General features: G+C 45.0%; 51 protein-coding genes, 1 tRNA gene and 1 riboswitch (1 of these 53 running past the window's edge). Of the genes, 27 read left to right on the top strand and 25 right to left on the bottom strand.

What is annotated here, in order from left to right; genetic code table 11:
- Nucleotides 1-152: 152 nt before the first annotated feature.
- Both KIV41_RS06800 and KIV41_RS06805 read right to left on the bottom strand, forming a co-directional pair.
- Nucleotides 153-1001 (bottom strand): ion transporter, encoded by an 849-nt coding sequence (locus tag KIV41_RS06800; RefSeq protein ID WP_005444660.1) that lies wholly within the window; start codon nucleotides 999-1001, stop codon nucleotides 153-155.
- A 62-nt stretch (nucleotides 1002-1063) separates the two neighbouring features.
- Nucleotides 1064-1702, bottom strand: coding sequence for a YchE family NAAT transporter (locus KIV41_RS06805; protein WP_010449435.1), 639 nt, complete (start codon nucleotides 1700-1702; stop codon nucleotides 1064-1066).
- 652 nt (nucleotides 1703-2354) lie between these two features.
- Between KIV41_RS06805 and adhE the strand changes: the two genes are divergently transcribed.
- Complete coding sequence (gene adhE, locus KIV41_RS06810; RefSeq protein ID WP_285335947.1) at nucleotides 2355-5042, top strand: bifunctional acetaldehyde-CoA/alcohol dehydrogenase; 2688 nt, start codon at nucleotides 2355-2357, stop codon at nucleotides 5040-5042.
- A 180-nt stretch (nucleotides 5043-5222) separates the two neighbouring features.
- Here the strand turns inward: adhE and KIV41_RS06815 are convergent, their stop codons facing one another.
- The 3 genes from KIV41_RS06815 to sodB all read right to left on the bottom strand — a co-directional run bounded on the left by KIV41_RS06815 (nucleotide 5223) and on the right by sodB (nucleotide 7335).
- Nucleotides 5223-5906: an SDR family oxidoreductase gene (locus KIV41_RS06815; RefSeq protein ID WP_010449433.1), complete on the bottom strand. Its 684-nt coding sequence runs from the start codon at nucleotides 5904-5906 to the stop codon at nucleotides 5223-5225.
- Between the two features lie 185 nt (nucleotides 5907-6091).
- Nucleotides 6092-6595 (bottom strand): VC2046/SO_2500 family protein, encoded by a 504-nt coding sequence (locus tag KIV41_RS06820; RefSeq protein WP_010449432.1) that lies wholly within the window; start codon nucleotides 6593-6595, stop codon nucleotides 6092-6094.
- A gap of 155 nt (nucleotides 6596-6750) precedes the next feature.
- Nucleotides 6751-7335: a superoxide dismutase [Fe] gene (sodB, locus tag KIV41_RS06825; protein ID WP_005444665.1), complete on the bottom strand. Its 585-nt coding sequence runs from the start codon at nucleotides 7333-7335 to the stop codon at nucleotides 6751-6753.
- Between the two features lie 578 nt (nucleotides 7336-7913).
- On the opposite strand from sodB, the gene KIV41_RS06830 reads away from it, so the two are divergent.
- Nucleotides 7914-8249, top strand: a complete 336-nt coding sequence (locus KIV41_RS06830; RefSeq protein ID WP_010449429.1) for a Grx4 family monothiol glutaredoxin — start codon at nucleotides 7914-7916, stop codon at nucleotides 8247-8249.
- A 75-nt stretch (nucleotides 8250-8324) separates the two neighbouring features.
- The gene (locus KIV41_RS06835; RefSeq protein WP_285335948.1) at nucleotides 8325-8954 is read left to right on the top strand and encodes a DsbA family protein; all 630 of its coding nucleotides are present in this window, start codon (nucleotides 8325-8327) and stop codon (nucleotides 8952-8954) included.
- Between the two features lie 88 nt (nucleotides 8955-9042).
- Here the strand turns inward: KIV41_RS06835 and KIV41_RS06840 are convergent, their stop codons facing one another.
- Nucleotides 9043-10368: a Na+/H+ antiporter family protein gene (locus KIV41_RS06840; protein WP_010449421.1), complete on the bottom strand. Its 1326-nt coding sequence runs from the start codon at nucleotides 10366-10368 to the stop codon at nucleotides 9043-9045.
- 28 nt (nucleotides 10369-10396) lie between these two features.
- Nucleotides 10397-11041 carry a ribonuclease T gene (rnt, locus tag KIV41_RS06845; protein WP_010449419.1) on the bottom strand — a complete coding sequence of 215 codons (645 nt, stop codon included), beginning with the start codon at nucleotides 11039-11041 and terminating at the stop codon, nucleotides 10397-10399.
- 305 nt (nucleotides 11042-11346) lie between these two features.
- On the opposite strand from rnt, the gene KIV41_RS06850 reads away from it, so the two are divergent.
- On the top strand, nucleotides 11347-12228 hold the full coding sequence (locus tag KIV41_RS06850; protein ID WP_038885120.1) for an OmpA family protein: 882 nt from the start codon (nucleotides 11347-11349) through the stop codon (nucleotides 12226-12228).
- Nucleotides 12229-12335: 107 nt separating this feature from the next.
- Here KIV41_RS06850 and KIV41_RS06855 read toward each other — a convergent pair whose 3' ends face one another.
- The 10 genes from KIV41_RS06855 to KIV41_RS06900 all read right to left on the bottom strand — a co-directional run bounded on the left by KIV41_RS06855 (nucleotide 12336) and on the right by KIV41_RS06900 (nucleotide 20908).
- The gene (locus tag KIV41_RS06855; protein WP_010449415.1) at nucleotides 12336-12770 is read right to left on the bottom strand and encodes a DUF2753 domain-containing protein; all 435 of its coding nucleotides are present in this window, start codon (nucleotides 12768-12770) and stop codon (nucleotides 12336-12338) included.
- A 137-nt stretch (nucleotides 12771-12907) separates the two neighbouring features.
- Nucleotides 12908-13324 (bottom strand): lactoylglutathione lyase, encoded by a 417-nt coding sequence (gloA, locus tag KIV41_RS06860; protein ID WP_009698517.1) that lies wholly within the window; start codon nucleotides 13322-13324, stop codon nucleotides 12908-12910.
- 31 nt (nucleotides 13325-13355) lie between these two features.
- Entirely contained in the window at nucleotides 13356-13997 is a 642-nt protein-coding gene (nth, locus tag KIV41_RS06865) for an endonuclease III (RefSeq protein ID WP_005536424.1), read from the bottom strand.
- A 79-nt stretch (nucleotides 13998-14076) separates the two neighbouring features.
- A complete protein-coding gene (locus tag KIV41_RS06870) occupies nucleotides 14077-14769 on the bottom strand; it encodes an electron transport complex subunit E (RefSeq protein ID WP_010645729.1) in 693 nt (230 codons plus the stop codon).
- Complete coding sequence (gene rsxG, locus KIV41_RS06875; RefSeq protein WP_005536427.1) at nucleotides 14762-15400, bottom strand: electron transport complex subunit RsxG; 639 nt, start codon at nucleotides 15398-15400, stop codon at nucleotides 14762-14764. The genes KIV41_RS06870 and rsxG overlap by 8 nt, the downstream gene beginning before the upstream one ends.
- A gap of 7 nt (nucleotides 15401-15407) precedes the next feature.
- Complete coding sequence (gene rsxD, locus KIV41_RS06880; protein WP_285335949.1) at nucleotides 15408-16454, bottom strand: electron transport complex subunit RsxD; 1047 nt, start codon at nucleotides 16452-16454, stop codon at nucleotides 15408-15410.
- On the bottom strand, nucleotides 16454-19303 hold the full coding sequence (gene rsxC, locus KIV41_RS06885) for an electron transport complex subunit RsxC (RefSeq protein WP_285335950.1): 2850 nt from the start codon (nucleotides 19301-19303) through the stop codon (nucleotides 16454-16456). The genes rsxD and rsxC overlap by 1 nt, the downstream gene beginning before the upstream one ends.
- 8 nt (nucleotides 19304-19311) lie before the next feature.
- Nucleotides 19312-19905, bottom strand: coding sequence for an electron transport complex subunit RsxB (rsxB, locus tag KIV41_RS06890; RefSeq protein WP_005439677.1), 594 nt, complete (start codon nucleotides 19903-19905; stop codon nucleotides 19312-19314).
- 3 nt (nucleotides 19906-19908) lie between these two features.
- Nucleotides 19909-20487 carry an electron transport complex subunit RsxA gene (gene rsxA / locus KIV41_RS06895; RefSeq protein ID WP_005425202.1) on the bottom strand — a complete coding sequence of 193 codons (579 nt, stop codon included), beginning with the start codon at nucleotides 20485-20487 and terminating at the stop codon, nucleotides 19909-19911.
- A gap of 345 nt (nucleotides 20488-20832) precedes the next feature.
- Nucleotides 20833-20908 (bottom strand) — tRNA-Asn (locus KIV41_RS06900).
- Between the two features lie 558 nt (nucleotides 20909-21466).
- On the opposite strand from KIV41_RS06900, the gene uvrB reads away from it, so the two are divergent.
- From uvrB to luxU, 3 genes are all read left to right on the top strand, one after another.
- Complete coding sequence (gene uvrB / locus KIV41_RS06905) at nucleotides 21467-23497, top strand: excinuclease ABC subunit UvrB (RefSeq protein WP_010449384.1); 2031 nt, start codon at nucleotides 21467-21469, stop codon at nucleotides 23495-23497.
- A 395-nt stretch (nucleotides 23498-23892) separates the two neighbouring features.
- The gene (gene luxO, locus KIV41_RS06910; protein ID WP_045394388.1) at nucleotides 23893-25254 is read left to right on the top strand and encodes a quorum-sensing sigma-54 dependent transcriptional regulator LuxO; all 1362 of its coding nucleotides are present in this window, start codon (nucleotides 23893-23895) and stop codon (nucleotides 25252-25254) included.
- A complete protein-coding gene (gene luxU / locus KIV41_RS06915; RefSeq protein WP_010449380.1) occupies nucleotides 25251-25595 on the top strand; it encodes a quorum-sensing phosphorelay protein LuxU in 345 nt (114 codons plus the stop codon). The genes luxO and luxU overlap by 4 nt, the downstream gene beginning before the upstream one ends.
- Nucleotides 25596-25641: 46 nt before the next feature.
- Here the strand turns inward: luxU and yvcK are convergent, their stop codons facing one another.
- Nucleotides 25642-26532, bottom strand: coding sequence for a uridine diphosphate-N-acetylglucosamine-binding protein YvcK (gene yvcK, locus KIV41_RS06920; protein ID WP_010449378.1), 891 nt, complete (start codon nucleotides 26530-26532; stop codon nucleotides 25642-25644).
- 180 nt (nucleotides 26533-26712) lie between these two features.
- A riboswitch (molybdenum cofactor riboswitch) is annotated at nucleotides 26713-26846 on the top strand.
- Between yvcK and moaA the strand changes: the two genes are divergently transcribed.
- The 12 genes from moaA to KIV41_RS06980 all read left to right on the top strand — a co-directional run bounded on the left by moaA (nucleotide 26835) and on the right by KIV41_RS06980 (nucleotide 38358).
- Nucleotides 26835-27824 (top strand): GTP 3',8-cyclase MoaA, encoded by a 990-nt coding sequence (gene moaA, locus KIV41_RS06925; protein WP_038885128.1) that lies wholly within the window; start codon nucleotides 26835-26837, stop codon nucleotides 27822-27824. (Overlaps the previous riboswitch by 12 nt.)
- A 100-nt stretch (nucleotides 27825-27924) precedes the next feature.
- A complete protein-coding gene (gene moaB, locus KIV41_RS06930; RefSeq protein ID WP_005433210.1) occupies nucleotides 27925-28437 on the top strand; it encodes a molybdenum cofactor biosynthesis protein B in 513 nt (170 codons plus the stop codon).
- Nucleotides 28438-28463: 26 nt separating this feature from the next.
- Nucleotides 28464-28940, top strand: coding sequence for a cyclic pyranopterin monophosphate synthase MoaC (moaC, locus tag KIV41_RS06935; protein ID WP_005439664.1), 477 nt, complete (start codon nucleotides 28464-28466; stop codon nucleotides 28938-28940).
- Nucleotides 28940-29197, top strand: coding sequence for a molybdopterin synthase sulfur carrier subunit (moaD, locus tag KIV41_RS06940; RefSeq protein ID WP_010449371.1), 258 nt, complete (start codon nucleotides 28940-28942; stop codon nucleotides 29195-29197). The genes moaC and moaD overlap by 1 nt, the downstream gene beginning before the upstream one ends.
- Nucleotide 29198: 1 nt before the next feature.
- Nucleotides 29199-29654: a molybdopterin synthase catalytic subunit MoaE gene (moaE, locus tag KIV41_RS06945; protein WP_010449369.1), complete on the top strand. Its 456-nt coding sequence runs from the start codon at nucleotides 29199-29201 to the stop codon at nucleotides 29652-29654.
- A 571-nt stretch (nucleotides 29655-30225) separates the two neighbouring features.
- Nucleotides 30226-31857 carry an ABC transporter substrate-binding protein gene (locus tag KIV41_RS06950; RefSeq protein WP_010449367.1) on the top strand — a complete coding sequence of 544 codons (1632 nt, stop codon included), beginning with the start codon at nucleotides 30226-30228 and terminating at the stop codon, nucleotides 31855-31857.
- Nucleotides 31858-31963: 106 nt separating this feature from the next.
- Entirely contained in the window at nucleotides 31964-32884 is a 921-nt protein-coding gene (gene oppB / locus KIV41_RS06955; RefSeq protein WP_010449365.1) for an oligopeptide ABC transporter permease OppB, read from the top strand.
- 15 nt (nucleotides 32885-32899) lie between these two features.
- The gene (oppC, locus tag KIV41_RS06960) at nucleotides 32900-33802 is read left to right on the top strand and encodes an oligopeptide ABC transporter permease OppC (RefSeq protein ID WP_005531413.1); all 903 of its coding nucleotides are present in this window, start codon (nucleotides 32900-32902) and stop codon (nucleotides 33800-33802) included.
- Nucleotides 33803-33832: 30 nt separating this feature from the next.
- A complete protein-coding gene (locus KIV41_RS06965; RefSeq protein ID WP_010449362.1) occupies nucleotides 33833-34804 on the top strand; it encodes an ABC transporter ATP-binding protein in 972 nt (323 codons plus the stop codon).
- Nucleotides 34801-35793 carry a murein tripeptide/oligopeptide ABC transporter ATP binding protein OppF gene (gene oppF / locus KIV41_RS06970; RefSeq protein WP_285335951.1) on the top strand — a complete coding sequence of 331 codons (993 nt, stop codon included), beginning with the start codon at nucleotides 34801-34803 and terminating at the stop codon, nucleotides 35791-35793. Before KIV41_RS06965 ends, oppF begins: the two co-directional genes overlap by 4 nt.
- Nucleotides 35794-36003: 210 nt before the next feature.
- Complete coding sequence (locus KIV41_RS06975) at nucleotides 36004-36948, top strand: glutathione S-transferase family protein (protein ID WP_285335952.1); 945 nt, start codon at nucleotides 36004-36006, stop codon at nucleotides 36946-36948.
- A gap of 135 nt (nucleotides 36949-37083) precedes the next feature.
- Nucleotides 37084-38358, top strand: a complete 1275-nt coding sequence (locus KIV41_RS06980; protein WP_285335953.1) for an MgtC/SapB family protein — start codon at nucleotides 37084-37086, stop codon at nucleotides 38356-38358.
- Between the two features lie 71 nt (nucleotides 38359-38429).
- Here the strand turns inward: KIV41_RS06980 and pta are convergent, their stop codons facing one another.
- Nucleotides 38430-40595, bottom strand: a complete 2166-nt coding sequence (gene pta, locus KIV41_RS06985) for a phosphate acetyltransferase (protein ID WP_010449357.1) — start codon at nucleotides 40593-40595, stop codon at nucleotides 38430-38432.
- A gap of 136 nt (nucleotides 40596-40731) precedes the next feature.
- The gene (locus tag KIV41_RS06990) at nucleotides 40732-41928 is read right to left on the bottom strand and encodes an acetate kinase (RefSeq protein WP_010449356.1); all 1197 of its coding nucleotides are present in this window, start codon (nucleotides 41926-41928) and stop codon (nucleotides 40732-40734) included.
- A gap of 346 nt (nucleotides 41929-42274) precedes the next feature.
- On the opposite strand from KIV41_RS06990, the gene yfbV reads away from it, so the two are divergent.
- The 6 genes from yfbV to KIV41_RS07020 all read left to right on the top strand — a co-directional run bounded on the left by yfbV (nucleotide 42275) and on the right by KIV41_RS07020 (nucleotide 49323).
- Nucleotides 42275-42727 carry a terminus macrodomain insulation protein YfbV gene (gene yfbV / locus KIV41_RS06995; protein ID WP_010449355.1) on the top strand — a complete coding sequence of 151 codons (453 nt, stop codon included), beginning with the start codon at nucleotides 42275-42277 and terminating at the stop codon, nucleotides 42725-42727.
- A 310-nt stretch (nucleotides 42728-43037) separates the two neighbouring features.
- Nucleotides 43038-44003 (top strand): ABC transporter substrate-binding protein, encoded by a 966-nt coding sequence (locus KIV41_RS07000; protein WP_285336055.1) that lies wholly within the window; start codon nucleotides 43038-43040, stop codon nucleotides 44001-44003.
- Nucleotides 44004-44058: 55 nt separating this feature from the next.
- Nucleotides 44059-44994: an ABC transporter permease gene (locus KIV41_RS07005; protein ID WP_071234653.1), complete on the top strand. Its 936-nt coding sequence runs from the start codon at nucleotides 44059-44061 to the stop codon at nucleotides 44992-44994.
- Nucleotides 44991-45785 carry an ABC transporter ATP-binding protein gene (locus KIV41_RS07010; RefSeq protein ID WP_285335954.1) on the top strand — a complete coding sequence of 265 codons (795 nt, stop codon included), beginning with the start codon at nucleotides 44991-44993 and terminating at the stop codon, nucleotides 45783-45785. The genes KIV41_RS07005 and KIV41_RS07010 overlap by 4 nt, the downstream gene beginning before the upstream one ends.
- 140 nt (nucleotides 45786-45925) lie before the next feature.
- Nucleotides 45926-47752 carry a maltodextrin glucosidase gene (gene malZ, locus KIV41_RS07015; protein ID WP_285335955.1) on the top strand — a complete coding sequence of 609 codons (1827 nt, stop codon included), beginning with the start codon at nucleotides 45926-45928 and terminating at the stop codon, nucleotides 47750-47752.
- Nucleotides 47753-47862: 110 nt separating this feature from the next.
- Nucleotides 47863-49323, top strand: coding sequence for a sensor domain-containing diguanylate cyclase (locus KIV41_RS07020; RefSeq protein ID WP_010449350.1), 1461 nt, complete (start codon nucleotides 47863-47865; stop codon nucleotides 49321-49323).
- 68 nt (nucleotides 49324-49391) lie between these two features.
- On the opposite strand, the gene dusC is transcribed toward KIV41_RS07020, so the two are convergent.
- Nucleotides 49392-50357, bottom strand: a complete 966-nt coding sequence (dusC, locus tag KIV41_RS07025; RefSeq protein ID WP_045394264.1) for a tRNA dihydrouridine(16) synthase DusC — start codon at nucleotides 50355-50357, stop codon at nucleotides 49392-49394.
- A 421-nt stretch (nucleotides 50358-50778) separates the two neighbouring features.
- Between dusC and KIV41_RS07030 the strand changes: the two genes are divergently transcribed.
- Nucleotides 50779-51387 (top strand): SEC-C metal-binding domain-containing protein, encoded by a 609-nt coding sequence (locus KIV41_RS07030; protein WP_285335956.1) that lies wholly within the window; start codon nucleotides 50779-50781, stop codon nucleotides 51385-51387.
- Nucleotides 51388-51472: 85 nt separating this feature from the next.
- On the opposite strand, the gene dsbB is transcribed toward KIV41_RS07030, so the two are convergent.
- Nucleotides 51473-52009 (bottom strand): disulfide bond formation protein DsbB, encoded by a 537-nt coding sequence (gene dsbB, locus KIV41_RS07035; RefSeq protein WP_071234659.1) that lies wholly within the window; start codon nucleotides 52007-52009, stop codon nucleotides 51473-51475.
- Nucleotides 52010-52092: 83 nt separating this feature from the next.
- Nucleotides 52093-53679, bottom strand: a complete 1587-nt coding sequence (gene nhaB / locus KIV41_RS07040) for a Na(+)/H(+) antiporter NhaB (protein WP_010449340.1) — start codon at nucleotides 53677-53679, stop codon at nucleotides 52093-52095.
- A gap of 642 nt (nucleotides 53680-54321) precedes the next feature.
- On the opposite strand from nhaB, the gene fadR reads away from it, so the two are divergent.
- Nucleotides 54322-55161 (top strand): fatty acid metabolism transcriptional regulator FadR, encoded by an 840-nt coding sequence (gene fadR, locus KIV41_RS07045; RefSeq protein WP_010449338.1) that lies wholly within the window; start codon nucleotides 54322-54324, stop codon nucleotides 55159-55161.
- Between the two features lie 97 nt (nucleotides 55162-55258).
- Here the strand turns inward: fadR and KIV41_RS07050 are convergent, their stop codons facing one another.
- On the bottom strand, nucleotides 55259-56065 hold the full coding sequence (locus KIV41_RS07050) for a hypothetical protein (protein WP_088880542.1): 807 nt from the start codon (nucleotides 56063-56065) through the stop codon (nucleotides 55259-55261).
- A gap of 214 nt (nucleotides 56066-56279) precedes the next feature.
- Nucleotides 56280-57671, bottom strand: the 3' portion of a protein-coding gene (gene metG, locus KIV41_RS07055; protein WP_285335957.1) for a methionine--tRNA ligase. It continues 669 nt past the right edge of the window; 1392 of the gene's 2061 nt are visible here — the last part of the coding sequence; its start codon lies off the right edge, out of view; it ends in the stop codon at nucleotides 56280-56282.

Consider the following 57671-nt stretch of genomic DNA (forward strand, 5'->3'; position numbering starts at 1 on the left):
GGACCATACATTTTTGATCGTAGATCTGGTGTGCAGGAACGTACAACGCCTTGATCAGAGAAACAAGTAGATAGAGAGCCCCAACTCGCTCTTCCGTCGCTCTTGAGGGTGACGGGCATTGTTGTCTAAATTCAAATACGTCATTCCCGATTCTATTCTTCCTCGTCCGCGCTCACGACACGATTATCAGGATCCGCCAACTCGCTACCACAATGCTTACAGTGCATTGCGTCAGAGTCATGACCAGAGCGATTGCAGTTTGGACACTTAACCAGTTGTTTATGCGCATTCATTTCGTTGCTCAGTTCAGCGGTAATAATGCCAGTCGGAACAGCAAGTATTGAATAGCCCAACAACATAGTGAGGGATGCAATGGCTTTACCCAAGTGAGTTTGCGGCACCATGTCACCATAGCCAACCGTCGTAATAGTTACGATCGCCCAGTAGATGCTTTTCGGAATACTCGTAAATCCGTTGTGCGGCCCTTCAATAACAAAGATCAACGCGCCAAAAATGGTGACAAGAATGCCTACCGTGCTAAAGAAGATAAGGATCTTACGACGTGCCATTAATAGAGAGCGCAGCAAGATGTTGGAATCTTGCAGGTAGCGAACGAGTTTGAGGATACGGAAGATCCGCATAACACGCAGTAATCGCACCACACCCATAAATGAGGCACCTGGGAAGAATATCGCCAAGTAGGTAGGCAGGATGGCTAACAAGTCAACGACGCCATAAAAGCTGGTGGCATACGATTTAGGTTTTGGAGAGCAGTAAAGCCTTAACAAATACTCGATAGTGAACAGGGCTGTGAAGGTGTATTCGATATAACGCAGCTCTCGAGACCATTCGGTCATCACCGATGGCAGTGATTCAAGAATAAGAACCACAAGCGAAGTAATGATGGCAATAATAAGTGCGATATCGAAGGCACGTCCGGCACGAGTGTGAGTACCGAAGATAATGACGTATAAATGATGCTTAAAAGACTTGCGAGGCATGATGTTGCACTGTCAGCGTTAGAATGAAACGGATTGCAACATCATACCAGAAGTTAGGAAACTTAGGCTAAACCTGGAAATAGGTTTCTTAAGCCGTTGGCAATAAACTCGATACCTAGTGCACCAAGGATCAGACCCATGATACGAGTGATAACGTTAATACCTGTTTGACCTAAAAATCGTACGATCAAAGGTGCGGAACGGAACAGCAACCAAGAGCATAGACAGAACAGTACAATGGTAATACTAATGCCTACTGTATCGAAGGCACTTGGGTAGCGTGCGCCATAAACGATAGTCGAACTGATCGCACCTGGGCCAGCCATTAATGGCATAGCCAGTGGTACTACGCCAATCTGTTCACGGCTGACGTATTCCGATTTCTCTTGTTTGTTTTGCTTATCTTCACCCAACTTACCGCTCATCATCGAAAACGCGATACTCAGAAGAAGCAAACCACCCGCCACTCGAAATGAATCCAGTGAAATGCTGAACATATCTAATAGCAGCTGACCAGCAAACAGCGAGATGATCAGAATAACCGCAACAGCAACATTCGCTGTCGTCGCCGTTTTGCTCTTCTCTTCTGGTGTCATATGCCCAGTTAAAGAGACAAACACAGGCATGATACCGACTGGGTTAACAGCGGCAACCAAACCTAAGAAAAACTGTAGGAAAATCGCTAACTCTAAAGTTTGCATAAGTTGTTCTCATCAATATTCACAATAGTGAAAAGGAGGGAGGGTATTTTTAGCGCGTAATGTAAGGCAAAAGAGGGGAGACACAAAATGAAAAAAACTAACGTATTGCCCAGCCTATTTGTGAGAAAAACTAATTATTGAAGAAAATGTATCCAAAGTGGAAATGTTTTGTTACCGAGAAAGTTGACGCGAATGTAGGCTGAATTATACAAACGTTAACATTCGCACATTTTTGATAAAAAAAAACGTTGTTTGTAGAGAGATATAACGAGTCGGATATACTCTCAGTAGCACAAAAATTTAGGCTTACATGTAATTTTGTTGGCTAAAAATGAAACTTTTTTACAGATTATTGTAGTTTCTTTTGTTTTTTGGTTTGTTTGCTTCTTTTTTGTTCAATAAAAAGTTAAGTTTTATTTACTTGTTTATCAATGATTTATGCTATTTTGTTGTGGTAAACCACTACTTTTGGGGTATTTCGAGAGTGAGATCTGATCCAAGTCAATTTTTTTCACACTCTGAAATATTATACTCAGCCCTGAAAGCAATTTACTAAGACGGTTGTTGGTTAAGTAGCTGATAAACAGTGGAAACAGCAAGCAGTGGCCTTAATAAAAAGTTTTTAATATTTGTTAATTTTAGGAGAATCCCTATGCCTGTAACTAATATGGCTGAACTAGATGCAATGATTGCTCGCGTTAAGAAAGCGCAAGAAGAGTTCGCTACTTACTCTCAAGAGCAAGTAGATGCAATCTTCCGCGCTGCGTCTCTTGCAGCTAACCAAGCTCGTATCCCGCTAGCTCAACAAGCGGTTGAAGAATCTGGTATGGGTATTGTTGAAGATAAAGTAATCAAGAACCACTTCGCTTCTGAGTTTATCTACAATAAATACAAAGACGAACAAACGTGTGGCATCCTTGAAGAGGATGACAACCTAGGTACAATGACTATCGCAGAACCTGTAGGTATCATCTGTGGTATCGTACCAACAACTAACCCAACTTCTACTGCAATCTTCAAATCTCTAATCTCTTTGAAGACTCGTAACGGTATCATCTTCTCGCCACACCCACGTGCGAAAAACTCTACTAACGACGCAGCTAAACTAGTTCTAGATGCAGCAGTAGCAGCAGGTGCACCAAAAGACATCATCGGTTGGATCGACCAACCATCTGTAGAGCTTTCTAACGCTCTTATGAAGCACGACGACATCGCTCTTATCCTTGCAACTGGTGGCCCAGGCATGGTTAAAGCAGCTTACTCTTCTGGTAAGCCAGCAATCGGTGTAGGTGCAGGTAACGTTCCTGTAGTTATCGATGAAACAGCTGACATCAAGCGCGCTGTAGCTTCTATTCTTATGTCTAAGACTTTCGATAACGGCGTAGTATGTGCTTCTGAGCAGGCTGCAATCGTTGTTGATGAAGTATACGACGAAGTAAAAGAGCGTTTCGCTTCTCACAAAGCTTACGTACTAAGCAAAGCTGAAGCAGATAAAGTTCGCAAAGTTCTTCTAATCGACGGCGCACTAAACGCGAAAATCGTTGGTCAACCTGCTCCAGCAATCGCTGAAATGGCAGGCGTGAAAGTTCCAGCTGACACTAAAGTTCTAGTTGGTGAAGGTCTAGGCAAAGTTTCTTACGATGACGCATTTGCTCACGAGAAACTATCTCCAACTCTAGGTCTATTCCGCGCTGACAACTTCGAAGACGCTGTTGCTCAAGCAGTAACAATGGTTGAAATCGGCGGTATCGGTCACACATCTGGTCTTTACACTAACCAAGACGTTAACGCAGACCGTATCCGTTACTTCGGCGACAAGATGAAGACTGCACGTATCCTTGTAAACATCCCAACTACTCACGGTGGTATCGGTGACCTTTACAACTTCAACGTAGCACCTTCTCTAACTCTAGGTTGTGGTTCATGGGGTGGTAACTCTATCTCTGAGAACGTAGGTCCTAAGCACCTAATCAACAAGAAAACTGTAGCGAAGCGAGCTGAAAACATGTTGTGGCACAAACTACCTAAGTCTATCTACTTCCGTCGTGGTAGCCTTCCAATCGCTCTTAGCGACCTAGAAGGTAAGAAACGCGCATTCCTAGTAACTGACCGTTTCCTATTCAACAACGGTTACGCAGATGACGTAGTACAACTACTTAAAGCTCAAGGCATGGAAGTTCAGACGTTCTTCGACGTTGAAGCTGACCCAACGCTATCTGTAGTTAAGAAAGGTGCTGAAGCAATGCAAAGCTTCCAACCTGACGTAATCCTAGCACTAGGTGGTGGTTCACCAATGGATGCTGCGAAGATCATGTGGGTAATGTACGAGCACCCAGAAACAGCATTTGAAGAACTAGCAATGCGCTTTATGGACATCCGTAAACGTATCTACAAGTTCCCTAAAATGGGTCAAAAAGCTGAGCTTGTATGTATCACTACAACTTCAGGTACTGGTTCAGAAGTTACTCCATTCGCGGTTGTTACTGACGACAAGACTGGTGCTAAGTACCCACTAGCTGACTACGAACTAACGCCAAACATGGCAATCGTTGATGCTAACCTAGTAATGAACATGCCTAAGTCTCTAACAGCATTCGGTGGTTACGATGCAGTAACTCACGCTCTAGAAGCTTACGTATCTGTTCTTGCGAACGAATACTCAGATGGTCAAGCTCTACAAGCTCTTAAGATGCTAAAAGAGTACCTACCATCAAGCTACGCGAACGGTGCAAACGACCCAATCGCTCGTGAAAAAGTACACAACGCAGCAACTATCGCTGGTGTAGCATTCGCGAACGCATTCCTAGGTGTTTGTCACTCAATGGCGCACAAGATTGGTGCTGAGTTCCACCTACCACACGGTCTGGCGAACGCACTACTAATCTCTAACGTTGTACGTTACAACGCGAACGACAACCCAACTAAGCAAACTGCGTTCTCTCAATACGACCGTCCACAAGCACGTCGTCGTTACGCTGAAGTAGCTGACCACCTAGGCCTAAGCCAAGCTGGTGACCGTACTGCTCAGAAGATTGAACGTCTACTAGCATGGTTGGATGAGCTGAAAGGCGACCTAGACATCCCAATGTCTATCCAAGCTGCAGGTGTTTCTGAAGCAGACTTCGTAGCGAAACTAGATGAGCTAGCGGTTGAAGCGTTCGATGACCAATGTACTGGTGCGAACCCACGTTACCCACTAATCTCTGAGCTAAAAGAAGTTCTAATGGCTGCTTACTACGGTAAAGCTTTCGTTGAAGGTGAAACTTTCGAAGGTACTACAGTAATCAAGAAAAAAGCAGACCAAGAAGCAGCGAAAGCAGCTCCTAAAGCTAAAAAATAATAAGCGGAAACGTAATTAAGATTCGCTTATGAGAAAAGGTTTTCGCTAGCACGAAACCTTAATCGGGAAAAGGTTAAAGCCCCAGTCGTATGACTGGGGCTTTTTTTATCTTTTGATGTCGCCCTGAAATGTATTTACCCATTGAGGACGAATTATGGATACTTCACATAAAAAGCGGCGTTAAACTTCAGTACTCACCACTCGGCCACTGAAGTACTCATTGGAAACGATATACGCAGTATTCCGCACCAGTTCATCTTGAATTTCAGCCCAATGTCGTTCGTCTAGATCTTCTTTCATATGGTTAAGCGATGGGATGACACCGCCTACACGTATATTGAATGGGGTCAGCTCTTTCGCCCAACTCAGCGTAAACCCAGACACTAGCGCGGCCATACTCTCAACACCAGTCAGGTCCTGGTGATCATCATGAGATATCACATTGACTATCACGCCTTTTTTGTTTCTATTGCGAAACCGTTCTGCCCCAACTTGTCCATAGGTATAAAGAAAGCGAGCTGCACTAGAAAGGTGGTCAATGTATGTGTTCATCGGTTCTGGGTCCATTAAGCTCGGCATTGGTGAGCTTGTCCAGCAATTGACGATCACATCTGGGGAAGCGCTAAGCTGGGATTCAATTTGGTCAAACAGAAGGTTGATGGAAGTTGGAGTATCGCCACAGACGTTAATGGCATAAACCTTATCGGTGAATGTCTTAATTTGAGCGTAGCTTGCACTTAGGTTTTGTGGATTGCTGTCACACAGAACTAGAGTCGCGCCCAGATGTGCAAAATGATTGGAACACGTTCGTCCCAGTACGGAGCCGGCTGCAGTAACGAGTATGATTGAATCTTTGATATCCATAACACCTTCACTATTTAGGCAATGATAACCAGTAGTTTGTGCTTTTAGCATGGATCAAAAATGTTATAGGCAGTGTGAAAAGCCTCAAACTAACGGCTTAACCCTGAGGTAAATGTTGGGTTCTTTGCAAGGTGTCACATTTCTGGCGTGCGTCAAATGAAACCGGACGCTTGGAAAGCAGTTATTTACGCTTGAGCGTGGATTTGGTACTGGCGTTGAGCGGTTACGAGTTGGTTGTATAAGCCTGCCTCAGGAATCAGCTTTTTGTTACGCTCACCAAGGCTGCGGCGCTCATGGCCGGATAGGTTGTGGTAAACCTCTTCCGGTAGATTGAATGTGTCTTCAGGGAGGTAAGTAAGCGCGTCAGGCTTTAGATAGTGGCTCAGTTTCGCCGAAGGCAATCCAGCATCATGAAACTGTTTCGCTTGCTCTGCGGCTAGCTCGTAGCTGCTGCTATCAGAACGCAGTGCCTGAGGTTGAGATAGACCGAATTGTTGGCGAAGAATGTCGTCGCTAGTGATAACTTCTTGGACTTCTTCAACTGGAACCACATCGCGTACATCATTTGAAAACATCGATAGAATCAGCGAAAAATCGGCACGACGACCTTCATGCACGGCATGGTTGATACCATTACCGAACTGAAGTTCGTTGATGATTGCTGCTTTGTCTAAAGTATGGATTTGCATGATGTTCCTCGTTTGATGCACTTTTAACGGCAACAGCGGAAAGAACTTTAGGAAAAAGAGGGGATTAATTGAAGAAATAGGTTGTTGAAGCAATAAAAAAGCCCGCGATGATGCGAGCTTTTAAATATGACTAAATTGAACTCAGGGGAAGTAAATTACTTCGCTAGGTTCTCAGCTACGAAGTCCCAGTTTACAAGTGCCCAGAAGCCGTTCATGTAATCAGGACGTACGTTGCGGTAATCGATGTAGTAAGCGTGTTCCCACAGGTCAACAGTTAGAAGTGGAGTAGTACCTTCTTCTGTTAGAGGCGTTGCTGCGTTAGAAGTGTTAACGATCTCTAGAGAACCGTCAGCTTTCTTAACTAGCCAAGTCCATGAAGAACCGAAGTTGTTGATTGCTGCATCAGTGAACTTCGCTTTGAATTCTTCGAAAGAACCGAATGCTGCGTTGATTGCATCAGCAACTGCACCAGTTGGTTCGCCGCCCGCGTTTGGCGCTAGACAGTGCCAGTAGAACGTGTGGTTCCAAATCTGTGCTGCGTTGTTGAATACGCCACCAGTAGAAGTCTTGATGATTTCTTCTAGTGTTTTGCCCTCGAACTCAGTACCAGGGATAAGACCGTTTAGCTTAACAACGTAAGTGTTGTGGTGCTTACCGTGGTGGAAATCTAGAGTCTCTGCAGAGATGTGTGGTTCTAGTGCGTCTTTCGCGTAAGGAAGAGCTGGTAGTTCAAATGCCATTGCTCGATTCTCCATAGATATGAAAGGGTTACCTTTCGATTGCTTCCAGTGTTTTTATTTATATGTAGTCGTTACGACTGACTTGAAAAGTATTTTAGCAAGTTTTTACTTTATTAAAAGCCCGATATGAAAATATTTTGACAGAAAGGAGGGCTAGCGCGATAACTTCCAAGGCCATTACTCAGTGTAAAGAGAACGAGTTATTGGTCCTATTGTTGCGTCAAACAACTTGGGAAGCGCTCGTTATTGCATCGCGTTGTTTTCCTTGCTTACTTTCGGTAGACAGGGAGTCAATGACAATGCGCTGAATCCTAACTCTTGAAGTTACTTGGGCATACACACCAAAACAAATCGCCTCCACGTGTACAGCAAAAAGCCGATTCGGCTTTTAAACCTCATGGAAGTGGTCGTTTTCTCAAGGTGTCCATTTTCTTAAGTTAGAATAAGTGACTACGCTCGGATTCCTGTATCTTGAAGTTACTTTAGTACAAAAGCTTACTAATTATATGGTTTTTATTCTGTGTTTATTGAGTAGAATGTGGCAATAATTAAAGTTCACATCCATGAATGAGGAAGCGATGGAAACTATCGATAAAATCAAACAGCAGATTTCTGAAAACTCAATCCTGCTGTACATGAAAGGATCACCGAAACTACCTAGCTGTGGTTTCTCTTCTCAAGCAGCACAAGCACTAATGGCTTGTGGTGAGAAGTTCGCTTACGTAGACATTCTACAAAACCCAGACATCCGTGCTGAGCTACCAAAGTACGCTCAATGGCCAACATTCCCACAGCTTTGGATTGAAGGTGAGTTGATCGGTGGTTGTGACATCATTTTGGAAATGTTCCAAAAAGGTGAACTTCAGCCTCTAATCAAAGAAGCGGCAGCTCGTGTTGAAGGTGACGCGGAGTAATTCGTAAATACTCACATTTGGCGATAGAATACAAAGGAGCCGCATTGGCTCCTTTTTCTTTTTTAGGTTAGTGGAATGAACATAAAGCTTTACTACGTACATGATCCAATGTGCAGTTGGTGTTGGGGTTACAAACCAACCATCGAAAAATTGAAACAACAACTGCCAGGCGTGATTCAATTCGAGTATGTGGTGGGTGGGCTTGCGCCAGATACTAATCTGCCGATGCCACCAGAAATGCAGCAGAAAATTGAACAAATTTGGAAGCAAATCGAAGCACAGCTTGGTACTAAGTTTAACTACGATTTCTGGACACTATGCACACCAGTACGCAGCACTTACCAATCTTGCCGAGCAGTCATTGCAGCCGGTTTCCAAGATTCTTATGAGCAAATGTTAGAAGCAATTCAGCACGCTTATTACCTTCGTGCTATGCCACCTCATGAAGAAGCGACACTTCTGCAATTAGCGAAAGAAATCGGTTTAAATGTGCAGCAGTTTAAGAACGATATGGATGGTTCTCTGCTAGAAGGAGTCTTCCAAGATCAATTGAGCTTAGCAAAGAGTCTTGGTGTTAATTCTTACCCGAGTTTGGTACTGAAAATTAACGACGCTTACTTCCCGATTGAAGTGGACTATGTGTCTACAGAAAACACGTTGAAGCTCATTCGCGAGCGCATTATCGACAACATGCCAGCGCAATAATCCGAAACCGGTTTTCAAAGCCAAAACAACAAAAAGCCGCTCAATAAGCGGCTTTTTCGTAACGAATTGTATCCATTCAATGAAGCAATTACAGCACCATTGCAGCAATCCAACCGAAGATAATCAGTGGAATGTTGTAGTGGATAAATGTTGGTACCACTGTTTCCCAAATGTGTTCGTGCTGACCGTCTGCGTTTAGGCCAGATGTTGGACCTAACGTTGAGTCAGAAGCAGGAGAGCCAGCATCACCTAGAGCAGCTGCTGTACCAACAAGTGCGATGGTTGCCATTGGAGAGAAGCCGAATGCCAAAGCCAGTGGTACGTAGATCGTCGCAAGGATTGGAATCGTTGAGAACGATGAACCGATGCCCATAGTTACTAACAGACCAACGATCAGCATCAGTAGTGCTGCCAGCGGCTTGTTGTCACCGATGCTTGTTGATAGCGATTGTACTAGCGTTTCTACACCACCAGTTTGCTTCATTACTGCCGCAAAACCTGCTGCCGCAATCATGATGAAGCCAATCATTGCCATCATGTGTACGCCTTTAGTGAACACATCGTGCGTTTCTTTCCACGCGATAACGCCGCCGAAAGTGAATACCATGAAGCCAGCCAATGCACCAATGATCATTGAACCAGTGTAAAGTTGCATGCTTAGTGCTGCGATAATGCCTAGACCAGCGACCATGATGTGTTGTTTATTAATCGTCTCGCCCGTCTCATGAACAACCGTTAGCTCTGTTTCTTTGTATTCACGAGGTTTACGGTAGCTAACAAAAATCGCGGTAAGAAGACCAAAAATCATACCTGCGCCAGGCAGTAGCATTGCGGTAGGTACTTGGCTTGCCACCACATCGGTTAGACCGTTGTCGTGCAGGTTCTTCAGTAGAATGTTGTTTAGGAAGATACCACCGAAGCCAATAGGTAGAACCATATATGGCGTGATCAAACCAAAAGTCAAAACACAAGCGACTAAACGACGATCCAGCTTAAGCTTTGCGAATACGCCTAATAGAGGTGGAATCAAAATTGGAATGAAGGCGATATGTACCGGAATCACGTTTTGAGAGGACATGGTAACAAGTATAAGAGCAACCAATACTGCGTACTTTAGACCAGTAGTCGACGCAGAGCTCTCTTTACCATTTAAGCGCTTAATAACGCTTTTTGCCAGAAGGTCAGTGATGCCAGAACGAGAAATCGCTACAGCGAAAGTACCTAGCATTGCGTAGCTCAGTGCGATAGTCGCACCGCCACCTAGGCCACTTTCAAATGCAGCAACCGTATCCCCAAGGCTCATGCCTGCAACAAGGCCACCAACGATGGCACTAAACGTGAGGGCTACCACCACGTTTACGCGCATCAATGCTAACGCGAGCATGACGCACACAGATATAACGACAGGATTCATACTTTTCCTAATATGTTGTGTTTATTTATTATTCTTCATCAACAAGCGGCCAACCGCCGAGGGCCTTCCATTTGTTGACGATGCCACAGAATAACTCTGCAGTTTTTTGTGTATCGTAAAGGGCTGAGTGAGCCTCACGATTGTCAAAATCCATCCCTGCTGTTTTGCATGCTTTGGCAAGAACAGTTTGACCATAAGCAAGTCCACTTAATGTTGCGGTGTCAAAAGTGGCAAATGGATGGAAAGGGACTCTTTTTAGTTTGCAGCGCTCGTTAGCTGCATTAACAAAACCTAAGTCGAAAGCCGCATTATGTGCAACCATGATCGCTCTTGAGCAATCTGCTGCTTTTTGCTCTTTACGGATTAACTTGTAAATCTCTTTTAGTGCTTCTTGTTCAGAAACAGCGCCACGCAGAGGGCTAAAAGGGTCACGAATGCCGTTAAATTCAAGCGCTTCTTTTTCCAAATTCGCGCCTTCAAAAGGTTCGATATGAAAATGAATGGTTGAGGCAGGATGCAGATCGCCATTTTCATCCATGCTTAGGGTGACGGCGCAAATTTCTAAAAGTGCATCAGTTTGAGCATTGAAACCTGCGGTCTCAACATCAACTACCACTGGGAAATAACCTCGAAAACGCTTTTTCAGGGTTAGAGCTTCATTTTCTATTGTCATGTTGGCTTATTTTTGTGTGACGAAGGCTGCATTATTGCAGATTCTACCGATGAGAAAAACCGCAATTTCTCATAATTATCTAATTCAACAATGCCTATATAAAACAAGACTTATACTCTGAATTAGCAGGTATGTAACTCTCTAATCTGGCGAAGTAATTTTTCATTTTATATAGAAGGTAAGTGGAAGGCGGCCTCTGTTTGGTCTTAAGCTACTATAGTTGGCGAGAATTTTGCATTATTTCGATAGTTTTCAATAGAACCAGATCAACGGCAATTGCCTGCCGTTTAAGAGATTATATCTAAATGAAGAAATGGCTAATAACAAGTGGTGCAGTACTCTCTATGCTAAGTGCAAGCGATGCATTGGCAATGGGGAAGCGTTATTTAGCCACACCGCAGCAGTCTCAGTGGGAAATGGTGGTCAATACTCCGTTGGAATGTCAGCTTGTTCATCCTATTCCAAACTTTGGTGATGCTGTGTTTTCATCTCATGCGAGTAAAAAAATCAACTTAGATTTTGAATTGAAGATGCGCCGCCCAATGGGTGAGACGCGTAATGTTAGCCTGATATCAATGCCGCCTCCTTGGCGACCGGGAGAGAACGCAGACCGCATTACTAACCTCAAGTTTTTCAAACAGTTTGATGGTTATGTTGGAGGGCAAATGGCTTGGGGTATTCTGTCTGAGCTAGAGAAAGGCCGTTATCCTACGTTTAGCTATCAAGACTGGCAAAGCCGTGATCAGCGTATAGAAGTGGCTCTGTCATCGGTATTGTTTCAAAGTAAGTACAATGCGTTTAGTGATTGCGTTGCTAATTTGCTGAAATATAGTTTTGAAGATATAGCGTTCACTATTTTGCATTATGAACGCCAGGGCGACCAGCTCACAAAAGCATCAAAAAAACGGCTCTCTCAAATTGCTGATTACGTGCGTCACAATCAAGACATTGATTTAGTGCTTGTGGCCACTTATACAGATACCACCAACGGTAAAAGTGAAAGCCAAAACTTATCTGAGCGAAGAGCTGAGTCATTGAGAGATTATTTTGAATCACTCGGTTTACCGGAAGATAGAATCCAAGTGCAAGGTTACGGTAAGCGTCGTCCAATTGCGGACAATGGATCTCCAATTGGTAAAGATAAGAACCGTCGCGTGGTGATTTCTCTAGGACGAACCCAGGTCTAACTGAACTGCTAACCAATAAAAACGCCAGAGTTTGACTCTGGCGTTTTTGTATCCACTTGACGTTGTTAGTAGTTTTATTCGTTGCCGCTTAGCTTGTGTAATAGGTTTTAGTTTAGGCGAAACTTTGCAATGATCTCACAATTAGTCGCGGTATCAATTTTCTCGACTTGTTTTGCGATTGCAGGATTTGGGTGGCGCTTCATGAAATCGACAAGAGCTTTGGTACAGCAGCCAATCGAGTCAATAAAGCTTGCGCAATCTGTATTAGGACACTGAGGGATCAGTGTCAGTACTTTTTCAGACGCTAGTTGAAGGTACTTGAGCTCATATTCTGTGTCGCCTGCCCAGCGCCAAAATTGGGCAAGGTTGTGGCATGAAATCACCGAAATTAGTAATCGCTCGTCGGCTTCTATTTCCACGCATTCGCTAATATCTTCACTCAGGCTAAGGGCTTGCTGGTAATGAAGAATGCTGCGAACAGGGTCATCTAGTTGAAGTGCGGTATCGGCTAGAAGTGTGTGTTTTTCCCATTCACTGATCATTATCGTTATCCCACATGTCGATGTTGATGGTGAATCTAAACGATAACTATTATCAAGTAAAGTAATTTGTTGATAAAAGAAAGGCAGGTCTCAGACCTGCCTGCAAATAATAGCTTGTTTCAGTAGAGGCGTCTTAGTTAACCTTCTAGACCAGCTGATGCTTGCTTGTTTTGGATCAGTTCAACCATGTAGCCGTCTGGATCTTTAACGAAAGCGATGTGAGTCGTTCCGCCTTTTACTGGGCCAGGTTCACGAGTCACGTTACCGCCTGCCGCTTTAATCGCGTCGCACGTTGAGTAGATATCATCTACACCAATCGCGATGTGGCCAAATGCAGACCCTAAGTCGTACTCGGTTGTGCCCCAGTTGTAAGTTAATTCGATGACGGCACCTTGAGACTCATCACCGTAACCAAGGAACGCCAGCGTGTATTCGTACTCTTTGTTTTCATTAGTACGAAGCAACTGCATGCCCATGACTTCAGTGTAGAACTTGATAGATTTGTCTAGATCACCCACGCGCAGCATGGTGTGAAGAATTCGACCGTTTGACATTATTTGCTCCTAGCGATTGTTTCAGACGGATTTATTCGTCTGGGTACACTTTTTCTTTGAATTCACACAGATCTTCGATGATACAACTGCCACAGCGCGGCTTTCTCGCCACACAGGTATAGCGACCATGAAGGATCAGCCAGTGGTGTACATCAAGCTTAAACTCTTTTGGCACCACTTTAAGAAGTTTTTCTTCTACGTCGTCGACGGTTTTACCCATCGCAAACTTTGTACGGTTAGAAACACGATAGATGTGCGTGTCCACTGCAATAGTTGGCCAACCGAAGGCGGTATTCAGTACCACGTTAGCGGTTTTACGACCTACACCCGGCAAAGCTTCCAGTGCAGCACGATCTTCTGGTACTTCGCCGTTATGCTTCTCTAGCAAGATCTTACAAGTCTTGATGGTGTTTTCGGCTTTTGAATTAAATAGACCGATGGTTTTGATGTATTCCTTTAAACCATCGACACCCAAATCAAGAATGCCTTGTGGCGTGTTTGCAACAGGGTAAAGCTTGTCTGTTGCTTTGTTTACACTTACGTCTGTCGCCTGCGCAGAAAGCAGTACGGCGATAAGCAACTCAAACGGTGTGCTCCAGTTAAGCTCCGTCTGAGGATTGGGATTGTTTTCTCGGAGTCGTTCGAGAATTTCAATTCTTTTGACTTTGTTCATTGCTGACTTCCAAACCCGTCTTTGCGGTTTATGAAAAAGGCCCTACGAGTGGTAGAGCCTTGATTTTAGAATTCTTATATTATGCGTTAGTTACGCGAGCGCGCTCAATGGCTGGTTTTTCTTCTTTTGGCTGACGTGCCTGAATTGAGCTGTCGATAACGTTTTTCAACGCAATCAAAAGTCCTACGCCAATGAAAGCCCCCGGCGGCAACAATGCCAATAGGAAGCTGCTATCGAAGTGGAAAACCTGAATACGCAGTGCCGCTGCCCAGTCACCCAATAGTAGGTCTGCGCCATCAAATAGAGTACCGTTACCGATCAGTTCGCGCATAGCACCAAGTACAACCAATACCGTTGTCATACCCAGTCCCATCCAGAAACCGTCTAGTGCTGCTGGCAATGGATCATTCTTCGATGCGTAAGCTTCTGCACGGCCGATGATAATACAGTTAGTTACGATCAGTGGGATGAAGATGCCCAGAGATAGATACAGTCCGTAGGCGTAAGCGTTCATCAAGAGCTGAACACAAGTTACCAAGGCGGCGATGATCATAACGAAGACCGGAATACGGATTTCTTTTGGTACGTAGTTACGAATCAGTGAAACCGTCACGTTCGAGCCGACAAGCACCAACAAAGTCGCAATACCCAAACCCAGGGCGTTGGTAATGGTCGAAGAAACCGCAAGTAGAGGACACAAACCCAGGAGTTGCACTAGGGCAGGGTTGTTGCTCCACATGCCGTTTTTCATTAGCAGTTTATTTTCACTCATGGTTGCCTCCTGCGCAGTCTAGGGGCTGATTTAGAATCTCATCACGAGACTTATTTACGTAGTTTACTGTGTTTCTCACCGCTTTCACTACCGCTCGAGGGGTAATGGTTGCGCCAGTAAATTGATCGAAATCGCCGCCATCTTTACGAACTCGCCAAGAATTCCAGTTACTTTCTGTCACTTGCTTACCAGTGAAGCTCAAGATCCAATCCGTAACGCGTAAATCAATTTTATCACCCAATCCCGGCGTTTCTTGATGGCTTAGGATACGGGTACCAAGGATCTTGCCTTGATTATCGATGCCGGTGATGATTTTGATTTCACCGTTGTAGCCATCTGGTGCGATGGACTCAATTGCCATTGCCGTTGGTTGACCATCTTTGGTAGCAATGTAAGTTGGCATCGAGCGAACTGTACCTAGATCGGGCGCAGATACCATAGTACATGCCGCAACAAGGTTGTTGTCATGCATTTCTTCCGGAATCACTTGGTTAAGAACCGACAGCAATTGCTTTTGTTCCTGAAGCTTAATTTGATCTTTTGTTAGGTACTGAGTCAGTGCCACAAGACCGGTTGTTGCACAGGCGAAGATCGCCAATGTCAGACCATTTTTTCTAATAGCGGTTAACATGTTTACCTCAGTGACCGTAAGTTCTTGGTTTGGTGTAGTAGTCGATCAACGGTACACACATATTGGCAAGCAGAACGGCGAACGCAACGCCATCTGGGAAGCCACCCCAACTACGAATAATGAATACCAACGCGCCGATCAGAGCACCGAAAATCAAGCGACCTTTCACCGTCGTTGATGCCGAAACAGGATCGGTTGCGATAAAGAATGCGCCTAACATCGTTGCACCTGATAGTAGGTGGAAGATTGGTGACGCAGTTTCTCCTGGCATGATCAAGCTAAACACGGTACTAAACAGTGCCAAGCTACCTAGGAAACCAACAGGAATGTACCATTGGATGATGCGCTTTTTGATCATCACTAGGCCACCAACCAAGTAAGCTAGGTTTACCCATTGCCAACCGATACCCGCAAGTCCACCAAACATTGGTTGTGATAGCACCTCATTTGGCGTTGCACCAGTATGAATACCAGTTTTGAATGCATCTAATGGGGTTGCCATTGTTACGCCATCCACGCCGGCACGAACTTGTTGCAGTGACAAACCATCAAAGTCATAGCCAGTAAAGATCAGAGACAACGCGTCTGCAAAAGTCACGTGCTCAGACATCAATGAAACAGGCGCGCTCCAACTTGTCATTTGGACAGGGAAGGAGATAAGCAATACAACGTAAGCGACCATCGCTGGGTTAAATAGGTTTTGACCAATACCGCCGTATAGGTGCTTCGCGATCACGATGGCAAAAATCAAACCGATAACCATGATCCACCAAGGGGACCATGGTGGGATTGCTACGGCTAATAGCCATGCTGTCACGATGGCACTGTTATCACGCAGCGCACGCATAGGAGAGCGCTTAAGCACAAGCATGACTAATGCTTCAAGTGACACTGCGACCGCAATAGCGAACACAAGTTGAATGATGGTTCCCCAACCAAAGAAGTAGGTTTGAGCCACTAAGCCAGGAATAGCGCACAGAGCTACCCATTTCATCAAATCAGGCGTGCTGCGACGGCTGTGAGCGTGTGGTGAACTGGCAATAAAAAACGACATTACTCGTTCTCCTCAGTATTGTTCTTATTCGCTTCTTGCTGAGCTTTGCGTGCTTTAGCACGAGCAATAGCAGCGGCAACAGCAGCTTTCTTCGGATCCACTTCCGGCTCTTCAGAAGGCGTTTCTTCAACAGATTCTATTTGTGCTTCTTGCTGAGCTTTACGTGCTTTGGCGCGCGCAATGGCTGCGGCAACAGCAGCTTTCTTTGGATCCACTTCCGGCTCTTCAGAAGGCGTTTCTTCAACAGATTCTGTTTGTGCTTCTTGCTGTGCTTTACGTGCTTTGGCACGAGCAATGGCAGCGGCAACAGCAGCTTTCTTCGGATCCACTTCTGGTTCTTCAGAAGGAGCTTCCGCTTCAACAGATTCTGTTTGTGTCTCTTGCTGCGCTTTACGTGCTTTAGCACGAGCAATGGCTGCGGCAACCGCGGCTTTCTTCGGATCCACTTCTGGTTCTTCAGAAGGAGCTTCCGCTTCAACAGATTCTGTTTGTGCTTCTTGCTGAGCTTTGCGTGCTTTAGCACGAGCAATGGCAGCGGCAACAGCAGCTTTCTTTGGATCCACTTCTGGTTCTTCAGCAGGAGCTTCCGCTTCAACAGATTCTATTTGTGCTTCTTGCTGAGCTTTACGTGCCTTAGCGCGAGCAATAGCAGCGGCAACTGCAGCTTTCTTTGGATCTTCAGCTTGCTCTTCTGGTGTTTCCGCTTCTGCAGATTCCGTAGAGTCTTCTTGCTTAGCTTTGCGCGCCTTAGCGCGAGCAATGGCAGCGGCAACAGCAGCTTTCTTTGGATCTTCAGATTGTTCTGATGGTGTTTCCGCTTCTGCAGATTCAGTAGAACCTTCTTGCTGAGCTTTGCGCGCTTTTGCACGAGCAATGGCTGCGGCAACAGCGGCTTTCTTCGGATCTTCCGCTTGTTTTGTAGAAGCTTCTACTTCTACAGATTCGGTTGAATCTTCTTGTTGTGCTTTTTTCGCTTTAGCTCTGGCGATAGCTGCCGCGACGGCCGCTTTCTTGTCACCGGCTTCAGCAGGTGTTGATGCGTCTTCTTGTTGAGCTTTCTTCGCCTTAGCACGGGCAATGGCTGCTGCAACTGCTGACTTCTTATCGTCAGCATTATCTGTAGATGCGTCACCTTGTTCTTTTTGTGCTTTGCGTTCGCGAGCAAGACGTTTGCGTTCTTCGCGTAGCTTCGCCATTTCTGAGTTATCAGGCTCAGCTGCACCAGATTGAGCCGCCGCAGCTTGTTTGGCTTTTGCTTTGGCAATCGCGGCTGCAACCGCTGGTTTCACTGCTGGCTCGGCTTTTGCTTCAGTATTCTCTTTTTGTGCTTTCACGCGAGCGATGGCTGCGGCAATCGCATCGTCACCGCCAGATGCTTTCATGTCTTTACGACGATCATCTGCGGCTTTCTTAAAGCGATTTTCACGTTCTGCTTTTTCGCGTTCCATACGCGCTTTCTTCTCTTCAAAGCGCAGCTTAGCTCGTTCAGCTGCTGCCGCTTCTTGAGCGCGTGTACGGATTTCAGCTTTCGCTTGACGATAGTATTGAACCAGTGGAATTTCACTCGGGCACACAAACGCGCACGCGCCACATTCAATACAATCTTTAAGGTTCAGTTCTTCAAGCTTTTCGTATTCTTGGCTTTTTGCATACCACTGAAGCTGCTGTGGCAATAGCGAGGCAGGGCACGCTTCCGCACATTGGCTACAACGGATACATTCCATTTCGTATTGGTCAGAAGCGATCTCACGACGCTTCGGTGCCAAAATACAGTTTGCCGTTTTAGTGATAGGAACCTGAGCGTGGGGGAGGGTAAAGCCCATCATTGGACCACCCATGATCAGGCGCTGAAGTTTCTTATCTGCTTTGTAGCCAAACTCGTCTAACAGTGCTTGTACTGGCGTACCAAGTAGCGTCCAAACGTTACGTGGTTGCTTGAAGGTCTTACCCGTCAGAGTCACGATGCGATTGACTACAGGTTCGCCATCGATCACTGCACGTTTAATTGAGTAGAGAGAACCAACGTTTTGAACCAGGATGCCAATATCGGCAGGGATAGCGCCGCTAGGAACTTCTTTGTTGGTCAAAATCTTGATGAGCTGCTTCTCACCACCAGAAGGGTATTTGGTTGGGATAACGCGGATCACGATGTCTTTGTTCATCGCCGCTTGTTCCAGCGCTTTGATTGCTGCTGGCTTGTTATCTTCAATACCAATGATGGTCAGTTTTGGCTTAAGAATATGCTCGACGATCTCGATACCTTGGATCAGTTCGTCTGCATGTTCCTGCATGAGTTTGTCATCAGCGGTGATGTAAGGTTCACATTCAGCCGCGTTAACGATAAGAATTTCGGTACGTGCAATACCCGATTGGATCTTCTTAGCTGTTGGGAAGCCTGCGCCACCCATGCCCGAGATACCAGCAAGGCGAATCACGTCGATCAACGCATCTGCAGATTCTTGGGTGTAATCGGCAACTGGCGTTTTCTCACACCAAGTATCGTTACCATCAGGCGTAATCACTGCGCACAGTTCGCTTAAACCTGATGGGTGCGCAACAGTGCGTGGCTCAATAGCTGTTACTTGCCCAGAAGTTGGAGCATGAACAGGAACGGTGAAACCACTGTCTGACGCCGTTAGCTGTTGACCTTTCAACACGGTGTCACCAACAGCAATCAACAGATTACCTGCTTTACCGATGTGTTGTTTTAAAGGTAGGACGATTTCCGACGGAATGGCGGCATGAACCAATTCAGTTTTGTTGGATTGCTTTTTGTTTTCTGCCGGATGCACGCCGCCTGGGAAATCCCATAGCGAACCAGTACGAATTTGTTCAATCAAAGACAACATACGAAACCTTATTTAATTGAATCAGTCACGTTCGCTGCATTGGCAGCATCCGTAATGTTAACCACTGGAATGGCGTTAAGTTTCCATTTCCAGCTCTCTGTGGTGGTTTCCACAGGAATCATTTCAATACAGTCAGTTGGACAAGGCGCAACGCACAAGTCACAACCCGTACATTCGTCTTTGATCACGGTATGAAGGGCTTTAGTACCACCAACAATCGCATCGACAGGACACGCTTGGATACACTTGGTACAACCGATACACATGTCTTCATGGATGAAAGCAACGGTTTTGACTTTGCTATCGAGATCGTGTGCCGACTCTTCCGCTTCAACGCCCATCAGATCTGCCAGTTTCTCGATCGTCGCTTGACCACCTGGAGGACATTTATTGATTTTGTCGCCGTTAGCGATCGCTTCAGCGTATGGACGACAACCAGGGTAGCCACACTGACCACACTGAGTTTGCGGGAGAATAGAGTCGATTTGATCGACAATTGGATCCGCTTCGACTTTGAAGCGAATCGATGCAAAACCGAGTATCGCTCCGAAAACAGCAGCGAGGGCAGCAAGAGCGATGATCGCAATTAAAATCGTACTCATCGTTTACTTCACCAAACCTGTAAAGCCCATAAAGGCAAGAGACATAAGGCCTGCGGTGATCATCGCAATCGATGCGCCTTTAAATGGCACAGGTACATCAGCTGCAGCAATACGTTCACGCATTGACGCAAATAGGATCAGTACCAAAGAGAAGCCAACCGCTGCGCCAAAACCGTAAATGATCGATTCGATAAAGTTGTGGTTCTCGTTGATGTTAAGTAGAGCAACACCCAGAACCGCACAGTTCGTTGTGATCAGTGGTAGGAAGATACCCAATAGACGATAAAGTGTCGGGCTGGTTTTGTGCACGACCATTTCGGTGAACTGTACAACAACAGCGATCACCAAAATAAAGCTCATGGTTCGTAGATATTCGATGCCCAGTGGACGCAAAACATAGCTTTCCACCAAGTATGCACACACAGACGCGAGCGTTAGTACAAAAGTTGTAGCTAAGCCCATGCCAATTGCTGTTTCCAGTTTTTTAGACACGCCCATAAAAGGACACAAGCCTAAAAACTTCACCAGTACAAAGTTGTTCACCAGCACAGTGCCGACCAACAACAAAATATATTCGGTCATAGTTATTACGTTCTTAAAATCCGATCCCAATATTATCGTGTTTTGTGACACCAATAACAACCAGAGAACGGTGTGGTTTTATGCACCCGATGGAAAATTATACGTGTATGTGATGTGAGCGGATGAATTAATAAGAAATTGAAAAGTTTGGTGAATGGTTGTTAACAAAGTAAAACGCAATTAGTGCTGCTGATTTAACGTGGCTTTGCTGGTAGTCAACTAACATCAGGGGAAGAACAAAAGCGTGTTTCTGGGAAGAGCTTTTGTTGCAAGAGAGGTGGTAGTTTGTATAGGTGGATCGCTAGATACGAAAAAGCCGCGTCTTAGACGCGGCTTCTCTGAATTTGGCTCCTCCTGCTGGACTTGAACCAGCGACCTGCGGATTAACAGTCCGTCGCTCTACCAACTGAGCTAAGGAGGAATTGCTTTGTTTGAAAGCGGGGCGAATCTTACCGAGCACCTATGTTTCTGTCAACACCAAAAAATAGATTTTTCGCAAAAAAGAATAGTTTTTTTTCTTTACTTTTTTGTACACCTTGCCAGTTAAGGGCTGGAGTTACTTATCCACCAAAATTGTGGATAACTATGTTGATGAGATCTGAGTAAAGATCTTTTATATGCAACAGTGCTGGTTTGTTTTGAATTTTTAATCAGAAATATGCACTGAATAATCATATAAAACAGTGATTTATTTAAATCGACGCAAAATTGCTTAAAGTGGATAAGATTTGGTCTTTTGGGGATAAAGGATAATATTGGGTGTTTCTGGGGAAAAGTTGTGGAAACTAAATTGTGATGATTTGGGGACGTTCATCAACTAGGGCGAAAGACTATAACAGAGTCGCCTGAGTAAGGCTAGATCAAAGTAAAGAAAGCGCAAAAATTAATTACAATGAGCTATAAATCTAAAATAGACGTAGATTTCATCTAACAAGGTGTATATATATACAGCCAAAGTGCAGTAAATTTGAGGAAGGGTATGAGTAAAGTTTATGAACTGGTCTCTGAATATCAGCCATCTGGTGATCAGCCAACCGCGATTAAGCAGTTGTTAGAAGGGTTAGATGCTGGTCTTGCCCATCAGACACTGTTGGGTGTAACGGGGTCGGGTAAAACATTCACACTGGCAAATGTGATCGCAGAAGCACAGCGACCAGCGATTCTTCTTGCCCCTAACAAAACCTTAGCTGCTCAATTGTACGGCGAAATGAAGTCTTTCTTTCCCAATAACGCGGTGGAATACTTTGTGTCGTACTACGACTACTACCAGCCAGAAGCGTACGTTCCGACCACGGATACGTTTATCGAGAAAGACGCTTCAGTTAACGCGCATATTGAACAAATGCGTTTGTCCGCTACAAAAGCACTACTAGAACGTAAAGATGCCATTATTGTCGCGTCGGTATCGGCTATCTATGGTTTGGGTGATCCAGAATCGTATCTACAAATGATGTTGCACTTACGTCGCGGTGATGTGATTGATCAGCGCGATATGCTACGCCGCCTTGCAGAGCTGCAATACTCACGCAATGACGTTGCATTTGAACGTGGCCAGTTCCGTGTTCGAGGTGAAGTGATTGACATCTTCCCGGCCGAATCAGACCAAGATGCTGTACGTGTAGAGATGTTTGATGATGAAGTCGATTGCATTAGCGTATTCGACCCATTGACTGGAGTGGTCAAACAGCGCGACTTGCCGCGTTATACTATTTATCCAAAGACGCACTATGTTACGCCACGTGAGCGTATTCTTGATGCGATTGAAAGCATCAAAGATGAGCTTGAAGTGCGTAAGAAGCAGCTTCTGGATAACAATAAGCTTCTAGAAGAACAACGCATCAGCCAACGCACTCAATTCGATATTGAGATGATGAACGAGCTGGGCTTCTGTTCAGGTATCGAAAACTACTCTCGTTACTTGAGTGGCCGTGCTGAGGGTGAGCCGCCACCGACACTATTTGATTATTTGCCTCACGATGGTTTGCTGATCATCGATGAGTCCCACGTGACGGTTCCGCAAATTGGCGCGATGTATAAAGGTGACCGTTCCCGTAAAGAAACACTGGTTGAGTTTGGTTTCCGCCTGCCTTCAGCGTTGGATAACCGTCCGATGAAGTTTGAAGAATTCGAAGCGATTTCGCCGCAGACGATATTTGTCTCGGCAACACCTGGTAATTATGAGCTGGAAAAATCAGCCGACGAGATAGCTGATCAGGTTGTGCGTCCAACAGGTCTACTCGACCCTGAGTTAGAAGTTCGCCCAGTTGCCACTCAAGTCGATGATCTGTTGTCTGAGATTCGAATCCGTTCTGCGAAAGAGGAGCGTGTTCTGGTAACGACACTAACTAAGCGCATGGCGGAAGACTTAACCGAGTACCTGCATGAGCATGATGTTAGAGTTCGCTACCTTCACTCTGATATCGATACGGTAGAGCGTGTCGAGATTATCCGTGATCTTCGCTTAGGTGAGTTTGATGTGCTGGTGGGCATCAACTTATTACGAGAAGGCCTGGACATGCCAGAAGTCTCATTAGTAGCGATTCTTGATGCGGATAAAGAGGGCTTCTTGCGATCTGAACGCTCCCTGATTCAGACGATTGGACGAGCGGCACGTAACCTCGAAGGTAAAGCAATTCTGTATGCGGATTCGATCACCAAGTCGATGAAAAAGGCGATGGACGAAACCGACCGCCGTCGTGAAAAACAGCGAGCTTACAATGAGAAGATGGGTATTGAGCCACAAGCTCTGAAACGTAATATCAAAGATATTATGGAGCTAGGGGATATCACTAAGTCGAAGCGTCAGCGTAACAATAAGCAAGTACCGTTATCGAAAGTGGCTGAGCCTTCGCAAACCTACGAGGTAATGTCACCACAGCAACTAGATAAAGAGATCAGTCGTTTGGAAGCGGCAATGTACCAGCATGCGCAGGATCTTGAATTTGAACTGGCGGCACAAAAGCGTGATGAGATTGAGAAGTTACGCGCGCAGTTCATTGCAAATAGTTAGCCTGATTAGCGGTAATTTGATTACCGACAAAATGCCCAAGTGCTTATGTTTCAATACTTAGGATTGAATATTTAGTGCACTTGGGTGATTCGGCATTCTTGAATCGAAGACAAAAAAAAGCCAATAGGCAGTCGGGTCTATTGGCTCATTGCGTGAATATAGAATTCACAAACAACGTCAGTTGGCTAGGTGACCCGAGGGGTCACATCATGTAACGCATACATCGTGCCATTCTTCATCTCATTGATCTGTATACTTTCCTAATTTAGCATTTCATTTTATTACGATTGTTTATTTGCAAAATGCAAAGCGTAATGCGATTATTATTTAAAACACAACGATAAATTGGCTAGGTTATGCAATCTAATGAAGGTCAAAAGTCTCGCTATCTATTGATGGTCGAAGACACCGCATCCGTCGCAGCGTTATATCGCTCCTATCTAACACCTCTTGGTATTGATATTAATATCGTTGGCACTGGGCGTGATGCTATTGACAGCTTAAAGCACCGAATCCCAGATTTAATTCTGCTGGATCTGCGTCTACCCGATATGACAGGTATGGATGTTCTCCATGCGGTTAAAGAGAGTAACCCAGACGTCCCGATCATTTTTATGACGGCACACGGCTCTATTGATACGGCCGTAGAGGCAATGCGTCATGGTTCCCAAGATTTTTTAATTAAGCCCTGCGAAGCCGACCGATTGCGTGTCACGGTGAATAATGCGATCCGCAAAGCAACCAAATTAAAGAATGAAGCTGACAACCCTGGCAATCAAAATTATCAAGGCTTTATTGGCAGTAGCCAAACCATGCAGCAGGTTTACCGCACTATTGATTCTGCTGCGAGCAGTAAGGCGAGCATTTTCATTACTGGTGAAAGTGGCACGGGTAAAGAAGTGTGTGCGGAGGCGATTCACGCAGCAAGTAAGCGTGGAGATAAGCCGTTTATCGCCATCAACTGTGCAGCAATTCCGAAAGACCTTATTGAAAGTGAACTGTTTGGTCACGTAAAAGGTGCTTTCACCGGTGCGGCTAATGATCGACAAGGTGCGGCAGAACTGGCTGATGGCGGCACGCTGTTCCTTGATGAGCTGTGTGAAATGGACTTGGATCTTCAAACTAAGTTATTGCGTTTTATTCAAACGGGTACGTTCCAAAAGGTCGGTTCTTCTAAAATGAAGAGCGTAGACGTGCGCTTTGTGTGTGCGACCAACCGCGACCCATGGAAAGAGGTTCAAGAAGGCCGTTTCCGTGAAGACCTTTACTATCGTTTGTACGTAATTCCATTACACCTCCCACCACTACGTGAACGTGGTGAAGATGTAATTGAAATTGCTTATTCATTGCTTGGCTACATGTCGCATGAAGAAGGGAAGAGCTTTGTACGTTTCTCTCCAGAGGTAATAGAGCGATTCAATGATTACGAATGGCCTGGAAACGTTCGCCAATTGCAAAACGTGTTACGTAACATTGTTGTCTTGAACAGCGGTAAAGAGATTTCTTTAGACATGTTACCGCCACCATTGAACGCGCCAATGACTAAGACACCAATGCCAAGAGCCGTTGAAATCGAGAGTTTTTCTGCTTCTGATATTATACCGTTGTGGATGACAGAGAAGTCCGCCATTGAACAGGCTATAGAGGCTTGCGATGGCAATATACCGAGAGCTGCTGGGTATTTGGATGTAAGCCCTTCAACGATTTATCGTAAGCTCCAAACTTGGAATCAAACCGAAGAGCAGAAAAAGGCATGAACAAGGAAGTGTTAAATCAACAAAAAATTGATGAGTTGTCTGATGAAATAGGTAGTGAAAATGTTCCTATTCTTTTGGATATTTTCCTCGGTGAGATGAACTCATATGTCGACAATCTAAACGCTGATTCCAGTGATGGCCAACTTGTGTATTTGAAAGAAATCAGCCATGCATTGAAGAGCAGTGCGGCGAGTTTTGGTGCCGACCGCTTATGTGACTTAGCGATTCAAATTGATCATAAAGTGAAGCGAGGAGAGTCATTAAGCCATGATGGTGATGTGTCTATGATGCTTGACACGCTGAAGGTTACACAAAAGGCTTATTTGAGCTGGGGTCAATGATAGACGTATACAAAAAAGAGGCATAGCGCCTCTTTTCTAATGTCTCTTATAGCGTTAATTGGTCAACAATCGCTTGTTTTAACTTATCACGATCATGTCGCCAATCTCGATTGGTAGAAGCAAGTGATTGTGTGACAACATTCCAGTGTGCATTTACCTCATCATCCGCATCTTCCGCCAAAACTACGTCAATCTTTCTGCCTTGGCAGGCGCGCTCACACCATTCTAATTTCTGTCTCAAAGACATTAAGCCAGCGGGACCAAATTCAGGGCTCAAGTTGGCAACGAATATAAGTTTAGCACTATGGTTATTCGCAATGGCTTTCCCAAGTTCCGGAAGTAGCAAAGGTGGCATTATGCTGGTTAGAAAACTGCCTGGGCCTAGGATGATTGCATCAGCCTGTTCTAGAGCTGTGATCGCTTCTTTTGTCGCAGGGACTTCTGGAGAAAGATCGAGACGACGCAGTTCTTTGTTCATCTCGTCTACATTGGTCTCACCAGTTACTAGTTGGCCGTCAACCGCAAGTGCTGTCAGGTCAGATGGGTGCTCTGACATCGGTAAGATGTTGACGTCTACTTTCAGCATGTTGCGGATCAAGTTGATAGCATCAAGAGGCCGCACTGATAGGTGATCTAAAGCCGTCAACATTAGATTACCTAGGTTATGTCCATCAAGTTCGCCAGCGCCACGAAAACGATATTCAAACATCATTGAGCTGATAGAAGGCTCCGTGATGAGCTGGTTGATGCAATTACGTGTATCTCCCCAAGCAATACCGCCTTGGCAATGACGAATTCGCCCAGTTGAGCCACCATTATCTGTTGTTGCTACAATTCCGGTTGCATTTTCGCCGAAGTCTTTCAAAGCCGATAGCATTCGACCTAGACCATGGCCACCGCCAACCGCGGCAACCTTTTTGTCGTTATAGATTTTCATCGTGTTCTTCTAATATTTTTTGTCATAACCGACTACAATTTATCTTATTGAGTAATAGCCGTGTACTCACTAGGAAGTAAATTGTGTTTCTACAGAGATTTTTATCGATTAAGGCTAGATTCCATTACGAATATTAAGTATTTTACACGGCAAAGCTACCAAGTGCTTATATTATAGTGCTGGTTGCCATAACTCCGAGCTTACTATGCTAAGTCCAAGGATAAGCATTTTGAGCCAGTGACATTCTGTCACAAGGGCATAATTGGAAATGATTATGCCTCCCGTGTTTGGAAAGGTGTTCCGTGGCGCAACAATTCGAAGACAAATTTCATCGTAAGTTCTATTACTTGCGTCTGTCTGTGACCGACGTATGTAATTTCAAATGTACCTATTGCCTTCCTGACGGCTATAAGCCATCGGGCAATAAAAACTCGTCTTTTTTATCTCTCCCTGAGATCAAACGTGTCGTCAAAGCGTTTGCTGATTGTGGTACCTCAAAGGTACGTATCACAGGTGGCGAGCCGAGTTTACGCAAAGACTTTACTGACATTATTCACTCAGTCGCAACCACGCCGGGTATCAAAAAAGTCGCGACAACGACTAACGGCTACCGCATGGCGAAGCAAGTGGCGGACTGGCATGACGCTGGCCTCACGCACATTAACGTGAGTGTGGATAGTCTTGACCCACGTATGTTCCATCAAATTACAGGTGAAAATAAGTTCACTGAGGTGATGAATGGTATCGAACGTGCGTTCGAAGTGGGTTATGAGCAAGTCAAAGTGAATGTGGTACTGATGAAAGACCTCAACCACAACGAGCTACCTGCTTTCCTTAACTGGATTAAAGATCGTCCCATCCAACTGCGTTTTATAGAATTAATGCAGACGGGAGAAATGGATGATCTGTTTGCCAAGCATCATGTCTCTGGTGTGGCAATCCGAAATCAATTAATCGCCAACGGTTGGTTACTTAAAGTACGTTCTCATAATGATGGTCCTGCACAGGTATTTGTTCATCCAGATTATAAGGGTGAAATTGGCCTAATCATGCCGTATGAGAAAGACTTCTGTGAGAGCTGTAACCGACTTCGTGTATCGGCTATGGGTAAACTGCATCTATGTCTGTTCGGTGAGCATGGCGTGGAATTACGTGACCTATTAGAACGTGACGAGCAAGAGGAAGAATTGATTGAACGTATTCAAGCGCAGCTGCAAACGAAATCCGTTAGTCACTTCTTGCACGATGGCAATACAGGTATGACGCCACATCTTGCGTCTATCGGCGGCTAATTCCAATCAGATTTTACATCGGGAGCTGACGTGGCTTCTGATGATTTTTCCAGAATCGATACCCTGCGTATCAAAAGCAAATTAGAGAATAGGTGAACAAATGGGTCACGCTGAAAGCAAATTTCAACCTGCAAACATTGCCGTTCTAACGGTATCTGACACTCGTACTGAAGAAAACGACACTTCTGGTGGCTACCTAGTTGAGCACGCGAAAGAAGCGGGTCACAACGTTGTCGATAAACAAATCGTTATCGATGACATGTACAAGATTCGTGCGATCGTTTCTCAGTGGATTGCTGACGAAAATGTACAAGCAATCATGATCACAGGCGGTACAGGTTTCACTTCACGTGACAGTACGCCAGAAGCACTTAAGCCGCTATTTGATAAAGAAGTAGAAGGCTTCGGTGAACTATTCCGTTTGGTTTCTTACGAAGAGATTGGTACTTCAACGATTCAATCTCGCGCGATTGCAGGCTTTGCTAACCATACCGTTATCTTCGCGATGCCGGGTTCTACTGGTGCGTGCCGTACTGGTTGGACGAAGATCATCAAGCAACAGCTAGATGCAAGCCACCGTCCTTGTAACTTCATGCCACACCTATCTGTATAACCTTTCCTAAAAGCGAAGGAAAAACAATGACCCAATTTACACATATCAACGCGTCTGGCGAAGCTAACATGGTGGACGTATCAGCAAAAGCAGAAACCGTTCGTGAAGCACGTGCTGAAGCGTTCGTGCACATGGCACCAGAAACACTACAACTTATTGTTTCAGGCCAACACCACAAAGGTGATGTGTTTGCGACTGCTCGTATTGCTGGTATTCAAGCTGCTAAGAAAACATGGGATTTGATTCCTCTTTGTCATCCTCTGTTGCTTTCTAAGGTTGAAGTTCAACTGGAAGCTATAGAAGCAGAAAACAAGGTACGTATCGAATCTGTATGTAAGCTAGCGGGTAAAACAGGCGTGGAAATGGAAGCGCTGACGGCGGCTTCAGTAGCAGCTTTAACGATTTACGATATGTGTAAAGCGGTGCAGAAAGACATGGTTATTGAACAAGTTCGTCTACTAGAGAAGACGGGCGGTAAATCAGGACACTTCAAGGCGGAATAATGATTAAAGTACTTTTCTTTGCTCAAACGCGAGAGCTAGTTGGTATGGATGGTCTAGAACTTGAAGGCCAGTTTGATAATGTAGAAGCCATTCGAGTTCACCTTGTTGAATCGGGTGCTGACAAAGAAGGCAAGTGGGATTTAGCGCTAGAACCAGGCAAGTTACTGGCTGCGGTAAACCAGTCTATCGTACCTTTAGACACTGTAGTGAAAGCGGGCGATGAAGTTGCCTTCTTCCCACCGGTAACAGGGGGCTAATATGGATCCTCGCGTTTCTGTACAAGCTGAAGACTTTTCGGTCGATCAAGAGTACCAACGTCTATCAGAAGGCACGGCCTCTGGTGCGGTAGTTACCTTTATCGGTAAAGTTCGTGATATGAACCTTGGTGATAACGTGGTTGGTCTTCACCTAGAGCATTATCCGGGTATGACGGAGAAAAGCCTGATCGACATCTGCGATGAAGCGGAATCACGTTGGCCTTTGTTAGGTGTGCGCGTTATTCACCGTATTGGTGATCTCGATACAGGTGACCAAATTGTTTTTGTTGGTGTGTCCAGTGCACACCGTGGTGCGGCATTTGATGCTTGCGAGTTCATTATGGACTTTCTAAAGACCAAAGCACCATTCTGGAAAAAAGAACGCACCACCAGTGAAAACCGCTGGATTGAATCGCGAGATACCGATCATCACGCAGCGCAGCGCTGGGAGAAATAACTCCTTTTCTATCGCGAGTAGCTACCTATGGCCAAGTTGTTTAGATGACTTGGCCTTTTCCATTTCCAGACCTTCCTCTCTTCAAATTAGCTCCCACTAAACGAGGGCTAAATAACTTCTCTAAATACCGTACATTTCACTTGTTTACCGAACGGTGATCCTGTTCACAATAAAAAATCTTGAACAAGATATAAACAATAATTTGTTAGACTTGTACCATGGCAAATGTTAATTAATATGTGTATATCTAGCATAAGATGCTATCAAATCGTTTAAATTTAGATTTATCGAAAGTTTCGCCTGTTAAATGATATCTCATATCCCCATTTTGCTAGCGAATACTTATTAACTAGTATTTATTGCTGAATATGAATGGTATTTACAGAATTATTAGTTTTTTTGCTACATTTTTATGGCAAATTACTTCAATGATTGCTAATGTGTGCCGCAGTCTTTGTAAGGTTTTAGAGTTTTGTGCTCAGAAAGTGCGCTAAAAAGTTCTAAAATGCTGACCGTTCCAGTCCCTTGCAGAGAAGTCATGGATGCTAATGAAAAACTCGGAGTTTTACGCATGTATAAGAACAAAATCACTCAAGCCCTTCTTCTAGGTGCTGGTCTGGCAGTGGCTGCCGCTTCTACTACCGCTTTTGCTGCTGATGTTCCAGCAGGTACTAAACTAGCTGATAAACAAGAACTTGTTCGTGGTAACGGTACTGAAGTTGCGACAATTGACCCGCATAAATCTCAAGGTGTTCCTGAGTCACACGTGATTCGTGATCTTCTTGAAGGCTTGGTGAATCAGAATGCAGATGGCGACACTATCCCTGGTGTTGCTGAAAGCTGGGAAACCCCAGACAACAAAACCTTCACTTTCCACCTACGTAAAGACGCAAAATGGTCTAATGGCGAGCCTGTAACAGCACAAGACTTCGTGTTCAGCTGGCAGCGTGCTGTCGATCCTGCAACTGCTTCTCCTTATTCTTGGTACATGGAATACACCAAGATGAAGAATGCGAAAGATATCGTTGCGGGTAAAAAAGACAAAAGCGAGCTAGGTGTTAAGGCGACTGATGATCACACTCTAGTCGTTGAACTAGATACTGCGGTTCCTTACTTTGTAATGATGACTGGCCACACAACAATGAAACCAGTTCACAAAGGAACAGTTGAGAAGTTCGGTGATCAATGGACGAAACCAGAAAACTTCGTAGGTAACGGCGCTTATGTAGTAAACAACTGGGTTGTGAACGAGCGTCTAGAGCTGACTCGTAACGAACAGTACTGGGATAACGACAAAACTGTTATCAACAAGGTTACTTTCCTACCTATCGAAAACGCAGTAGCGGAAATGAACCGTTTCCTATCTGGCGAGATCGATTTCACATCAACGCTACCGACCGAGCACTTTAAGCGTCTGCAAAAAGAGCATCCTGAGTCAGTATCGGTTGAGGGTAGCCTGTGTACTTACTACTACTCATTCAACACGAAGAAAGAACCATTTAACGACGTTCGTGTTCGTAAAGCGATTTCTTACGCCATTGACCGTGATATCGTTGCAAAAGCAATCCTTGCTCAAGGCCAAAAACCAGCATACTTCCTAACGCCTGAAATTACAGCGCACTTCGACCCTGAGCTACCAGTTTACGGTAAGATGACGCAAAAAGAGCGTAACGCAGAAGCTGCACGCCTTCTTGAAGAAGCGGGTTACGGTAAAGGCAATCCACTTAAGTTCTCTCTTCTTTACAACACGAACGAGAACCACAAGAAGCTAGCTGTTGCTCTAGGTTCAATGTGGAAGAAAACGCTTGGTCTAGACGTTACACTAGAAAACCAAGAGTGGAAAACATACCTATCTACTAAAGATCAAGGTGATTTCGAAGTTGCACGCGCTGGTTGGTGTGGCGACTACAACGAAGCATCTTCATTCCTAACCCTTATGGTTAGCTCGAACACTACTGGTGGTCAGCACTGGGGTAGTAAAGAGTACGACGCACTGATCGACAAAGCACTTAAGTCGACTTCAGAAGAGGAGCGTACTCAAATTTACCTAGATGCTGAAAAGCTGATGGCGAAAGAAATGCCAATCGCACCAATTTACCAGTACGTGCGTTCACGTCTACTAAACCCGCACGTTGGTGGTTTCCCTGCTAACAACGCGGAAGAGAAGATCTACTCAAAAGATCTTTACATCAAAGCTAACTAATCGTTTAGCTTCAAAACTATAAGAATAAGGCACACGCGCATCCGCCAGGCTGCGTGTGTTGCCTATCATCAATTTTTTAACTGTCACAGACTGAAAGAGTGAGTTTATGCTTAAATTCATCGCAAAAAGGATATTTGAGGCGATCCCAACAATGTTGGTTTTGATCACCGTATCTTTCTTTCTCATGCGTTTCGCACCGGGTAACCCATTCTCGAGCGAGCGTCCATTACCGCCAGAAGTTATGGCGAACATTGAAGCCAAATACGGCCTAGATAAGCCAGTATTTGAGCAATACACCACGTATTTGACTAACGTAATCCAAGGTGACTTTGGCCCTTCATTCAAATACTTAGATTACACAGTAAACGAGCTAATCTCGGTAGCACTACCAGTATCGGCGAAGGTAGGCTTCATTGCCTTTATCTTCACGGTGATTCTGGGGGTAACGATCGGCACCATAGCCGCGCTTAAACAAAACTCGTGGCTTGATTACACCATTATGTCGACGGCGATGCTTGGGGTCGTAATGCCATCCTTCGTACTAGCGCCTGCTCTGATTTACTTGTTCTCGCTCCACTGGAATTTATTCCCTGCGGGTGGTTGGCATGATGGCTCATGGCAATACTTAGTGCTGCCAGTTATTGCTATGTCACTGCTTTATGTTGCCACGTTTGCTCGTATCACTCGTGGTTCTATGATCGAGACATTGAACAGTAACTTTATTCGTACTGCTCGTGCGAAAGGTCTAAGTTACCGTTACATCATCCTGAAACACGCATTAAAACCAGCGTTACTTCCAGTTGTGTCCTACATGGGACCAGCGTTTGTCGGCATTATTACCGGCTCGGTGGTTGTTGAGACCATCTTTGGTCTGCCTGGTATCGGTAAGCTGTTCGTAAACGCAGCCTTCAACCGTGACTACTCGCTAGTAATGGGTGTAACCATTCTGATTGGTTTCCTATTCATCTTGTTCAACGCTATCGTTGATATTCTGCTAGCAATGATTGACCCGAAAATTCGCTACTAACAGGGAAGTATGGTTATGTTAACGAAAAAAGAGAATCTTGAAGCGGTCGAGAAATTTGCAGAGAACCTGGAAGTTGAAGGCCGTAGTTTGTGGCAAGACGCCCGTATCCGCTTTATGCGTAACAAAGCGGCAATGGTGAGCTTGTTCATTCTTACATTGATGACCCTTGCGGTAATCTTCCTGCCAATGTTGGCACCTTACACATTTGATGATACAGACTGGTACGCAATGCACGTCGGTCCAAGTGCTGAGCACTGGTTCGGTACTGACAGCTTAGGTCGTGACCTTTACGTACGTACGCTAATTGGTGGTCGTATCTCTCTAATGGTTGGTGTTCTAGGTGCATTGGTTGCGGTTGTGATTGGTACGCTTTACGGTGCGGCTTCTGGCTTCATCGGCGGTAAAGTTGACCGTATCATGATGCGTATTCTTGAAATCCTATACGCGGTTCCGTTCATGTTCCTAGTTATCGTACTGGTAACATTCTTCGGTCGTAACATCGTTCTTATCTTCGTCGCTATCGGTGCTATCGCATGGCTAGATATGGCTCGTATCGTACGTGGTCAAACACTAAGTCTGCGTAGTAAAGAGTTTATTGAAGCGGCACACGTTTGTGGTGTGAGCAAGTGGAAGATCATCACTCGCCATATCGTACCAAACGTACTGGGTATCGTAGCGGTTTACTCAACACTACTTATCCCAAGTATGATTCTTACTGAGTCATTCCTTTCATTCCTTGGTCTTGGTGTACAGGAACCAATGACAAGTTGGGGCGCTCTTCTACAAGAAGGTTCGCAAACAATGGAAGTGGCAATCTGGCAGCTGGCGTTCCCAGCAGCATTCATGGTTGTGACTCTATTCTGCTTCAACTACGTTGGTGACGGTCTGCGCGATGCGCTGGATCCAAAAGACAGATAATTAAAAATAGAAAGAATAAAGGAAGCAATGATGAGTTTATTAGATGTCAAAGATCTGCGCGTCGAATTTACCACGCAAGATGGTATCGTAACCGCAGTAAACGATTTGAACTTCTCTCTGAATCAAGGTGAAACCCTAGGTATCGTAGGTGAGTCTGGTTCAGGTAAGTCACAAACTGTATTCGCAATCATGGGTCTACTGGCTAAGAACGGTATTATCTCTGGTAGTGCGAAATTCGAAGGTAATGAGATTCTTAACCTTCCAGAAAAAGAGCTGAACAAGGTTCGTGCGGAACAGATCGCGATGATCTTCCAAGACCCAATGACCTCTCTTAATCCATACATGAAAGTGAGTGATCAGCTGATGGAAGTACTGATGCTGCACAAAGGTATGGGCAAAGCAGAAGCGTTCGAAGAGTCGGTTCGCATGCTTGAAGCGGTAAAAATCCCAGAAGCTCGTAAGCGTATCACCATGTACCCACACGAGTTCTCAGGCGGTATGCGTCAGCGTGTAATGATCGCAATGGCACTACTGTGTCGTCCAAAACTGCTTATTGCGGATGAGCCAACTACGGCATTGGACGTTACGGTTCAAGCGCAGATCATGGACCTGCTTAACGAACTGAAATCTGAGTTCAACACTGCAATCATCATGATCACGCACGACCTTGGTGTCGTAGCGGGTTCTTGTGACAAAGTACTTGTGATGTACGCAGGTCGTACCATGGAGTACGGCACGGTGAACGAAATCTTCTACAACCCAAGCCACCCTTACGCGGAAGGTCTATTGAAGGCGATTCCTCGTTTGGATACAGAAGGCGAGATCCTGCCAACGATTCCAGGTAACCCGCCAAACTTGCTTCGTCTACCACCTGGCTGTCCTTACCAAGATCGCTGCCACCGTGTGATGGATCGTTGTAAGCGTGAAGCACCAATTCTGACGCCGTTTGGTGATGGCCGTCAGCGTGCATGTTTTTCTGAATGGGAGGCTTGGAGCAAATGAGTACAGATAAAAAGCTAATTCTGGATGTATCTGATCTGAAAGTTCACTTCAGCATTGCATCAAAATCTGCATGGCCTTGGTCAAAACCTTCAAGCCTAAAAGCAGTAGACGGCGTAAACGTTCGTCTATATGAAGGTGAGACTCTTGGTGTGGTAGGTGAGTCTGGTTGTGGTAAATCGACGTTTGCTCGCGCGATCATTGGTTTGGTTGAAGCAACAGACGGTGAAGTAGTTTGGTTAGGCCAAGACCTGACGAAGATGAAAGAAGTACAACGCCGTGAAACGCGCAAAGAAATCCAAATGATTTTCCAAGATCCTTTGGCTTCTTTGAACCCGCGTATGACAGTCGGTGACATCATCGCTGAGCCGCTAGAGACATTCTACCCAGAACTGACTAAGCAAGAAGTGAAAGACCGCGTTAAAGAGATGATGGCGAAGGTAGGTCTACTGCCAAACGTGATCAACCGTTACCCGCACGAGTTCTCTGGTGGCCAGTGTCAGCGTATTGGTATCGCGCGTGCACTTATCCTAAAGCCTAAGATGATCATCTGTGACGAACCGGTATCAGCGCTGGACGTATCGATTCAGGCTCAGGTGGTTAACCTGCTGAAAGAGCTACAAAAAGAGCTAGGTCTTTCATTAGTATTTATCGCACACGATTTGTCAGTAGTGAAACACATCTCTGACCGCGTACTGGTTATGTACCTAGGTAACGCTGTTGAGTTGGGTGAAGCGGAGGCATTGTTTGCCGATCCAAAACACCCATACACACGTGCATTGATGTCGGCAGTTCCGATCCCAGATCCTGAATTAGAGCGCAACAAAACCATTCAGATGCTGGAGGGTGATCTACCATCGCCAATCAATCCGCCTTCAGGTTGTGTGTTCCGTACCCGTTGCCCACAAGCAACAGAAGAGTGTGCGAAGACTAAGCCACATATCGAAGGTTCTGACGTTCACGCAGTATCTTGTCTACACGTGGCTGTGTAATTAAATTCGGCCTGTGACGGGCTTAAGCGCGGCGCCTTTTATAGGGTCGCGCTTTTTTTATGCCTGCAGTTTTTCTTTATGTCTGATTGGCTGACACTATTCTAAATTTGGATCATTCGAAATTCTTGAACAAGTTGTACTAAGTGGCCTGATTCTAAGCTGAGCGAGAATCGCTAATATAGTAGAAAACACAGAACGAGGAGATCAGTCATGGGTAAGTTAGTCGAAGGCGTTTGGCACGACGTATGGTACGAAACTAAATCAAGCGGTGGTAAGTTCGTTCGTGAAGATGCGGGTTTTCGCAACTGGATAAAGAATAAACCTGATGCAACGTTCCAGCCAGAGTCAGGTCGCTACCATTTATATGTTTCACTCGCTTGTCCGTGGGCGCATCGCACACTGATCTTCCGTAAGCTCAAGGGCTTGGAAAAGCACATAGACGTTACTGTGGTATGCCCAGATATGTTAAGTGAAGGTTGGCAGATGGGACTCCCAGAGCCACTATTCGGTCATATCCGCATGCACCAGATCTATACCCAAGCTAAGTCCGATTATACTGGGCGCGTTACCGTTCCAGTTCTGTGGGATAAAAAGACCAACACGATCGTATCGAATGAATCGTCTGAAATCATCCGCATGTTTAACTCTGAGTTCAATGAGTTAACGGGTAATCATGATGACTATTATCCAGAACAACTTCAAAGCGTCATTGATGAGTGGAACGACTGCATCTATCCAAACGTGAATAACGGTGTTTACCGCTGCGGATTTGCGACAACGCAAGAGGCGTACGAAGAGGCGTTTGATTCATTGTTTGCCGCTCTGGATAAAATCGATGCACACCTTGCGACGCATCGCTACCTAGCGGGCAATACAATCACCGAAGCCGACTGGCGGTTGTTTACCACTTTGGTGCGTTTTGACGCCGTGTATGTAGGTCACTTTAAGTGTAACAAACAACGCATCGCGGATTACCCAAATATTCAGGGTTATTTGAAAGAGCTTTATCAAGTGGAAGGCGTGGCAGAGACTACCGACTTCTACCACATTAAGCGTCACTACTACTTCAGCCATACGGGTATCAACCCGACGCAAGTGGTACCAAAAGGTCCTGAACTAGATTTGGATTCACCTCATGGTCGAGAGTCTATCTAAGTTTAAAACCTCTAAGAAAAGCGCCATTTAATGTGGCGCTTTTCTTTTTTCTCAATATCTTCTCACCATCACAGCTTCTTCCTACCGATCACATAAACTGATGATATAACAACCGATCTTTGGCTGAGGTGGGGTATGGATATCAATGATTTCGTCAGTGGTGAGCAGCTAATTTGGAATCTGTTTATTGCACTATTACTGGGTGCGATTGTGGGCACACAACGTGGTTGGGTGATGCGCAATAGTGTCGAAGGTAGCCGCGTGGCAGGTATTCGAACCTTTTCCTTAGTTGGATTACTTGGTGGTTTGGTTGGGATTCTTGCCAATATCTATACCCCTTTACTGATTGGCTTTGCTCTAATCGCACTGGTTATCCTTGCTTGTATCGCATTTGTCATTCAACAACGAAAGAGTGAGGACATTAGCATCACAGGTGTGGTTAGCTTAGTGATTACTTTTGTTCTTGGCTGTTTGACCGTTTCTGGCGAACCTGTTTTGGCAGCTGCAGCAGCGGTCATTACTGCGGTTGTACTCGATAATAAGAAAGAGCTTCACCATGCCCTACAAAGGCTGCAAGAGTATGAGCTTGATGCAGCTTTACGTCTGCTACTCATTTCCATCGTTTTATTACCACTTCTTCCGAATCAAGCTTATGGTCCTTGGAGTGCGCTCAACCCTTATGAAATCTGGTGGATGGTCGTACTAATTGCCAGTATTTCATTTGTGGGTTATTTCGCGATTAAGATTGGTGGCGCGAAGCGGGGCATTTTGTTTACGTCTGTCTTTGCGGGGTTAAGTTCTTCTACTGCACTTACGCTACAGTTCTCTCACCTCTCTCGTGAGCAAGCCAATATAAGCCCTTTGCTTGCCAGTGGCATACTACTGAGTTGTGGGACTATGTTCCCTCGTTTGTTAATCGTTCTCTCGGTGATTAACCCGCAATTAGTCGCTTTATTGTGGCCAATAGTGCTTATCATGATGGTCGCTCTTTATCTGCCTGCTTGGTGGATATGGCGTCGGAGCGAGGTAGGGAAAGTGGAGCAATCTAATAAACAGCGTAACCCTTTAGCACTTCAATCGGCACTGTTCTTTGGCGTAGTGTTGGCGGCCATTATGCTGTTGTCCCATGCGCTGTCAGACTGGTTTGGTAATGCCGGGGTATTGATATTATCTGCGCTTTCAGGCATCACCGATGTCGATGCTATTTCGTTGGCTCTTGGACGACAAAGTACCCAAACCTTGAGTGTGACGACTGCCGCACTTGGTATTTTGATTGCTGCGTCTGTAAATACCATCGTTAAGATGGGGATGGTCGTTGCGATAGGGGATAAAGCGCTGTCGGCAAAAGTGGCACCGGTAATGATTGGCTGTGTGCTTTCTGGGGCTGCTTTGTTTTTGGTGATTTATTGATTAATCAAACCAAAAGGCAAAACAAAACCTCGCCGAGGCGAGGTTTTGTTATCTTGCAAGAAGCGCGGTTATTAGTTAACTGCTTTCTCTTTTGCTTGGTCAGCTTGATCTGCCTGAATCGCAGTTAGAGCAACTGTGTATACGATATCGTCTACTAGTGCACCGCGAGATAGATCGTTTACAGGCTTACGCATACCTTGCAGCATTGGACCGATAGATACTAGGTCTGCTGAACGTTGTACCGCTTTGTAAGTCGTGTTACCAGTGTTTAGGTCTGGGAATACGAATACAGTCGCTTTACCTGCTACTGGAGAGTTAGGCGCTTTAGAAGCAGCTACGTTTTCCATGATCGCTGCGTCGTACTGTAGAGGGCCGTCGATCACTAGATCTGGACGTTTCTCTTGAGCAATCTTAGTTGCTTCACGTACTTTATCTACGTCTGCACCCTTACCTGATTCACCAGTAGAGTAAGAGATCATAGCAACGCGTGGGTCGATACCGAATGCTGCTGCAGAATCAGCAGATTGGATAGCGATTTCAGCTAGCTGTTCCGCTGTTGGATCTGGGTTGATCGCACAGTCACCGTAAACCAATACTTGGTCAGGCAGTAGCATGAAGAATACAGAAGATACGATAGACGCATCAGGTGCAGTCTTGATGATTTGGAACGGAGGAACGATAGTGTTCGCTGTAGTGTGAACCGCACCAGAAACTAGACCGTCAACTTCGTCGTTCTCAAGCATCATAGTGCCTAGGAATACTGAGTCTTGTAGTTTCTCGCGAGCAACAACTTCAGTCATGCCTTTCGCGCCACGTAGCTCAACTAGACGAGCCACGTAGTTTTCACGAACTTCATCAGAGTTGATGATAGTTACGCCAGCACCTAGTGTTACGCCTTGCTGCTCTGCAACGCGACGGATTTCGTCTGGGTTACCTAGAAGCACACACTCCGCGATGCCGCGCTCAGCACAGATAGCCGCAGCTTTAACTGTACGTGGCTCGTCACCTTCAGGAAGAACGATACGCTTGCCAGCTTTACGAGCGAACTCAGTTAGCTGGTAACGGAATGCTGGTGGGCTTAGACGACGAGACTTTTGAGTACCTTCAGTCATAGACTCGATCCAGTTACCGTCGATGTGACCAGCAACGTGCTCGTTGATGAACTCGATACGCTCTTTATCGTCTGCAGGAACTTCGATAGAGAAGCTCTGTAGGTTAAGAGAAGTTTGCCAAGTGTTGCCTTGTGCTTTGAAAATCGGTAGACCAGTTTCGAATGCTGGCTTACATAGACCCACGATTTCTTCTGGGATGTCGTAACCGCCAGTTAGAAGCACTGCACCGATATCAACGCCGTTCATTGCTGCAAGTGCAGCTGCAACGATAACGTCTGGACGGTCTGCAGAAGTAACAAGTAGAGAGCCTGGTTTGAAGTGCTCAATCATGTTTGGCAGAGAACGTGCACAGAAAGTGATGCTCTTAATACGACGAGTTGCGATGTCACCTTCGTTGATAATGTCAGCGTTTAGGTGCTGAGCCATATCGATTGCACGAGTAGCGATAAGATCGATGCTCCATGGCACGCAACCTAGTACACGAATTGGAGAAGTGTTGAAGATTTCCATCACTTTCATTTCGTTTTGCTTCGCGCTGTCTGCATCGTCAAAGATTTCAGATAGGTCAGGGCGAGTACGGCCAGCTTCATCAACAGGTGCGTTTAGCTTGTTGATGATTACACCAGAGATGTTCTTGTTCTTAGTACCACCGAAGTTAGAACATGCTACTTCAATGCGCTCTTTAAGTTGAGCTGGGTTATCTGTACCAGGAGTTGCAACAAGAACGATTTCCGCGCCTAGTGTTGCTGCGATTTCCGCGTTCACTTGGTTAGCGAATGGGTGCTTACGAGTTGGTACTAGACCTTCGATAAGCGTTACATCTGCATCTTTGTTGATTTGGTTGTAACGCTCAACAACAGTTTCTAGTAGCTCGTCCATGTTGTCGTTACCGATTAGGCTTTCAGCAACAGACATCGCTACAGGTTGACCAATCTTCATATCGCTGTTGTAGCCAACGATAGTTGAAGTTAGATCTGGTTGATCACCGCCAGAACGTGGCTGTGAAATTGGTTTGTAGAAAGAAACTTTAACGCCTTTGCGCTCCATTGCGCGAAGAACACCCATGCTTACGCTAGTTAGACCAACACCAGCACTTGCAGGGATAAGCATAATAGTACGAGACATTCGTAGAGTACCTTTAGCTATTGGGGGGATAAAAGCTCAACTCTTATTCCATGAAAATTCAGAGAATAGGAGTTAAGCCCCTAATAAATTCTTTGGAAGAAAAACTGGCTAGCCAATCGGCTAGCCAGTTTAATCATTAAAGACCTGCTAGACGTGCAGTGTCTTCAGCGATAACTAGCTCTTCGTTAGTAGAGATAACCATTGCTGGGATACGGCTGTTTGCAGTAGTGATAGTACCTTCACCACCGAAACGTGCTTTAAGGTTTGCTTCGCTGTCTACTTCGATGCCGAAGATAGCTAGACGGTTAAGAACCATTTCACGGATAGGGCCAGAGTTCTCGCCGATACCGCCAGTGAAAGTGATTGCGTCTAGGCGGCCTTCCATTGAAGCCGTGTAACCCGCTACGTATTTAGCTAGACGGTGACAGAACACGTCCATTGCACGAGTTGCTTCTTCTTTCTCACCGTAGTTGTCTTCAACGAAACGACAGTCAGAAGTCACTTCAGTTAGACCAGCAAGACCAGACTCTTTAGTTAGCATGTTGTTGATTTGTTCAACAGAGTAACCTAGAGCGTCGTGTAGGTGGAAGATGATCGCTGGATCGATGTCACCACAACGAGTACCCATTACTAGACCTTCAAGAGGAGTTAGACCCATAGAAGTGTCTACAGATTTACCGTTCTTGATTGCACAAACAGAAGCACCGTTACCTAGGTGACAGTTGATGATGTTTACTTCTTCAACTGGCTTGTCTAGTAGGTTAGCAACTTCACGAGTGATGAACAGGTGTGAAGTACCGTGCATGCCGTAACGACGGATGCCGTGCTCTTTGTATAGGTTGTATGGAAGAGCGTATAGGAAAGACTCTTCAGGCATAGTTTGGTGAAACGCAGTGTCAAATACAGCAACGTTTTTAAGCTCTGGGAAGTTTACTTTAGCAGCTTCGATACCGATAAGGTGTGCTGGGTTGTGAAGAGGTGCGAAAGTCGCAGCGTCTTGAATACCCTTTAGAACTTCATCAGTGATCAGTGCAGATTGAGTGAACTGCTCACCACCGTGTACGATACGGTGACCGATAGCGCCTAGGTTAGCTTTAAGCTCTGGCTTAGAAGCAAGAATAGTTTCTACCATGAATGATAGTGCTTCTACGTGAGCTGCGCCTGCACCAAGTTGAGCTTCGTGCTTGCCGTCAAGTTTCCATTTCATACGAGCTTCTGGAAGACCAAGACACTCTGCAAGACCTGTTAGGTGCTCTGCACCTGTTTCTGCATCAACAACAGCAAATTTAAGAGAAGAACTACCACAGTTTAAAACTAAAACTAGCTTAGACATGTATGACTACCTGTTTATTCGTCTGACAAAAAAATCAGTTAAGGATGAAAATCAATCACAAGAATAGACGATACCAGCAAGGCTGCGCACTAATCTTGGTCAAAAATTGTTCTAATTCCATATAAAAGAATAGTGATGAACCCATCCATCACTATGATGCGATCCGTGCAGATAGGAATCTCGGAGTTGCTTAAATTGTAAATAACGGCAACAATGAGATTGAGGGTCTGCAAAGGATAGCGATAATAGGCAATGATAACAAAAAAATTTTGAAAGAATATTAACTTTCATCAATTTTTTGCGCCTTCAGTTGAAATGTTCAACTATTTTTTAGTGAGAGAGCGGTATGAGCAAACAAGTCGGATTGATCCATAGCCTGAAAGACGGCCAACGCTACATGGAGATCTGGCCGGTTCGTAAAGAGCTGAACGCCATTTTTCCCGAACAACGCATTATCAAAGCAACACGTTTTGGCATTAAAGTGATGCCAGCAGTCGCGGCGATCAGTGTGCTCACTCAAATGGCTTTTAATAATTACAACGCGCTACCGCAAGCCATCGTGGTTGCATTATTCGCGATCAGTATGCCACTGCAAGGCATGTGGTGGTTGGGCAGTCGTTCAAATACTAAGCTGCCGCCTACGCTGGCTTCTTGGTACCGTGAATTACACCAGAAGATCACTGAGTCAGGTTTCGCACTTGAACCAGTAAAAGCGCGTCCAAGATACAAAGAATTGGCGGTGATCTTAAACCGAGCATTCCGCCAACTAGATAAGACAGCACTCGAGCGCTGGTTCTAAACATCGAAACTAATCACTATCACTGAAATGGAGTGTGCAATTGCCACTCCATTTTTTATGCCCGCAATTCTTATTTCACTCCTTTCTTATTTGCAATAACCGCCTTACGTACCGATTGCGAGATCACAAATGTTACTTTGTTGTTAAATCTTGCTTTTCTTTCCCGAGACTTAGCGTTAATAATGAAAAATAGATGCACAAAAAGTGCGCAGTTTTAAACACAACATCCCATCTTCTTCATTATTTCTGTTGAGCATTCATTTTCGAAGAGGCTTTCAGTTCAAGGACGAAGAGACATCAAGGAGTCATGATGAAAACGAAACATTTATTAGCTACTGCCATTCTTACCGCGACCACTGTTTTTTCCTCCGCCAACGTACTTGCTAACACTGCCACTGTTGCGGTTTCACAAATCGTAGAACACCCTGCACTCGATGCGACTCGTCAGGGCTTGATAGATGGCCTGAAAGCAAAAGGCTATGAGCAAGGGAAGAATTTGGAGTTTGACTTTAAAACGGCACAAGGTAACCCAGCTATAGCGGTACAGATTGCACGTCAATATGTGGGTGAAAGCCCAGATGTGCTTGTGGGCATAGCAACACCATCAGCACAGGCTTTGGTTTCTGCAACTCGTTCTATTCCAGTTGTGTTTACTGCAGTAACGGATCCTGTAGGCGCAAAGCTTGTGAAATCCATGCATCAGCCGGGTAAAAATGTCACAGGTCTTTCTGATTTGTCTCCTGTGGCGCAGCACGTTGCACTGATTCAAGAAATTTTGCCGAAAGCTAAATCCATTGGCGTGGTCTACAACCCTGGTGAGGCGAATGCAGTGACACTGGTACAGCTGTTAAAAGAGAGCGCGGAAGCAAATGGCCTTGAAGTGGTAGAAGCGACGGCACTGAAGAGCGCAGATGTACAATCTGCGACTCAAGCTATTGCAGCTAAGTCAGATGTGATTTATGCACCGACAGATAACACAGTAGCTAGCGCGATTGAAGGTATGATCGTCGCAGCGAATCAGGCGAAGAAACCCGTCTTTGGCGGGGCGACTTCTTATGTAGAAAAAGGAGCGATTGCCAGTTTAGGTTTTGATTACTATCAGGTTGGTGTTCAAACAGCTGACTATGTTGCCGCGATTTTGGAAGGGCAAGAGCCTGGCAAGTTAGATGTCAAAGTAGCAACAGGCTCTGATCTGGTTGTGAATGAAGGTGCGGCAACTAAGCTGGGCATTCAACTACCGAGCTCTGTTGTGAAACGTGCGACTAGCATTCAGTAATAGTCGTGTTCAGGTCGGTTTAACGTCGACCTGACTTGTGCAGAAAGGAGCAGTTATGTCTGCATTTGCTTTTTTTGGTGCCCTCGAGATAGGCCTTATCTACGGTTTAGTTGCCTTGGGCGTCTACCTTACGTTTCGAGTATTAGATTTCCCTGATTTAAGTGTTGATGGTAGCTTTCCTATGGGTGCTGCCGTTGCCGCAACCGCTATTGTGGCGGGTATCAATCCTTGGATTGCGACAGGAATGGCAGTCATTGCTGGTGGCATGACAGGGTGGGTGACCGCCTTTCTAGCGGTTCGTTGTGGCATTCTTCATCTACTCGCTTCCATTCTTACCATGATTGCGGCGTTTTCTATCAACATTCGCATTATGGGTAAGCCGAACATGGCGCTGCTTGGCGAAGACACGATTCTTACCCCTTTTGAATCGATCGGCGATGCTATGTATATCCGACCTTTGATTGTCGGTGTGCTGGTATTACTTTCCGCGCTATTTGTCGTGCGTCTTCTTAACAGCGATTTCGGCTTAGGGTTAAGAGCGACAGGGGTAAACGCCCGAATGGTGGCAGCGCAAGGGGCGAGTACTGGCTTTTACACTTACTTTGGCTTAGCGCTGTCTAACGGATTTGTTGGTTTTGCTGGGGCGTTATTTGCTCAGACCAACAGCTTTGCCGATGTCACCTCCGGTGTGGGCACCATCGTAGTTGGTCTTGCGGCGGTTATTCTTGGACAAACCCTCATTCCAGGGCGGAAAATCTGGGTTGCAGTTTGTGCGGTGATTATTGGTTCGGTGCTTTATCGCCTAGCAGTCGCGTTTGCCCTGAGTTCGGGAATGTTTGGCCTACAAGCATCGGATCTAAATTTGGTTACAGCCGTACTCGTCGCGGTAGCTTTGATAGCGCCGAAATTGAAACAGAGAATGAAAGCCAAACAACGAGTGTCGAATGCAAAACAAGCGGCATCAAAAAATGGATCAGGAGAGGCACTATGATTGAACTCAATGATATTCAAGTGACCTTCAATCCCGGCACTATTTTGGAAAACAGAGCGTTAAAAGGGGTGTCTTTAGAAGTACCTGAGCATGAGTTCCTCACCGTGATTGGATCCAACGGCGCGGGTAAATCAACGTTACTTGGTGCGGTGACGGGCGAAACACCAATGATTGGCGGGCAAGTGATCATAGAGGGGCAAGATGTTACGCGTAAGACGGTTGCACAACGCGCCACTCAATGTGCTCGCGTATTCCAAGACCCACTAGCTGGTACTTGTGGGGATTTGTCCATTGAAGAAAACATGGCGCTTGCTTACATGCGGGGTCAGCGTCGCGGGTGGGGGATGGCGCTCTCAGCGAAACGTCGCAAGCTGTTTCAAGAGCGCATCAGCATTCTGGGTTTAGGGCTTGAAGATCGCCTTGGTGACAGCATTGGGCTGCTTTCTGGGGGGCAGCGTCAAGCGGTTAGTCTAGTTATGGCAACGCTATCAGACAGTAAGCTACTACTGCTTGATGAACATACGGCTGCGTTAGACCCTCGTATGGCGGCTTTTGTTATTGACCTGACTAAGCGCATTGTCACCGAGTTTAATCTTACGGTAATGATGGTGACACACTCGATGAAGGATGCTCTGGCCTGTGGTGACAGGACAGTAATGTTACACCAAGGAGAAATTGTTCTTGATGTAGCGGGTGAGCAGCGAGCGAATATGCAAGTACCAGACTTATTGGAAATGTTTTCTAAAGTGCGTGGAGAGGAGTTGGCAGATGACAGCTTGTTGTTGAACTAGCTTAGAGTGTTTGTCGACTACGCCTACCAAATGTGATCCTCCTTGAGAAAATGACCCGTACGGTATTTTTAAAAGGAGGATTTTTAGATGGGTGCTCTTTATTAAAATAGTGGAATATTCCAATACTAAGAGCGCTTACCATGACCCTTCCATTTATCTTCCATAGCCAAACTGAAGATGGCCTTGTTTTTGATGGTGAACAGCTTACTGTCATTTTGAAAACCGAAAGCATCGAGTTTGATAGCGTGTATGTACGCTGTGAACCAGACAACGAAGAATACCTCATAGAGATGAAGCCTTGTGGTAATGCTGGTGAGCTTCAGCTATGGCAAGCACAATTTGCAGCGAACCGAGACCGTGACGTCACCCATTATGTGTTCAAGCTGCTCAAAGGCACCCACCAGATTTGGCTTGATGGCAGAGGCGTGCATAAGCGTATGCCGCCGAAAGAGTTCCACTTTAAGTTGAACACGCAGTCTCAGCCTCCTCGCTGGGTGCAAGAACAGGTCTTCTACCAGATATTTCCTGATCGCTTTGCGGCTAGCCAAGATGAGCAATCGATTCGAATTGCTTACGCTCAATACGACCCAGAAATTTTAGTAAAACCTTGGGGGGAGGCGGTTGGGTCTCACCAAAATACGGGCGCAAGAGAGTTTTTCGGTGGTGATTTAAAAGGTGTTGAGCAGAAGCTTGATTATTTGGATGAGTTGGGTGTGACAGCGTTGTACTTCAACCCAATTTTTACTGCACCAAGTAATCATAAATATGACACTACGGATTATTTCACGATCGATCCAATGTTTGGAAGCAATGAACTGTTTGCAGATTTGTGTGAACGAATTCATGGCAAGCAAATGAAGGTCGTTTTGGATGCGGTATTTAATCACACCTCAGTGGAGCACCCTTGGTTCGATATAAAACAAGAAGGTCTTGGGGCGTATGGAAAACCAAATTCAGATTTTCGTGACTATTACTTCTTCGAGGGAGAAACCAATAATTACATTGGCTGGAAAGGTATTGCTAGCCTACCCGTTCTGAACTTTGAAAATGAGCAGGTGCGCGATTACATCTATCAAAGTGAAGAGGCCGTAATCAAATATTGGCTCAAACCACCATATTCTGTCGATGGTTGGCGTTTTGATGTCATTCATATGTTGGGTGAAGGCGATGGTGCGAAAAACAACGCGCACTATGTGGAAGCTTTCCGTCAAGCAACCAAATCAACCAACCCTAATGCGTATGTGTTAGGTGAACACTTCTTTGAGGCGACGCAATGGCTGCAAGGCGGCCAAGAGGATGGAGCAATGAACTACTATGGTTTTGCCCATCCAGTGCGAGCATTTGTAGCTAAAAAAGATATTGCTTATGACCCGATCATGATTGGTGGACTGGATTTTAAAGAATGGTTAGATGAAGCAAGAGCAAAAATTCCTTGGCACAACCAACTATCCCAACTGAATCAGTTGGACAGCCACGATACTGCGCGCTTTCTTTCTCTGGTTAAAGGGGACAACAAACGGATGGAATTAGCATTAATCATGCTGATGACGTACGTAGGAGTACCATGTGTTTATTATGGCAGTGAAGTTGGCCTAGAAGGCGGTTTGGATCCGGATAACAGACGCTGTTTCCCTTGGGGAGAGGTTGCAAAATCCAAGTGGTTGCCAATCTATAAGCGTTGGATTGCCATACGTAGGAACCACCCATGTTTACAATCAGGTAGTCTTCAGTGGTTATATGCATCTGATGATGTATTGGTCTTTGCAAGACAGCTTGGTAGTGAAGCTGTAATTGTTGCATTGAATTTTAGTGAAGATGTGCAATTGATTGATATTCCGTTATGGAAACTTGGCTTAAATGCTAAACACTTGCTTCAGCTTTGCGAAACTGGCGATAAAGTTGATTATAGGCGTCATTTTTCTGTCAAGATCACACCTTTGACGTCTAGTTTATGGCAAGTGAAGTGACACTTAGCACCTAATTTATTAAAATTTATGAATACTTAAATTAAAAACTATAAACAGCCCCTGAATGGCTTAAGCTATTCAGGGTAAATAATAATCAGTCGTGGTATTCAATGGGTAATCAAAGGCGATTCAGCCTCAAGTTTGTCATCTTCTTCCCTCTGTTTTTGCTCTGTGTTGTCATGCTAGTGACAGCCAAAAACTACTATGATGCGATGAATCGCTACATCGACTTGGAATACGCTAAAATCGACCGAGCGGTCAATCGTGCAGTTAAAGTTCTGACAGCTCTAGATTATAGCTTCGTCAATTATTCAAATCCTGCCCATCCATTATTTAAAGAACACAATCATATGCTAGAAAATGATTTGTGTTATGTATGGCCTATTGATGTATTGCTTCTAGAGAATACCCATTCAGGTGGACTGCCGGCTGTTGAGCTGGACTACATGATTGTTGGTCAAAAAGAACTGTGTGAACCGGGAAGTGATCTGTTCAAGGTGGCTGAAAAAAAAGCGGGTTTTGCTCCTTCCCTTTCATTCCTTCATGATATTGAATCGCACATTCTTGGTATCCACTATATCGATCAGAGAGGCTACGTTATTTCCTCTCCAGAAACGTACGCAAAGTACTTTACTCAAGAGCTTTGGAGTACGTTGAAAGCAAGACCGTTTTGGCAGAAAACGGCTCAGGATACCGTGAAAGTGACTATGTCTGGCCCCGCACCTATGTTGGACCGACATGACGGTCAGGTTATTAGCCTAACCGTGCCAATTTATGAAAAAGGCGAACATCAAGGTGTGTTGTCGATTGATTTTGATGTCGACGCCTTACTCAAAACGACGGACAACTTAGCGGGCAAGTTGCATGTCATTTCTAATGTAATGAGCATGCCTGACAACGTTTTGAGAGTAGAGGCTTTAGAGCACGAACGTTTAAGCTCAAATCATAAAATCTTCTATGAATACAATATTTTGGATGAGTTTAAGAACTTACTTGTATTTGAGAAGTACAGTGTCGCCGTTGCGTTCTTTATTTATGTACTGAGTACCGTCGCCCTATTTTTAGTCAATGCTCGTACAGAAAGTCGTTATTTTGAAGAGCTTGCAGCGAAAGATCCAATGACAGGTTTATTGAACCGTCGCGGAATGGAAGCGGTCTGGCGCAATAAAATCACGAAAAAGAATATTGCCTTAGCCGTATTTGATATCGATAACTTTAAATCTATTAATGATACTTATGGCCACGATGTTGGCGATGATGCGATTAAGGCTGTCGCGAGAGCCATTAAAGAAAATATTCGCCACACTGATGTCGCTTCTCGGTTCGGTGGTGAAGAGTTTGTTCTAGCAATCTACGATGAAGATATTGAATGTATGAAGCTCATTCTTCAACGAGTTGCGGATTCAATTGCAGCAAGTTCAAAGAAAGTAATAAAGGAAGGATTTACGGTTTCTGGTGGGGTTGTTGTGAAAGGCTCGACTCAGTTAGCGAGCTTTGATGAGCTTTTCAAAGTTGCTGATGAAAAACTGTACGAAGCGAAAACAACAGGAAAGAACAAAATCTGTTACTAGCGCAACAAATCTTGGTATTGAAAAGGGCGATCTAATCGCCCTTTTTAACACACAGAGAGGTCAAGTTTTTAAGCTACATTGAGGCGTGCTTGTAGCTCATCACGGTAGCGTTGGATATGTTCAACGATTGGTGCTGCTTTATTAAACGTACGGATCTCTCGGAATAGTTCGTTCGCTTCAGGGTAAGATTGGCGCAAGTACGCAAACCATTGTTTTACGCGGTTTGGATAATACAAACCTTTATCGCCTTTCATTTCAAACTGTGAGTAGTAAATCAGCAAATCTACCACTTCATTCCAAGCCATCGGCTGGTGGTTGTATTTCACCATATTGCCAAGGTTCGGAATATTAAATGCACCACGGCATACCATTAAAGAGTCAACACCTGTCGTTGCAATACAGCGTTGTCCGTCTTCGTAGTTCCAAATCTCGCCATTGGCAATTAAGGGGATATCAAAACGTTCACGAATTTTAGTTATGTATTCCCATTTGATCTCAGATGCCTTGTAACCACCCTCTTTCGTACGTGCGTGGACAGTCAGTTCATTCGCGCCAGCTGATTGAATCGCATCAACGATCTCAAAGCAGTCCTCTGGATTTTCCCAGCCTAGGCGAATTTTCGCGGTAACAGGGATATCAGCAGGCACCGCGTCGCGACATGCTTTTACAACGTTGTGAATTAGGTCAGGGTGCTGGAGTAGGGCTGCTCCACCTTTACTTCTGTTGACCAATCTAGCGGGACAACCAAAGTTCAAATCAATACCGCGAGCGCCGAGTTCAGCTGCTTTGATCGCGTTCTCTGCCATCCAGTTTGGCTCTTGGCCAAGAAGTTGCACGTGAACGGGTACGCCAGATGCGGTTTGCGAGTCTTGCAGAAGCTCAGGGCACAGACGATGGAATACGTGATCAGGTAACAGTTGGTCGATGACTCGAACAAACTCTGTCACACAAAGATCATAGTCGTTTATCTCGGTTAGGATTTGGCGCATCAAATGGTCCAAAACGCCTTCCATCGGGCCTAATACAACTCGCATAGCTTGCCTAATACAGTTTGGTGGTAAAAAGGAGGGCGATTGTAGCGATGTGCGTGAAGTTTGTCATTAAAAGACTCATCAGCATCGAGTGACATCAACTAGCATCCTATATACCCAAGTGACTTCAAGATGTTGGATTCAGAGCGTTGTCATTGATTCGAGTTCAAAGAAAACAACGCAGCGTAATAGCCAGCTCTTACCAAGTTGTTTGACGCAGAAATCGGTTCAATGACACGCTCCCGGAGGGCGAGTTGACTTGGCTTGTATACTTTGTTGCCGATTCTTGATTTAGGCCCACTAGACCTTCAAATCGGCGCCGCGTCTACAAACCAACTCATTCTCGCTGAACCAAGCATCTCGAGGTTACTTGGGTATAACCTCTGGGGTATAATGCCGCCAAATTCATGGGAAACCAGATGTCATGCAATACACATTAATTGAGAAAGGTGAAGTTCAAATCGACGAATCTTCACTGTTTATGGAAGGTGCGGTACTGGCTGCTAACCTGACCACGAAACCCTTAGCACCTGAAACATGGCTAGAGCCTCTTCTAGGTAAGGGTTTTAAAGCGATTCAGCCAGTCGTTGAAGAGCAGATTCACAAGCAGCACAACTACATATTGCGTAACGAGTACTCTATTCTTGCACTTACGGAAAGCAAACCAGAGCAGTTAGCTGATTTTGCTGAAGGCTTTATGTCCGTTTGGCCGATGATTGAAGAGCAGTGGCATGATGTGGTACTGAACGATGGCCTTGAACGCATGCTACAGGCATTGTTAACAACGATGATGTTGGCAATTGATGAAGAGCAAACGCAACAGCAGATGCGTGATGCGGGTATTGAACCCCCTCCTGCGCTAACGGATTTCATCGAGCAGTTTGATCTTATGATCAACGAAGTCGCACTTGGTGCTGATGAGTTGATGGTAGGAAAAAAATCAAAGAGCTTAAACCCATTCAAAGGGGTGGGTCGTAACGATCTTTGCCCATGTGAAAGCGGTAAGAAATTTAAGCAATGCTGCGGTAAATAACAGATATACAGATAAAAAGAAAAGCCGACTTGTAGTCGGCTTTTTTGTGTAATGTCGTTAGAAATTAGAGTTTAAGGCTCATCAATTATTGAATTGGGTTTTTGCGCTTACCACCAAAGAATTGAGCGATCACGATAAAGGCAAAAGCAATTAGGTTACCCGCGAAAATCACTACAAGCCACTGAGGCATAGAAAGGCCAAGGAACTGCCACACGATCTTCGCACAGTCACCATATGCTTCAAACATCCACGGAACCCACTGATTTAAAGGTGCCCAGCTAGGGAAGGTAACAAACAGATCACAAGTTGCAAATGGTGATGGGTTGAACTGGTAGTCGACATGCTGCATCGCCAGCATCAAACCTTTATAAGCACTTGCTCCCCATGCTGCCAATGCCACCCAACGCACAAGAGGGTTATTGGGTGCAATAAGACCAATCATTGCAGCTGCGCCGATTCCCATCATGGCGACACGCTCATAAATACACATAACGCAAGGTGCAAGCATCATCACGTGTTGGAAGAACAAAGCACAGGCTTCGAAAAAAACGATTGCGATAAGAAGAAGAAGCCAAGATAAGCGTCCCTTCGAGAAGTCATTCAGTGATGCAAAAATAGTCACAAGTAATATCCTATTGATGAAATTAAAAAGCTCTGAATACTCAGAGCTTTTTAACGTGGATAAGTTTCTTAATCAACCAAATTTTAATGGCCGCTAGATACTGCCGGAGCGATATCACCACTGTGCGGAACGATCCAGCCCGCGTCGTAGAAAGAAGCTGTTGCTGGTTCTAGGAAGAACATAATTCCCATCAAACCAACCAAAGCCAGTACAACGGTGTATGGCAGTGCCATTACTACCATGCGACCGTAAGATAGACGAATCAACGGTGCCAGTGCTGAAGTTAGCAAGAATAGGAAAGCAGCTTGACCGTTTGGAGTCGCAACTGAAGGTAGGTTAGTACCAGTGTTAATTGCCACTGCTAGTAGATCAAATTGTTCACGTGTAATTAGGCCTTCCATGAGAGCCGTTTTCACTTCATTGATGTATACCGTACCAACGAATACGTTATCCGAAACCATAGATAATAGTCCGTTTGCTACGTAGAACAAAGCAAGCTGAGCGCCTTTGTCCTCGACAGCAAGTACTGCGTCAATAACAGGCTTGAACAGCTCTTGGTCAATGATAACGGCAACGACAGCAAAGAATACTGCTAACAGCGCTGTAAATGGCAGTGCCTCTTCAAAGGCTTTACCCATGGAGTGCTCTTCGATTACTCCGGTAAACGATGTTGCAAGGATGATAACTGACAGACCAATTAGGCCAACGGCTGCTAGGTGAAGTGCGAGAGCGGCGATCAGCCAAACTGCAATAAGGCCTTGAACCCAAAGCTTAGCCACGTCTTGGTTTGTACGTGTCTTACGTTCTTCACGATCGAAATCAACGAGGATTTGACGGACGTTATCAGGAAGTTTTACTCCGTAGCCAAATACTTTTAGCTTTTCAACAACCGCACAAGTGATCAAACCACAGATAAATACAGGTAGTGTCACAGGTGACATGCGAATTAGAAACTCGCCAAATAACCAACCTGCTTGATCGGCAATAATCAGGTTTTGTGGTTCACCAACCATAGTAGTTACACCACCTAGCGCGGTACCAACACCAGCATGCATTAGTAACGAACGTAGAAATGCACGATAGTTTTCTAGGTCATCACGGGTTAGTTCTGTGATGGTGTCATCTTGAGTATGGTCGTGGTCTCCAATTGGGTTACCAGAAGCAACTTTGTGGTAAATCGAGTAGAAACCAACCGCAACGCTGATAACAACGGCAATTACTGTCAAAGCATCTAAGAAAGCTGAAAGAAATGCAGCTGCAAAACAAAATGCGAGTGAAAGTAAAGTTTTTGAACGAATACCAAGCAATATCTTCGTAAAGATGAATAGCAAAAGGTGCTTCATGAAGTAGATACCCGCTACCATAAATACAAGTAGTAGGAGCACCTCTATATTGGCTACAAGCTCATGCTTCACCTGTGCAGGGCTTGTCATTCCAATCGCAACCGCTTCTATTGCTAGAAGACCGCCCGGTTGCAGTGGGTAGCATTTTAGAGCCATTGCTAGAGTGAAAATAAATTCAGCAACTAACAACCAACCAGCTACGAATGGATCAATTAGAAAGAATACAATTGGGTTAACAATTAGGAAGGCTATAATGGCAACTTTGTACCAATCAGGCGCCTTACCAAGAAAGTTCTTGATAAAGGCGTTTCCGAGCGATATCGGCATGATAATTCTCTTTATAACAAAATTATGAATAGACACTACAATAGTGCTTCAGCTTCTGTTTATTAGGCTTATTAGTTAGCCTTTTTAAACAATAACTTAGAAAAACAACAATCCTTTGTTCTCTTGTAGTCTTGCCAAGTTACTTCCCCTGAAACTCAAGCACCGCTCACTTTCGACCGCAACTCTACACTCAGTCAATCAATAGTCAACAACAAAACTTAATGCTACCGACTAAAACGGCTTTTTAATTGTAATAACGCGATCAAAACGGCGTTACTATATCATGAAAAGCTTATAAAAATTCACCTTGGATTTTAATTTACGTTCAATGACGAGAAAAGATAAATTAATAAAGAACATTAACCATTAGGCACAATTTTATTTTGCATATTTTGATCTAAAAAATGTGATCAATAATGCTTTATTACAGCTTGCTTTGTGCCCTATAGCGGGAATTTAAAATATGAATTTCGCGTCTTTGGCTTCATAAATTACCAATAGCAATTTGATGAAACAAATAGAGTATTAACTCTATATTTAAACTTCGTTTCATTTATTGATCGTAAATTTTCTCAAATCGTTAACTAGTGGTATGATGAGTCTTATCGACCCAGTGAAATCAATAATTGGATAAAAAGTAGAATGGTCATAAAGGCGAAAAGCCCTGCGGGATTCGCAGAAAAATACATTATCGAGAGCATTTGGAACGGCCGTTTTCCTCCTGGCTCCATTTTACCCGCTGAGCGTGAGCTTTCTGAATTAATCGGTGTAACGAGAACGACATTGCGTGAAGTGTTGCAACGTTTAGCTCGTGATGGCTGGTTAACTATCCAACACGGTAAGCCAACGAAAGTTAACCAGTTTATGGAGACGTCTGGTCTGCATATCTTGGATACGCTAATGACACTTGATGTGGATAACGCGACGAACATCGTTGAAGACCTGCTCGCTGCGCGTACTAACATCAGTCCAATCTTCATGCGTTATGCATTCAAAGCAAACAAAGAAGCGTCTGAGCGTACTATCCAGAATGTGATTGAGTCGTGTGAAGCGCTTGTCAGTGCCTCTTCATGGGATGAATTTATCGCAGCTTCTCCATATGCAGACAAGATCCTGCAAAGCGTAAAAGAAGACAACGAGAAAGACGAAGCGAAACGCCAAGAAATCTTGATCGCGAAGACGTTCAACTTCTACGATTACATGTTGTTCCAACGTTTAGCGTTCCATTCTGGCAACCAGATCTACGGTCTTATCTTTAATGGTCTGAGAAAGCTTTATGATCGAGTGGGTAGCTACTACTTCTCAAACCCAGCGTCACGTGATTTAGCGCTACGTTTTTACCGTCAGCTTCTAGAAACGTGTGAGACGGGTCAGCGTGATCAACTACCAATTGTGATTCGTCACTATGGTATGGAGAGCGCGCAAATTTGGAACGAGATGAAGCAAGAGTTGCCAACCAACTTCACAGAAGACGACAGCTAATCAATTCTTGAATTCAACGATTTCAAAATAAAACCGCAGGTATATACCTGCGGTTTTTTATTGGTATTGAGAGTGTCTCAAGCGAGCAATCCGATGATCAAGCTAGGGACAATCTGGGTAAAGGTAAGTAGAGGGTTTCTATGATGTCCGAAAGCATTTGGTCGTAGGTGTTAAACACGGATAGGGATAAGTCTGAGGTGATGTCATAGAGTTCTTCTTCGCTTAAGGCGACTACTTCACCTTCAATGTAATCGTTCAGTGACTGAATCGATTTGGTCGATGTTGGCGAGGCAAGGCTCAAAGGGCTAATGACAGCCAACTGGTTAAGCCTTCTAATCATCACTGACGCATAGTTTCTCATTCGTTCAGGACCACCTCTGTCTTCCATGTCCTGAATACTGATACGCAGTTGTGTCAATGTCTCTAAGCTATCAATTACAGTTTGCCAATTCATGTGGTACTCGTCATACAACTCGTCTCTTTGGGCAATAGCGAGCCATGCAATAGTGACCTCATCCATCAAAAACAAACTATGGCGAATCAATTTACCATGCTCCATCTGATTGCGTGCTACGGTGTTGTCTTGCCATTGCTCTATCAACTTGTCTACTTTGATTTGCAGCACGCGATACATGGGTTTGTTCTCAAAGCGAGAGGTTTCCACTAGCTGGTGTAATTTATAGCCTAGTTCTTGATGAATTTGCTCTATCTCTTTTTCGTGATTTTGTTGGTATTGAATAGAGTAGTGGGTTACTGCTCGATGGCGACGCAATAGATGGACGACATCGCGTAATAACGTGAGTAATTGATACTTGCGAGCGTGTTGTTTCTCCCGCTTCGCAGCTAAATGATAGATCCCAGCCAGAATGGCAATCGAGATCAAAGTAGAAATCAAAACAAACATAACCAACTCCTTGTTAGTGCTGTTGACCTAGCAACTAAGTAAGAGCAGCTTTGATGCCAATAATTAAAACATTTTAAAACAGTAGCTTATGTAAATCGTTAATAATGAAATGTCCGAATTTGGTGCGCGATTTCACCAAAAGTGTGAATTCAGTCGAAAAAAAATCCCCGCCGAGTTGGGCGAGGATTTCTAAGTCACGTCGTAAAGTAACGAATTACATTACACGCATACCTGGTTGAGCACCTTCGTGCGGCTCAAGGATCCATAGGTCGCTGCCACCAGGGCCCGCTGCTAGGATCATGCCTTCAGACATACCAAACTTCATCTTACGAGGCTTTAGGTTAGCAACCATTACGGTTAGCTTGCCTTCTAGCTCTTCAGGTTTGTACGCTGACTTAATGCCAGAGAACACCTGACGAGTTTCGCCGCCGATGTCTAGTTGGAATTTAAGCAGTTTGTTTGCTTTTGGCACTTCTTCACACGAGATGATGCGCGCGATACGCATATCAACGGCTGCGAAAGCGTCAAATTCAATCTCTTCTGCGATTGGATCCTTGTCTAGCTCAGTTTGGCTCGCTTTGCTCTTTTCAGCTTCTGCTTTCTCTTTTGCTGCAACTTCTGCTGCTGCATCTTCTTTAGATGCTTCAATCATCGCTTCAACCTTCTTAGGATCGATGCGGTTGAATAGTGCTTTAAACTTAGTGATCTCGTGATCAGTTAGCGGCGCAGCGATACCTTCCCAAGTTAGTTCTTCGTTTAGGAACGCTTCAGTACGAGCAGCAAGCTCTGGCATTACTGGTTTCAGGTAAGTCATCAGAACGCGGAATAGGTTGATACCAACAGAACAAATGTCTTGTAGCTCTTGGTCTTTGCCTTCTTCTTTCGCAACAACCCACGGTGCTTTTTCATCAACGTATTGGTTTGCTTTGTCAGCCAGTGCTGTGATTTCACGGATTGCACGACCGAACTCACGCGTTTCGTATAGTTCTGCGATACGGTCAGCGGCCGCAGTGAACTCGTTGTATAGCTCAGTTTCTGCGAAGTTAGCAGATAGTTTGCCTTCAAAGCGCTTAGAGATGAAGCCAGCGTTACGAGATGCTAGGTTAACAATCTTGTTTACTACGTCAGCGTTAACGCGCTGAGTGAAGTCTTCAAGGTTAAGGTCTAGGTCATCGATACGGCTGTTTAGCTTAGCTGCGTAGTAGTAACGTAGACACTCTGGATCTAGGTGATCTAGGTATGTTGCCGCTTTGATGAACGTGCCTTTCGACTTAGACATTTTCGCGCCGTTTACCGTAACGTAGCCGTGTACGAATACGTTGTTTGGCTTACGGAAACCACTGCCTTCTAGCATCGCTGGCCAGAATAGAGAGTGGAAGTAAACGATGTCTTTACCGATGAAGTGGTAAAGCTCAGTTGTGCTTTCTTTCTTCCAGTACTCATCGAAGTCCAGACCTTCAGTTTTGTTACATAGGTTCTTGAAAGAAGCCATGTAACCTACAGGTGCGTCTAGCCATACATAGAAGAATTTGTTCTTCTCACCTGGGATTTCAAAACCGAAGTAAGGTGCATCACGTGAGATATCCCACTGCTGCAGGCCAGACTC

Origin of the sequence: Vibrio sp. D401a (assembly GCF_030248515.1) — a bacterium.
Lineage (GTDB): Bacteria > Pseudomonadota > Gammaproteobacteria > Enterobacterales > Vibrionaceae > Vibrio > Vibrio rotiferianus.

Bases quoted from the DNA above. Each gene is read 5' to 3' on its own strand.
- KIV41_RS06830 (WP_010449429.1), top strand. From the start codon at position 7,914: ATGGAAACTATCGATAAAATCAAACAGCAGATTTCTGAAAACTCAATC.
- KIV41_RS06835 (WP_285335948.1), top strand. From the start codon at position 8,325: ATGAACATAAAGCTTTACTACGTACATGATCCAATGTGCAGTTGGTGT.
- KIV41_RS07030 (WP_285335956.1), top strand. From the start codon at position 50,779: ATGCAATACACATTAATTGAGAAAGGTGAAGTTCAAATCGACGAATCT.
- KIV41_RS06840 (WP_010449421.1), bottom strand. From the start codon at position 10,368: ATGAATCCTGTCGTTATATCTGTGTGCGTCATGCTCGCGTTAGCATTG.
- sodB (WP_005444665.1), bottom strand. From the start codon at position 7,335: ATGGCATTTGAACTACCAGCTCTTCCTTACGCGAAAGACGCACTAGAA.
- uvrB (WP_010449384.1), top strand. From the start codon at position 21,467: ATGAGTAAAGTTTATGAACTGGTCTCTGAATATCAGCCATCTGGTGAT.
- KIV41_RS06850 (WP_038885120.1), top strand. From the start codon at position 11,347: ATGAAGAAATGGCTAATAACAAGTGGTGCAGTACTCTCTATGCTAAGT.
- KIV41_RS06870 (WP_010645729.1), bottom strand. From the start codon at position 14,769: ATGAGTGAAAATAAACTGCTAATGAAAAACGGCATGTGGAGCAACAAC.
- rsxG (WP_005536427.1), bottom strand. From the start codon at position 15,400: ATGTTAACCGCTATTAGAAAAAATGGTCTGACATTGGCGATCTTCGCC.
- KIV41_RS07050 (WP_088880542.1), bottom strand. From the start codon at position 56,065: ATGTTTGTTTTGATTTCTACTTTGATCTCGATTGCCATTCTGGCTGGG.
- dusC (WP_045394264.1), bottom strand. From the start codon at position 50,357: ATGCGAGTTGTATTAGGCCCGATGGAAGGCGTTTTGGACCATTTGATG.
- KIV41_RS07000 (WP_285336055.1), top strand. From the start codon at position 43,038: ATGAAAACGAAACATTTATTAGCTACTGCCATTCTTACCGCGACCACT.
- gloA (WP_009698517.1), bottom strand. From the start codon at position 13,324: ATGTCAAACGGTCGAATTCTTCACACCATGCTGCGCGTGGGTGATCTA.
- KIV41_RS06855 (WP_010449415.1), bottom strand. From the start codon at position 12,770: ATGATCAGTGAATGGGAAAAACACACACTTCTAGCCGATACCGCACTT.
- luxO (WP_045394388.1), top strand. From the start codon at position 23,893: ATGGTCGAAGACACCGCATCCGTCGCAGCGTTATATCGCTCCTATCTA.
- moaB (WP_005433210.1), top strand. From the start codon at position 27,925: ATGGGTCACGCTGAAAGCAAATTTCAACCTGCAAACATTGCCGTTCTA.
- yvcK (WP_010449378.1), bottom strand. From the start codon at position 26,532: ATGAAAATCTATAACGACAAAAAGGTTGCCGCGGTTGGCGGTGGCCAT.
- rsxA (WP_005425202.1), bottom strand. From the start codon at position 20,487: ATGACCGAATATATTTTGTTGTTGGTCGGCACTGTGCTGGTGAACAAC.
- KIV41_RS06820 (WP_010449432.1), bottom strand. From the start codon at position 6,595: ATGCAAATCCATACTTTAGACAAAGCAGCAATCATCAACGAACTTCAG.
- KIV41_RS06975 (WP_285335952.1), top strand. From the start codon at position 36,004: ATGGGTAAGTTAGTCGAAGGCGTTTGGCACGACGTATGGTACGAAACT.
- luxU (WP_010449380.1), top strand. From the start codon at position 25,251: ATGAACAAGGAAGTGTTAAATCAACAAAAAATTGATGAGTTGTCTGAT.
- oppC (WP_005531413.1), top strand. From the start codon at position 32,900: ATGTTAACGAAAAAAGAGAATCTTGAAGCGGTCGAGAAATTTGCAGAG.
- KIV41_RS07005 (WP_071234653.1), top strand. From the start codon at position 44,059: ATGTCTGCATTTGCTTTTTTTGGTGCCCTCGAGATAGGCCTTATCTAC.
- rsxC (WP_285335950.1), bottom strand. From the start codon at position 19,303: ATGTTGTCTTTGATTGAACAAATTCGTACTGGTTCGCTATGGGATTTC.
- moaD (WP_010449371.1), top strand. From the start codon at position 28,940: ATGATTAAAGTACTTTTCTTTGCTCAAACGCGAGAGCTAGTTGGTATG.
- KIV41_RS06990 (WP_010449356.1), bottom strand. From the start codon at position 41,928: ATGTCTAAGCTAGTTTTAGTTTTAAACTGTGGTAGTTCTTCTCTTAAA.
- nhaB (WP_010449340.1), bottom strand. From the start codon at position 53,679: ATGCCGATATCGCTCGGAAACGCCTTTATCAAGAACTTTCTTGGTAAG.
- moaE (WP_010449369.1), top strand. From the start codon at position 29,199: ATGGATCCTCGCGTTTCTGTACAAGCTGAAGACTTTTCGGTCGATCAA.
- rsxB (WP_005439677.1), bottom strand. From the start codon at position 19,905: ATGAGTACGATTTTAATTGCGATCATCGCTCTTGCTGCCCTCGCTGCT.
- KIV41_RS07010 (WP_285335954.1), top strand. From the start codon at position 44,991: ATGATTGAACTCAATGATATTCAAGTGACCTTCAATCCCGGCACTATT.
- fadR (WP_010449338.1), top strand. From the start codon at position 54,322: ATGGTCATAAAGGCGAAAAGCCCTGCGGGATTCGCAGAAAAATACATT.
- KIV41_RS06980 (WP_285335953.1), top strand. From the start codon at position 37,084: ATGGATATCAATGATTTCGTCAGTGGTGAGCAGCTAATTTGGAATCTG.
- KIV41_RS06800 (WP_005444660.1), bottom strand. From the start codon at position 1,001: ATGCCTCGCAAGTCTTTTAAGCATCATTTATACGTCATTATCTTCGGT.
- pta (WP_010449357.1), bottom strand. From the start codon at position 40,595: ATGTCTCGTACTATTATGCTTATCCCTGCAAGTGCTGGTGTTGGTCTA.
- KIV41_RS07020 (WP_010449350.1), top strand. From the start codon at position 47,863: ATGGGTAATCAAAGGCGATTCAGCCTCAAGTTTGTCATCTTCTTCCCT.
- KIV41_RS06950 (WP_010449367.1), top strand. From the start codon at position 30,226: ATGTATAAGAACAAAATCACTCAAGCCCTTCTTCTAGGTGCTGGTCTG.
- KIV41_RS06815 (WP_010449433.1), bottom strand. From the start codon at position 5,906: ATGGATATCAAAGATTCAATCATACTCGTTACTGCAGCCGGCTCCGTA.
- nth (WP_005536424.1), bottom strand. From the start codon at position 13,997: ATGAACAAAGTCAAAAGAATTGAAATTCTCGAACGACTCCGAGAAAAC.
- KIV41_RS06965 (WP_010449362.1), top strand. From the start codon at position 33,833: ATGAGTTTATTAGATGTCAAAGATCTGCGCGTCGAATTTACCACGCAA.
- rsxD (WP_285335949.1), bottom strand. From the start codon at position 16,454: ATGTCGTTTTTTATTGCCAGTTCACCACACGCTCACAGCCGTCGCAGC.
- moaC (WP_005439664.1), top strand. From the start codon at position 28,464: ATGACCCAATTTACACATATCAACGCGTCTGGCGAAGCTAACATGGTG.
- adhE (WP_285335947.1), top strand. From the start codon at position 2,355: ATGCCTGTAACTAATATGGCTGAACTAGATGCAATGATTGCTCGCGTT.
- yfbV (WP_010449355.1), top strand. From the start codon at position 42,275: ATGAGCAAACAAGTCGGATTGATCCATAGCCTGAAAGACGGCCAACGC.
- KIV41_RS06805 (WP_010449435.1), bottom strand. From the start codon at position 1,702: ATGCAAACTTTAGAGTTAGCGATTTTCCTACAGTTTTTCTTAGGTTTG.
- malZ (WP_285335955.1), top strand. From the start codon at position 45,926: ATGACCCTTCCATTTATCTTCCATAGCCAAACTGAAGATGGCCTTGTT.
- rnt (WP_010449419.1), bottom strand. From the start codon at position 11,041: ATGACAATAGAAAATGAAGCTCTAACCCTGAAAAAGCGTTTTCGAGGT.
- oppF (WP_285335951.1), top strand. From the start codon at position 34,801: ATGAGTACAGATAAAAAGCTAATTCTGGATGTATCTGATCTGAAAGTT.
- oppB (WP_010449365.1), top strand. From the start codon at position 31,964: ATGCTTAAATTCATCGCAAAAAGGATATTTGAGGCGATCCCAACAATG.